The 55,908-nt window shown below is 70.9% G+C and carries 54 protein-coding genes, 2 tRNA genes and 1 pseudogene (1 of these 57 only partly in view); 26 read left to right on the top strand and 31 right to left on the bottom strand.

What is annotated here, in order from left to right:
- From Q8W71_RS17570 to Q8W71_RS17535, 8 genes are all read left to right on the top strand, one after another.
- Positions 1–24 carry the 3' portion of a KilA-N domain-containing protein gene (locus tag Q8W71_RS17570; RefSeq protein WP_305526684.1) on the top strand. The gene continues 819 nt to the left of window position 1, outside the view, so 24 of the gene's 843 nt are visible here — the last part of the coding sequence; the start codon falls outside the window, past its left edge; its stop codon occupies positions 22–24.
- Positions 21–362: a hypothetical protein gene (locus tag Q8W71_RS17565; RefSeq protein WP_305526683.1), complete on the top strand. Its 342-nt coding sequence runs from the start codon at positions 21–23 to the stop codon at positions 360–362. The genes Q8W71_RS17570 and Q8W71_RS17565 overlap by 4 nt, the downstream gene beginning before the upstream one ends.
- Before the next feature lie 81 nt (positions 363–443).
- Positions 444–2,345, top strand: coding sequence for a hypothetical protein (locus tag Q8W71_RS17560; protein ID WP_305526682.1), 1,902 nt, complete (start codon positions 444–446; stop codon positions 2,343–2,345).
- Between the two features lies 1 nt (position 2,346).
- A complete protein-coding gene (locus Q8W71_RS17555; protein WP_305526681.1) occupies positions 2,347–2,805 on the top strand; it encodes a hypothetical protein in 459 nt (152 codons plus the stop codon).
- Entirely contained in the window at positions 2,802–3,122 is a 321-nt protein-coding gene (locus tag Q8W71_RS17550; RefSeq protein WP_305526680.1) for a hypothetical protein, read from the top strand. The genes Q8W71_RS17555 and Q8W71_RS17550 overlap by 4 nt, the downstream gene beginning before the upstream one ends.
- Positions 3,119–4,108, top strand: a complete 990-nt coding sequence (locus tag Q8W71_RS17545; RefSeq protein ID WP_305526679.1) for a hypothetical protein — start codon at positions 3,119–3,121, stop codon at positions 4,106–4,108. The genes Q8W71_RS17550 and Q8W71_RS17545 overlap by 4 nt, the downstream gene beginning before the upstream one ends.
- 92 nt (positions 4,109–4,200) lie before the next feature.
- Positions 4,201–5,124, top strand: coding sequence for a hypothetical protein (locus Q8W71_RS17540; RefSeq protein WP_305526678.1), 924 nt, complete (start codon positions 4,201–4,203; stop codon positions 5,122–5,124).
- A gap of 116 nt (positions 5,125–5,240) precedes the next feature.
- Positions 5,241–5,603: a transcriptional regulator gene (locus Q8W71_RS17535; protein ID WP_305526677.1), complete on the top strand. Its 363-nt coding sequence runs from the start codon at positions 5,241–5,243 to the stop codon at positions 5,601–5,603.
- Positions 5,604–5,790: 187 nt separating this feature from the next.
- Here Q8W71_RS17535 and Q8W71_RS17530 read toward each other — a convergent pair whose 3' ends face one another.
- The 4 genes from Q8W71_RS17530 to Q8W71_RS17515 form a co-directional block, all read right to left on the bottom strand.
- Entirely contained in the window at positions 5,791–6,345 is a 555-nt protein-coding gene (locus Q8W71_RS17530) for a hypothetical protein (RefSeq protein WP_305526676.1), read from the bottom strand.
- Between the two features lie 100 nt (positions 6,346–6,445).
- Positions 6,446–6,826, bottom strand: a complete 381-nt coding sequence (locus tag Q8W71_RS17525) for a hypothetical protein (protein WP_305526675.1) — start codon at positions 6,824–6,826, stop codon at positions 6,446–6,448.
- Positions 6,827–6,882: 56 nt separating this feature from the next.
- Positions 6,883–8,190 (bottom strand): tyrosine-type recombinase/integrase, encoded by a 1,308-nt coding sequence (locus Q8W71_RS17520; RefSeq protein ID WP_305526674.1) that lies wholly within the window; start codon positions 8,188–8,190, stop codon positions 6,883–6,885.
- A gap of 109 nt (positions 8,191–8,299) precedes the next feature.
- A tRNA-Ser gene (locus Q8W71_RS17515) sits at positions 8,300–8,389 on the bottom strand.
- Between the two features lie 221 nt (positions 8,390–8,610).
- On the opposite strand from Q8W71_RS17515, the gene Q8W71_RS17510 reads away from it, so the two are divergent.
- From Q8W71_RS17510 to Q8W71_RS17490, 5 genes are all read left to right on the top strand, one after another.
- Positions 8,611–8,769 (top strand): hypothetical protein, encoded by a 159-nt coding sequence (locus Q8W71_RS17510; protein ID WP_305526673.1) that lies wholly within the window; start codon positions 8,611–8,613, stop codon positions 8,767–8,769.
- A 303-nt stretch (positions 8,770–9,072) separates the two neighbouring features.
- Positions 9,073–10,671: a DEAD/DEAH box helicase gene (locus Q8W71_RS17505; RefSeq protein WP_305526672.1), complete on the top strand. Its 1,599-nt coding sequence runs from the start codon at positions 9,073–9,075 to the stop codon at positions 10,669–10,671.
- A gap of 236 nt (positions 10,672–10,907) precedes the next feature.
- The gene (locus Q8W71_RS17500) at positions 10,908–11,093 is read left to right on the top strand and encodes a YegP family protein (RefSeq protein WP_305526671.1); all 186 of its coding nucleotides are present in this window, start codon (positions 10,908–10,910) and stop codon (positions 11,091–11,093) included.
- 146 nt (positions 11,094–11,239) lie between these two features.
- Positions 11,240–11,506 (top strand): hypothetical protein, encoded by a 267-nt coding sequence (locus Q8W71_RS17495; protein WP_305526670.1) that lies wholly within the window; start codon positions 11,240–11,242, stop codon positions 11,504–11,506.
- Between the two features lie 234 nt (positions 11,507–11,740).
- The gene (locus Q8W71_RS17490; protein WP_305526669.1) at positions 11,741–11,881 is read left to right on the top strand and encodes a hypothetical protein; all 141 of its coding nucleotides are present in this window, start codon (positions 11,741–11,743) and stop codon (positions 11,879–11,881) included.
- A gap of 103 nt (positions 11,882–11,984) precedes the next feature.
- On the opposite strand, the gene Q8W71_RS17485 is transcribed toward Q8W71_RS17490, so the two are convergent.
- Positions 11,985–13,145: a GGDEF domain-containing protein gene (locus Q8W71_RS17485; protein WP_305526668.1), complete on the bottom strand. Its 1,161-nt coding sequence runs from the start codon at positions 13,143–13,145 to the stop codon at positions 11,985–11,987.
- Positions 13,146–13,355: 210 nt separating this feature from the next.
- Between Q8W71_RS17485 and Q8W71_RS17480 the strand changes: the two genes are divergently transcribed.
- From Q8W71_RS17480 to Q8W71_RS17470, 3 genes are all read left to right on the top strand, one after another.
- A complete protein-coding gene (locus tag Q8W71_RS17480) occupies positions 13,356–13,787 on the top strand; it encodes an acyl-CoA thioesterase (RefSeq protein WP_370875443.1) in 432 nt (143 codons plus the stop codon).
- Between the two features lie 499 nt (positions 13,788–14,286).
- On the top strand, positions 14,287–14,577 hold the full coding sequence (locus Q8W71_RS17475; protein WP_305526667.1) for a hypothetical protein: 291 nt from the start codon (positions 14,287–14,289) through the stop codon (positions 14,575–14,577).
- A 165-nt stretch (positions 14,578–14,742) separates the two neighbouring features.
- Positions 14,743–15,927, top strand: a complete 1,185-nt coding sequence (locus Q8W71_RS17470; RefSeq protein WP_305526666.1) for an MFS transporter — start codon at positions 14,743–14,745, stop codon at positions 15,925–15,927.
- On the opposite strand, the gene Q8W71_RS17465 is transcribed toward Q8W71_RS17470, so the two are convergent.
- Positions 15,920–16,486, bottom strand: coding sequence for a superoxide dismutase family protein (locus Q8W71_RS17465; protein ID WP_305526665.1), 567 nt, complete (start codon positions 16,484–16,486; stop codon positions 15,920–15,922). The genes Q8W71_RS17470 and Q8W71_RS17465 overlap by 8 nt on opposite strands.
- 104 nt (positions 16,487–16,590) lie before the next feature.
- On the opposite strand from Q8W71_RS17465, the gene Q8W71_RS17460 reads away from it, so the two are divergent.
- The 4 genes from Q8W71_RS17460 to Q8W71_RS17445 all read left to right on the top strand — a co-directional run bounded on the left by Q8W71_RS17460 (position 16,591) and on the right by Q8W71_RS17445 (position 20,224).
- Positions 16,591–17,385 carry a TlyA family RNA methyltransferase gene (locus Q8W71_RS17460; RefSeq protein WP_305526664.1) on the top strand — a complete coding sequence of 265 codons (795 nt, stop codon included), beginning with the start codon at positions 16,591–16,593 and terminating at the stop codon, positions 17,383–17,385.
- Positions 17,382–18,674, top strand: a complete 1,293-nt coding sequence (locus Q8W71_RS17455; RefSeq protein ID WP_305526663.1) for a class I SAM-dependent RNA methyltransferase — start codon at positions 17,382–17,384, stop codon at positions 18,672–18,674. The genes Q8W71_RS17460 and Q8W71_RS17455 overlap by 4 nt, the downstream gene beginning before the upstream one ends.
- A 61-nt stretch (positions 18,675–18,735) precedes the next feature.
- Positions 18,736–19,011 carry a hypothetical protein gene (locus Q8W71_RS17450; RefSeq protein WP_305526662.1) on the top strand — a complete coding sequence of 92 codons (276 nt, stop codon included), beginning with the start codon at positions 18,736–18,738 and terminating at the stop codon, positions 19,009–19,011.
- A gap of 208 nt (positions 19,012–19,219) precedes the next feature.
- Positions 19,220–20,224: a magnesium transporter CorA family protein gene (locus tag Q8W71_RS17445; protein WP_305526661.1), complete on the top strand. Its 1,005-nt coding sequence runs from the start codon at positions 19,220–19,222 to the stop codon at positions 20,222–20,224.
- 114 nt (positions 20,225–20,338) lie between these two features.
- Here Q8W71_RS17445 and Q8W71_RS17440 read toward each other — a convergent pair whose 3' ends face one another.
- From Q8W71_RS17440 to Q8W71_RS17420, 5 genes are all read right to left on the bottom strand, one after another.
- A complete protein-coding gene (locus Q8W71_RS17440) occupies positions 20,339–21,997 on the bottom strand; it encodes a B12-binding domain-containing radical SAM protein (protein WP_305526660.1) in 1,659 nt (552 codons plus the stop codon).
- Positions 21,998–22,317: 320 nt separating this feature from the next.
- Positions 22,318–23,994, bottom strand: coding sequence for a B12-binding domain-containing radical SAM protein (locus Q8W71_RS17435; RefSeq protein WP_305526659.1), 1,677 nt, complete (start codon positions 23,992–23,994; stop codon positions 22,318–22,320).
- A 256-nt stretch (positions 23,995–24,250) separates the two neighbouring features.
- Complete coding sequence (locus Q8W71_RS17430) at positions 24,251–25,060, bottom strand: SDR family NAD(P)-dependent oxidoreductase (RefSeq protein ID WP_305526733.1); 810 nt, start codon at positions 25,058–25,060, stop codon at positions 24,251–24,253.
- Between the two features lie 32 nt (positions 25,061–25,092).
- Positions 25,093–25,857, bottom strand: coding sequence for an enoyl-CoA hydratase-related protein (locus Q8W71_RS17425; protein WP_305526658.1), 765 nt, complete (start codon positions 25,855–25,857; stop codon positions 25,093–25,095).
- Positions 25,858–25,869: 12 nt separating this feature from the next.
- Positions 25,870–27,609: an acyl-CoA dehydrogenase gene (locus Q8W71_RS17420; RefSeq protein ID WP_305526657.1), complete on the bottom strand. Its 1,740-nt coding sequence runs from the start codon at positions 27,607–27,609 to the stop codon at positions 25,870–25,872.
- Between the two features lie 137 nt (positions 27,610–27,746).
- On the opposite strand from Q8W71_RS17420, the gene Q8W71_RS17415 reads away from it, so the two are divergent.
- Positions 27,747–28,745, top strand: coding sequence for an L-threonylcarbamoyladenylate synthase (locus Q8W71_RS17415; RefSeq protein WP_305526656.1), 999 nt, complete (start codon positions 27,747–27,749; stop codon positions 28,743–28,745).
- A gap of 124 nt (positions 28,746–28,869) precedes the next feature.
- Here Q8W71_RS17415 and wrbA read toward each other — a convergent pair whose 3' ends face one another.
- Entirely contained in the window at positions 28,870–29,466 is a 597-nt protein-coding gene (wrbA, locus tag Q8W71_RS17410; RefSeq protein ID WP_305526655.1) for an NAD(P)H:quinone oxidoreductase, read from the bottom strand.
- Between the two features lie 147 nt (positions 29,467–29,613).
- Here wrbA and Q8W71_RS17405 point away from each other — a divergent pair, with 147 nt between their 5' ends.
- Together Q8W71_RS17405 and Q8W71_RS17400 are read left to right on the top strand one after the other, a co-directional pair.
- Positions 29,614–30,489, top strand: a complete 876-nt coding sequence (locus Q8W71_RS17405; RefSeq protein ID WP_305526654.1) for a LysR family transcriptional regulator — start codon at positions 29,614–29,616, stop codon at positions 30,487–30,489.
- 96 nt (positions 30,490–30,585) lie between these two features.
- Entirely contained in the window at positions 30,586–31,203 is a 618-nt protein-coding gene (locus Q8W71_RS17400) for a DapH/DapD/GlmU-related protein (protein ID WP_305526653.1), read from the top strand.
- Between the two features lie 36 nt (positions 31,204–31,239).
- Here Q8W71_RS17400 and greA read toward each other — a convergent pair whose 3' ends face one another.
- The 11 genes from greA to Q8W71_RS17345 form a co-directional block, all read right to left on the bottom strand.
- Complete coding sequence (gene greA, locus Q8W71_RS17395; RefSeq protein ID WP_305526652.1) at positions 31,240–31,716, bottom strand: transcription elongation factor GreA; 477 nt, start codon at positions 31,714–31,716, stop codon at positions 31,240–31,242.
- Positions 31,717–31,753: 37 nt separating this feature from the next.
- On the bottom strand, positions 31,754–32,740 hold the full coding sequence (acuI, locus tag Q8W71_RS17390) for an acrylyl-CoA reductase (NADPH) (RefSeq protein ID WP_305526651.1): 987 nt from the start codon (positions 32,738–32,740) through the stop codon (positions 31,754–31,756).
- A gap of 114 nt (positions 32,741–32,854) precedes the next feature.
- Positions 32,855–33,445: a hypothetical protein gene (locus tag Q8W71_RS17385; protein ID WP_305526650.1), complete on the bottom strand. Its 591-nt coding sequence runs from the start codon at positions 33,443–33,445 to the stop codon at positions 32,855–32,857.
- A gap of 319 nt (positions 33,446–33,764) precedes the next feature.
- Positions 33,765–34,457: a class I SAM-dependent methyltransferase gene (locus Q8W71_RS17380; RefSeq protein WP_305526649.1), complete on the bottom strand. Its 693-nt coding sequence runs from the start codon at positions 34,455–34,457 to the stop codon at positions 33,765–33,767.
- 165 nt (positions 34,458–34,622) lie between these two features.
- Positions 34,623–35,717 carry a cell wall hydrolase gene (locus Q8W71_RS17375; protein ID WP_305526732.1) on the bottom strand — a complete coding sequence of 365 codons (1,095 nt, stop codon included), beginning with the start codon at positions 35,715–35,717 and terminating at the stop codon, positions 34,623–34,625.
- A gap of 274 nt (positions 35,718–35,991) precedes the next feature.
- The gene (gene rpoC, locus Q8W71_RS17370) at positions 35,992–40,200 is read right to left on the bottom strand and encodes a DNA-directed RNA polymerase subunit beta' (RefSeq protein WP_305526648.1); all 4,209 of its coding nucleotides are present in this window, start codon (positions 40,198–40,200) and stop codon (positions 35,992–35,994) included.
- A 251-nt stretch (positions 40,201–40,451) separates the two neighbouring features.
- A complete protein-coding gene (gene rpoB, locus Q8W71_RS17365) occupies positions 40,452–44,576 on the bottom strand; it encodes a DNA-directed RNA polymerase subunit beta (protein ID WP_305526647.1) in 4,125 nt (1,374 codons plus the stop codon).
- 238 nt (positions 44,577–44,814) lie between these two features.
- Entirely contained in the window at positions 44,815–45,195 is a 381-nt protein-coding gene (gene rplL / locus Q8W71_RS17360; protein WP_305526646.1) for a 50S ribosomal protein L7/L12, read from the bottom strand.
- 49 nt (positions 45,196–45,244) lie between these two features.
- The gene (gene rplJ, locus Q8W71_RS17355; protein ID WP_305526645.1) at positions 45,245–45,763 is read right to left on the bottom strand and encodes a 50S ribosomal protein L10; all 519 of its coding nucleotides are present in this window, start codon (positions 45,761–45,763) and stop codon (positions 45,245–45,247) included.
- Between the two features lie 602 nt (positions 45,764–46,365).
- Positions 46,366–46,641, bottom strand: a complete 276-nt coding sequence (locus Q8W71_RS17350; protein WP_305526644.1) for a type II toxin-antitoxin system ParD family antitoxin — start codon at positions 46,639–46,641, stop codon at positions 46,366–46,368.
- Positions 46,642–46,660: 19 nt separating this feature from the next.
- A complete protein-coding gene (locus Q8W71_RS17345) occupies positions 46,661–48,304 on the bottom strand; it encodes a B12-binding domain-containing radical SAM protein (RefSeq protein ID WP_305526643.1) in 1,644 nt (547 codons plus the stop codon).
- Between the two features lie 201 nt (positions 48,305–48,505).
- Between Q8W71_RS17345 and Q8W71_RS17340 the strand changes: the two genes are divergently transcribed.
- Both Q8W71_RS17340 and Q8W71_RS17335 read left to right on the top strand, forming a co-directional pair.
- Positions 48,506–48,697, top strand: coding sequence for a hypothetical protein (locus Q8W71_RS17340; protein WP_305526642.1), 192 nt, complete (start codon positions 48,506–48,508; stop codon positions 48,695–48,697).
- Between the two features lie 25 nt (positions 48,698–48,722).
- Positions 48,723–49,475 carry a sulfite exporter TauE/SafE family protein gene (locus Q8W71_RS17335; RefSeq protein WP_305526641.1) on the top strand — a complete coding sequence of 251 codons (753 nt, stop codon included), beginning with the start codon at positions 48,723–48,725 and terminating at the stop codon, positions 49,473–49,475.
- A 154-nt stretch (positions 49,476–49,629) separates the two neighbouring features.
- Here the strand turns inward: Q8W71_RS17335 and rplA are convergent, their stop codons facing one another.
- The 6 genes from rplA to tuf form a co-directional block, all read right to left on the bottom strand.
- Positions 49,630–50,328, bottom strand: coding sequence for a 50S ribosomal protein L1 (gene rplA, locus Q8W71_RS17330; protein WP_305526640.1), 699 nt, complete (start codon positions 50,326–50,328; stop codon positions 49,630–49,632).
- A gap of 12 nt (positions 50,329–50,340) precedes the next feature.
- Complete coding sequence (gene rplK, locus Q8W71_RS17325; protein ID WP_305526639.1) at positions 50,341–50,790, bottom strand: 50S ribosomal protein L11; 450 nt, start codon at positions 50,788–50,790, stop codon at positions 50,341–50,343.
- 233 nt (positions 50,791–51,023) lie between these two features.
- On the bottom strand, positions 51,024–51,557 hold the full coding sequence (gene nusG, locus Q8W71_RS17320; RefSeq protein ID WP_238248993.1) for a transcription termination/antitermination protein NusG: 534 nt from the start codon (positions 51,555–51,557) through the stop codon (positions 51,024–51,026).
- A gap of 57 nt (positions 51,558–51,614) precedes the next feature.
- Positions 51,615–51,911, bottom strand: coding sequence for a preprotein translocase subunit SecE (gene secE, locus Q8W71_RS17315; protein ID WP_305526638.1), 297 nt, complete (start codon positions 51,909–51,911; stop codon positions 51,615–51,617).
- 172 nt (positions 51,912–52,083) lie between these two features.
- Positions 52,084–52,160: transfer RNA gene (locus Q8W71_RS17310), tRNA-Trp, on the bottom strand.
- Positions 52,161–52,334: 174 nt separating this feature from the next.
- Positions 52,335–53,525, bottom strand: coding sequence for an elongation factor Tu (tuf, locus tag Q8W71_RS17305; protein ID WP_305526637.1), 1,191 nt, complete (start codon positions 53,523–53,525; stop codon positions 52,335–52,337).
- 303 nt (positions 53,526–53,828) lie between these two features.
- Here tuf and Q8W71_RS17300 point away from each other — a divergent pair, with 303 nt between their 5' ends.
- Positions 53,829–54,695: an outer membrane protein gene (locus Q8W71_RS17300; protein WP_305526636.1), complete on the top strand. Its 867-nt coding sequence runs from the start codon at positions 53,829–53,831 to the stop codon at positions 54,693–54,695.
- Between the two features lie 89 nt (positions 54,696–54,784).
- Here the strand turns inward: Q8W71_RS17300 and Q8W71_RS17295 are convergent, their stop codons facing one another.
- Positions 54,785–55,048 carry a hypothetical protein gene (locus Q8W71_RS17295; protein WP_305526635.1) on the bottom strand — a complete coding sequence of 88 codons (264 nt, stop codon included), beginning with the start codon at positions 55,046–55,048 and terminating at the stop codon, positions 54,785–54,787.
- Positions 55,049–55,229: 181 nt separating this feature from the next.
- Positions 55,230–55,908: pseudogene (locus Q8W71_RS17290) on the bottom strand (IS5 family transposase); the annotation flags it as partial.

Below are 55,908 nucleotides of genomic sequence, written 5' to 3'. Positions count from 1 at the left end.
GACGCGCATGAGAGCGCGCTGTGAGCCTCGCCCTCATGCCACCGCCCAGGGACCAAGTGGGTCAGCCTGAGTGGCGCGCCGCCCTCTTCGCCGAGGCGATCCGGCACACCGCGCACGTGGCCGGGCCGATCAACCCCTTCCCTTTAATGTCGCACTTGCTGACTTGGCTCGGCATCGCCGAAGAGAAGGCGGGCGACGAGATCACTCTGATCATCTTCCTGATGGTTCGGAGCGGGCTCTACACCGCCAACACGCATAGTTCCGCGACCGGGAAACTCTATCTCGGCTGCGATACTCGGCTAACGGCATCGCCCATACTCAGCAGCATGCTCTACGCGGTGTACGAAAACGCCGAAGAATAGCTTTTCACCGGCCCCCGCCGTCCTGTGAACTTGCAGGAACCCCGGGCGACGAGGGCCACCCACCCACCGGAGTGAAAGTCGATGGAACAGGCTCGCCCTGCTAGCACACTCACGCCCGAACGACAGATCCAGGACGAAGCACGGCCCGATCCGGGTCGCACGGCGCGGGTTGCCGAGGTTCTGACGGCCGGGTCAGCGGCCTCTCAGACCACCGACTGGCACAGCCCGCCGCCCGGCTTCATGGCCTCGCCCGCGATCGAGCCGACGAGCTTTGCCTGCGTCGAGCAGGGCATCCGCATTGAGGCGACACGGCTCCTCGGCATCGCTCTGGCCGAGCAGCGGCGCCGGCAGACGATCGGCATCGAGGGCCACAGCAAGCCGTGGGGCGCGGACGACGAGGCCCGCACCCGCAAGGCCCTGCACCTCGACGCGCTCGCCGCCATCGCCTGCCCCGGGTCAATCCAGGTCGCCGGCATCCGCTACGTGCCCGAGAGCGAGCACGTCCACGCCGAGCGCGAGGGCCGTGTGGTGGCGGGCGGCATTGAGCACGGGGACGGGACGATCTCTTACTGCGACGCGGTCGGGACGCTGCGGCGCCGGCCGTTCGAGCAATGGGTCAACTTCATCGTCATGCACCTTCACGTGAAGGTGCAGAGCGAGATCGCCCGCCGCAGCATCCTCGAAACCGGCCAGATGTCGCAGGACGAGCACGCCGAGTGGGAGGCGGACATCCGGCGCAGGCTGCGATCCGACGCGGTGTTCGCGCTGGCCTTCCACCCCGAGCGGGCCTTCGCTGCCGCCGAAGCTCTGCGGACCGGCGCCGTCACGGCCGATCCCGACCTTCGGGCGCAGGACGAGGCCGATCTGCTCGCCCTGGTCCCGCAGTGGGAGGCGGCCTGCAATCACTTCGCCCACTGCATTCAAAGGCAGCACGCGGTCACGGATGCCGCCGAGGGCGGGCCAGGACCAGCGCCGGCCGGAGCGGGCGACGAGTGGCGGGCGTGGCGGTCAGAGAGCGAGGCGTGGGCCGACCGCACGGGGGTCACCGCGGCGGAGGATGCGTCCGGAGACGCCTGCCTCGCACTAGATGAGATCGAGCGGCGCATCGCTGCCTTGCCGGCTGCCACCTTCGCCGGGCTCAAGCTCAAAGCCCGCGTCGGCCAGCGCTGCGATGACATCGACATCGTATGGCCGGACGGCCTGGGCGATGGTCTGGCGCGGGACATCCTGGCTTTCGTCGAAAAGACGCCGATCGGCCGGCCCGACCTGACCGACCCCGACGCTCTGACGACCAGCCTCCTCGACTGCTGGGCGGCTTGGGGCGCTACGCTCCCCCAGATCGTGACGGGGGACGAGCATGTGCCAGCCTACGATCGCGCGATGGATCGGCGCAACGAACTGCTCGACGCCGCCGAGGCGCTGCCGGCCGCACCGCGGGCCATCATCCCGAAGGCCCTCGCAGTGGCGTGGGTGGACTTCGTCGATGAGCATCGGCCGAAGCTCTCGCGTGCCGAGCATTCGTTCACCGGCGCCATCGGCCTCGATATCCACGCCGCGATCATGGGGATGCCGGCGTCGGCCCCACGGCTGACGAAGACGGCCGCCGCCGGCCCGGACCTCGTCGGGCTGTTCGACTTCGGCTCCGCCACACTCACCGAGCTGCTGTTCCTGCGGGAACTCGCCGACCTCATCGGCAGCACGGCCTACGCGTTCGCATGGTCGGGGCGCGGGACGGCCAGCTACCGGAGCGGCAATCTCACCCCGGTCGGCCGCTTCATGGTCGAACTGGGTGACGCGCTGACCGAGGTCGAGAGCGCTGCCGAGCAGGAGGCCCGTTGCCGGCAGCCGGCCAACCCTGACGACCGGGAAACACGGCTGGCCGTCTACGCCGACGCCGTCATTCGCAACGACGACCCGGACGAGATCGCCGCCTTCGCCGCCGAACTCGCCGCGCACGCGGCCGCGCTGCGGGAGGGCCACTGACATGCCCCGCAACGAAATTGCCCCGGGAGCGCCGGCCCTCGACATCATCCTCCGCGCAGACGGCACCACGATCCGTCCCAACCAGATCACGTCGTCGGCGGAAGCCGAGGCGATCCAGACCGAGCTGGTCCAGTCCATCATCGAGATTGAAGAGCAACTTGAGGCCGACGGCACCGGCGAGCGGCCGCGCGATGTCTCGTGGCGCCGGCGGGCGAATGCCGTGCTCAGGCGCAAGAAGTTTCACCGCCAGATCGTGCAGCGGCGGATCGCCGAGTTGCGCAAGGTGGAGCGCCAGATCGAGCAGGGCGAGGCGGAGAATCTGGTCACGGCGCCGAAGAACGCCCGGCGCAGGGCGTTCATCGCGGCCGCGGAGGAACTGCTTGAACCGAAGATGCTCGGGGAGATCTGGAAACGGGCCAAAGCGATGCGGCCCGCCGCCTTCGCGGAGGTCGAGTTATGAGCGCCCTGTCGATCAACGACGCCATCGCCGCCCACCACAAGGCGTGGCACGCGGTGTTCACCGCGGCGCCCGGACGGCCCCTACGGTCTGCCATGGAGGCATCCATCGAAGCGCTCGACGTGTTGCTCGGCACCCCCGCCGGGACGCACCAAGGTGCGAAGGATCTGCTGGCCTACCTGCGCTGGTGGCTCGACGAAGTGGGGCCCTTCTCTTCAGAGCACGGGGACTACCCGCCGCCGTACTTCATCGTTCAGGCCCGCGTCGCCGATCTGGCGATGCTGCTGTTCGAGCCGCCGGCCGGGGACCGGCCGCAATGATGGCCGTCGCCCCGCTCACCGTCGCGGTCACTGCCCACCGCGCCGCCTACGACGCCTTCCAGATCGCGCCGGAGGGCGAGGACAGCGTGCTGGCGGACGACGCCATGTTCGAGGCCCTGGACGGCCTCGTAACGGCCGCCACCGCCTTCCCGATCCTGACACGTCCACTGCCGGCCGGCGCCGGAGCGCTGCTCGCGCATCTCCGGTGGTGGTTGTCCGAGGAGGCCGAGTTCGCCGAGGACTACCAGCCGGCCTACGGCATCCTTCAGGGTCGCGCCGCGGATCTCGGGGCGGTGCTGGACCCGCCCGTGGTCGACGACGCCGACCCCGTCGTCGCTGCGATCGTGGCCGCCGACAAGGCGAGCGTCGCGCACACCGCGGCGCTCGTTCACCGCGACGAGGACGACGACGAATCGGAGGCGGTGATCGACGCTGCCGGCCACGCGGTCGACGAGGCGTTCCGAGCGGTGCAGGCCCTGATGCCGACCACCCTCGCCAGCCTGCACGCGCTGGCCTCGTTCTACGCCCGGGACGCTAAGATCTTCTGCCGCTGGGATACCGGGGGCGACTACCTGGAGCACATCGCGGCGGCGCTGGCGTTGCTTCTCACCAATGAGAGGCAAGCTCCGTTGATTCTCACGGAGGCCCCGATCCGAGAGACAAAGGGCATCCCGGGGCAGGCCGAGGTCGAGGCGGCGTGGCGCAGCCTTCCGCCTCGGACCCGCGACCGGATCGGCGTCATCGCCACAGACCTCGTGTTCCAGGCATTCGTGCACGGGGACGCCTTCGTCGCCACCGGCGCGCCCAAGGATCGCGCCGTACCCGGTCGCAGCAGGGCCGCCCAGGCGATCCGTGACGCGGCCGCCGAGGCCGAGACGGAACGGCTGAACGAGCTGCATCAGGTCGTCGAGCGAAACCTGCCGGACCTCTTCGGTCCAGACGGCGGCAACCCGGCGTGGGCTGTTGCGATGGGGGCCCGGCCGTGACGAGCCTGCTTGAGATCTCGTTCGCTGGTCCCAGCCACGCTTGCTCAATGCCAAGCAACAAGGTCACGACACAGACTTCCTACGAGTGCAGCATGTCCCCGCCGATCAACGTGTCTCGGACAATCAAAATGCGCACTCAATCAAGATTCATCGAGACCCATTCGGACGGGACCGTAACACTGAAGTATCCAGGCTGGCCGGAGAGGCATTACGCATCGATAACCGCGGCCCTCAACCGCCGCCGGTTGATTGATCTCGGCAAGGCGAAGCGCCAACAGGGGAAATCGGGGCAGCACTGGACGCGAGAAGAGATCGACATCGTCGTCGCGAACTGGGGGCGGATCCCTCCTCCCGAATGGCCCATACGGCTCCCGGGTCGCACCTATCGTGCCGTCAAAGCCTTTGCCTTAACCCGAAAAATTAGGGCAGCGGCAGATATGCGGCGCTTAACTCAGGCGTCCAACCTCGACCGGAAAACCCGTCCGCGGGACAGCGATTGGTCACCTGAGGAAATCGCGATCTTGTACGCCAACGAGAGGGCCATCGCCCGTTCGTTGCTCGCGCCGAAGCGGTCGGTGCGCGCTGTGGCTTCCATGGCGTCGCGCTTGCGCTTGAAGCTGCCGCTTAGGGGTGAGCCGTGGAGCGCTACCGAGATGGCGCTCCTGCGCAACATCATCCGATGTGTCGATGCACTGAAGTCGCGGCACGGCCGGTCCGCCCGTGCGATCGAGCACCGTGCTGCCAAGGAGCGTCAGACCCAGGCGTTCGTCGCCAGCGCGACCGAAGCGGTCAAGGCCGCCTGCGCCTCGCTGGAGCCGGCGGTTCGTCTAGAGGTCGAGAGTGAAGTGCTCATCGCCGTCCTCTCGAAGGCGATCGACTTCGCGGGGATCCCGGCTGAGGCTCGGGCCGCTCGAACCCGGATCTATGGTCCCCGCCATTACTCGCTCGACGCGCCGATCGGCGACGGCTCGATGAGCTGGATCGACACCATCGCCGACGACCGGGAGCACTTCTGATGGCAGCCCGCGCCACGTCCGGGCGCGACGCCAGCGTGGCGCGGGCTGCGGGGGAAGGCGTTCGCATGGCGCTCCCCTCAGCGACCAACCGTTTAAACGCATCGCCTGGGAAAGCGGTGGAGACCGATCGGCGGGAGTTCGCGCACGAGCGGGCCTGCCTTGAGTGCGGGACGCCCTTCACGCCCCGCAAGTCCGACGCCGAGTTCTGCGCTGCCGGATGCCGGCAGTCCTGGAACAATCGCCGTCTTCAGCGCGGGGCGGAGGTCTACGACCTGCTGATGGCGCTACGCTGGGACCGGGCCGTCGCTACCGGTCTGCACGTCTTCACCGCGCTCTCGCGCATGGCCGCCGGCTTCCGGCGGCAGGACATAGCCGAGCGGGACGGGCGCCGGTCTTGGACGCCGCCAGCCGCGGTGATCGCCCGAAAGCCGCACCTGCGGGCGCAGGCGCTGGCGCAGGTGCGAAAGCCGGCATCGTGAAGCGCCCCGCACCAGAGCCGGTGACGCCGCAGCGCATCGAGCGCGCGCTGGCCCTATGCGCCTACCTTGTCGCTCGCGATGAGGGCGGACGTGCCCTGGTCCCACTGATGGACCGTCTGGAGGCCGAGCTGCTGAAGGCGCGGGCAGGAGACGATCCGGTCAAGCGGGCCCGACGCCTGCTGAATGCCTACACGGCCGCAGCCGGCCCGATGGGGCCCATATCGGAGTTGCCGAAAAGCCGATCCATCCCGAGCGGCAGTCCGTAGGGGCTGCGAACCGCGTCGCGCACAGAAACCTCGACCTTCCACCCTTCGACATGCATCAGCATGAGCGCGAAAAATCCGCGCGCCAGAATCATCCGGCAGTCGTCGGCCAGTTTGGGATCGATGCGAGCGAGCTGCTCGAACGCCTCCGTGATCGGGTTATCCTCATCGGCAACATGAGTTTCTTCGGAAAAATCGCGCTGCATGAATGCCCTCATGCGAGGGCCGCCGATCTCGGGGCGAGCCAGGGACATGAGCTGGCCACCCAGTACGTGCTTGAGGATGGTCGGAACACGCTCATCGCACATCAGCCGATCGGTTTCGCTGAAGCACTCATCAAGGTCGGATGAAACGACTTCGAGCGCCCGGGCCTTGTGCCGCAGCTCGATCGTTGCGCGCACGAGTTCTCGCGCGATCAGCAGCGAGACCGCCACGATCGCGACAATGGCGAGAAAATTCCCCTGCATGACGGTCACCATGATGCGAGCATGTATGGTGGAAACCCAGGGTTGGCAATTTCGTGCGACGATGTCCAGCCCATCGTGAAGGAACGGTTGACGGCAGGGGAAAGACGACGCGTCATTTTTCCGGCTGCGAATTTCCCGGGGGCACGGCAGGCGCAGGCAATGATTTATGCCGTGGTGATGCTGGTGCCGGGGAAGGAGCGGGTGACGGTATCGCCGGCTTGAGATTGAATTTTTCCGTGAGCTTCAGAGCCTGCGTCTGTGCTTTGATCTGGAGCGCGGCCATTTTCCGTTTCACGTCCAAATGGGCGTCGATGAAATTTCGAACCAGCCAGAGGATACAGAAAAGGCAGCCAGCGAGCACACACCATATCGGATCTGCTTTTGCGGCGATGGCGCCGAATGTCCCGATTATGATGACAGCGAAAACGAGCCCATCGGGGCCAAATTTCGCCAAGCCCTTCATGGCCTGCGTGAGCGGTTTCAACGGCAGCATGATTTCTAGATAAAGGCAGAGGGCGCGACCGCACAACCACAGGTCTGACCCTGCGCTTACACCGTCCCAGGCATTCTAAATGCGATCCGCTGAAGCCATTCGGCCTTCTGTGCGAGGCTTGGCCCGACGCCGTAGCGAGGTCGACGGTACTTGTGGCCCATCAGCGCCGCCGCAATCTTGTCAGGTGCCTCGACCGCGGTAAGGCGGTCCTCAAAGGTGTGCCGTAGCGAGTAGACGGTATGCCCCTCGCTCGGTAGCAGACCATTCTCCCGCAGCGTCTTGTTCACCGCAGCGGACAGTCCAGCGGCCTGATCCCGGTAGCGCGGGAAGCCCTCGGGATGCTCGCGCATCGCCATCAGCGCCACGCCCACGAGGGGAATGTCGCGCTCGCTCTGCTCCGTCTTCATCCGCCGGCCGTCAGGCCGCACTTGGACGTGCGGCGTCGCGTCGTCGAGCCGAATGGTCTCGGCTGTCAGGTTGCAGGCTTCCGACAGGCGCAGGCCGGTCTCAGCGATGAGGTAGAGGATGCGACGAGCCTCGGGGTTGAGCATGGCGAGCGCGCCGTCGGCCAGGAGCGTGTTCTGCACGTAGGCCGGGGCGAATGCCGTGCGCTGACCGGTGCGGCCGCCCTCAATCCGCAGTTGCGAGAACACCGGCCCGAGCCCCAGCCGGTGCGTGTTCTCGACCTTTCCGAGCATCTTGTTGAGGTGCCCGATGTCCTTGTTGGCTGTCTCGATCTCGACACCCTCGACCTCGATCCGGCCGATCCACCAGCGCTGGAAATCGAGTGCGTCGACCCGCGTCAGCTTGGCGAGCGCCTTGTTGCCGATCACCGTGCGGAGGTTGGCGATGGCGCGCTTCTTCGGGCTCTGCCAGCGGCGGACCTGATCGTCGGACATGCCCTTGAGTGAGGGCTTCATCAGCGCTTCGAACTCGTCGAACAGTCCGTCGAGGTCGAGGGCTGGCGGCTCGACCGTGCCGAGCGCTGCGGCCTCGACGGCATGATCATCGGGCTTCGCCGCCGCGACGACATCGAATCGTGCCAGGATCTCGGCGATCGGGAGCTGCGCGACCTCGACAGCCGTGATGTAGGGGAAGCCGAGCCGGCGCGCGTCCCGTCTCGCACGATCGTAGCGCGCCTTTGCCTCAGCGCCCTCAGCGGTGCCGGCCGCTCGCCAGAATGCCTCCAGCTCGCCGTTAATGCGCTCTGCCGCCCGCTGGGCGCGGATGGCGCGCGGGTCGTCGGCGACGCGGATCTTGGTCGACTGCCGGATGACGCCGCGCGGGTCGAGGTCGGCGTAGGCCAGAGGCACTCGGCGAGCGTAGTGCCAGAACCCGGCGCGCTTTGTCAGAAATTCCGGCATCGCAGATGTTGGACGATTTGTTGGACGAAATCGTGCACCGGGGGTGCACGATCTGTCAACGGAAGCGCCCTACCGCGTTGCAGATGCTGACTTTTTTGGACTTGATAACTGGCGGAGAGGGGGGGATTCGAACCCCCGATGCCCTTGCAGGCATGCCGCATTTCGAGTGCGGTGCATTCAACCGCTCTGCCACCTCTCCGCGGCGGGGATGGCCATCGGTTGCGCGGGGCAGAGCCCCCGTCCGATGCAATCCCTGTGAGCGTCCCCGGCCGGCTTCCCGAGCCTGGGGCTGGTCGATGTCGGGGTCATACAGGAGGGAGGGGGCCGCTGTCCAGCGAGCGGAGACTGGCGAGCAGGGCAATCGCTTCCGCGTGACGGGGCATCGGCTCGCGGGCGCTGCGTGATTCCGGCGGCTTGCCGTTGGGTGAGCTGCCCGTGTTCTCCTCCCTGTCGCTCCGCGAGCACGTCTCGGCCCTGACCGACCCGCGCCGGCGCGGGCGGGTGATCGACCCGGACAACTGGGAAACCCTCACCCTCGTCCGGCAGTCCCAGACGCCTCCGCCCTTAACCTGTAAGTGATCCCCCACTGTCGCGAGCCCCGATCCCGCAGCCCTACCATCCCGGCGATTCGGGCGTGTCCGCCGTTGACTTCGCAACCGCACAACCGCATATCGGCATCGCAGCGTCAGCGGCCGACACACGGGGCCGCCTGAGGGGGCTGCGTGACGGACCGGGGCGCCCAAGGCGCGGTCCGGCCCCCCTCTTTATAACGTGCATGCACCCGGCCGCCCCATCACGCGGGCTGCCCCCTGCCAACGGACCGCCCCCTTTCCCGCGCCGCCACACGAGCGCCCGGCCGGTCCTGCTGCCACGGACACCTCCTTGACCCAGTTCACCGATTTCGGCCTCGCCCAGCCCGTGCTGCGGGCGCTCCAAGAGGCCGGCTACACCGCGCCGACGCCGATCCAGGCGCAGGCGATCCCGCCGGCCATGGCCGGCCGCGACCTCTGCGGCATCGCCCAGACCGGCACCGGCAAGACCGCCGCCTTCGCCCTGCCGATCCTGCACCGCCTCAGCCTGGAGGACCGCCGGCCGCCGCGCCGCGGCTGCCGGGTGCTGGTGCTCTCGCCGACCCGCGAGCTCGCCAACCAGATCGCCGAATCATTCTCCGATTACGGCCGCCACCTGCCCTACACCAACACCGTCGTGTTCGGCGGCGTCACCATCGGCCGCCAGGAGCGGGCGCTGGCGCCGGGCGTCGACATCCTCGTCGCCACCCCCGGCCGGCTGATCGACCTCGTCGACCGCCGCGCGCTGACCCTCGACGGCGTCGAGATCCTCGTCCTCGACGAGGCCGACCAGATGCTCGACCTCGGCTTCATCCACGCGCTGAAGCGCATCGTGCGGATGCTGCCGGGCAAGCGCCAGAGCCTGTTCTTCTCGGCCACCATGCCGAAGAACATCGCCGGGCTCGCCAGCCAGTACCTCACCGATCCGGTCCAGGTCGCGGTGACCCCGGTGGCGACCACCGCCGAGCGGGTCGACCAGTCGGTGATCTTCGTCCACACCGGCGCCAAGCAGGCGCTGCTCGCCCACGTCCTGCGCGATCCCGCGATCGACCGGGTGCTGGTCTTCACCCGCACCAAGCACGGGGCCGACCGGGTGGTGCGCGGCCTCGACAAGGTCGGCATCGTCGGCGCGGCGATCCACGGCAACAAGTCGCAGCCCCAGCGCGAGCGGGCGCTCCAGGCGTTCCGCGACGGGGCCTGCCGGGTGCTGGTGGCCACCGACATCGCCGCCCGCGGCATCGACGTCGAGGGCGTGAGCCACGTGGTCAACTTCGACCTGCCGAACGTGCCGGAGAGCTACGTCCACCGCATCGGCCGCACGGCGCGGGCCGGGGCGGCGGGCCTCGCGATCTCGTTCTGCAACGACGAGGAGCGGGCCTACCTGCGCGACATCGAGCGGCTCACCCGGCAGAGCGTGCCGGTGGCGGGCTTCCCCGAGGGCTTCGCCCCGCCCTCGCGCCAGGAGGCGGCCGACATCGCCCGCGAGGAGGCGCGCCGGCCGGAGCGGCCGCAGCAGCCGCGCCGCGGCGCCCAGCCCGGGCGCGGCGCCAGGCCGGGCCAGGGCCGTCCGCAAGGGAGCCGTCCGCAAGGGAGCCGTCCGGGTGAGGCGCGCCCCGCCGGCGGCCAGCCGCAACGGTCGTCACAGGGTCATGGGCAAGGACAAGGTCACGGGCAAGGACAAGGGCCGGGACACGGCACGCCGCGCCCCGTGCGCGGCGGCGACGGCCGGGGGCCGAGCCCGCACCACGGGCGCGATGCCCGTCCTCAGGGTGAGCGCCACGGCGAGCGCCCCTCCGGCGGGCGCGGGGCGCAGCAGCCCGCGCGCGACGGCCGCGGCCGTCGTCCGGACGAGCGCGGACGCGGCAGCGAGGGGCGCAACATCGCGTGGCTGGAGCGGGCGCCCCGCACCTGATGGCCCGGAACGGCCCGGCGACGTCCTGGCAGGGTCCGGACGTCGCATCCGACGGACGCCCGCAGGCGCCCGCCGCGGCGTCCCATGTTCGGGAACCGCCAGCACGGCGTGCCCGGCATCGCCGGCCGACCTCCCGATCCCGCGGCGTCTTCCGGCGCCCCCGGTGGCACCCTATCTCCCGCCCGGGTGTCCGGGGGCCCGCAGGCCGCGGGATCTGTCGAGACGGGAGATGGACGATGCGCTTCGAACTCTACCGGGACGCGGGCGGGCAGTGGCGCTGGCGCCTGCGCGCCCGCAACGGCGAGGTGGTGGCCGAGTCCGGCGAGGGCTACGCCCGCCGCGAGGATTGCGAGCACGGCATCGCGCTGGTGCGGCAGAGCACGGAGGCCCGGGTCATCGACATGACCGCGCAGATCGCCTGAGCCGCCTCCGCGCACTACGCAGTCTTCCGCAATCGCCGCGGGCCTGCAACGCTCCACCCTCTCCACGCGTTCATCGCGACCGGGTCCAGCCGCGGGGTGCCGCCGCAACCCGGCCTACGAGGACACGTCGAGAGGGAGTCGAGAGCGTGTTGAGGAAATTCCTGCTGGCCGCCCTGCTGGCGCTGGGCTTCGCGGCCGCCGCGCCGCAGGGGGCGACGGCCGCCCCCGTCGGTCCGGGCATCGCCCTGCCGGCCGAGGCCGCCCCGGCGACCGCCGAGAAGGCGCAGTACTACTACCGGCGGCGCTTCTACGGCCCGCGCCCCTACTGGCGCCGGCCCTACTACCGGCGTCCCTTCTACGGCCCGCGTCCCTACTGGCGCCGGCCCTATTACGGCCGCCGCTTCTACTACTGAGCGCCCCATGGGCGTCCCGGCTCGGCCGGGACGCCCGCCAAATCCCGGCGGTCCCCACGGGCCGCCGGTTTTTTTGTGTGCCGGCCGCCCCGAGGTGGAGGCGGCGCGTTCCCGCGACGCGCGGTTCGAGGCGCGGTTCGCGGGATGCGCGGACGGAGGATCTGCGGTATCGTGCAACCCTGGGACGGCCGGCGACAGATCCGGCTGCCCGGGAGGATGCCCAGGACCGCCGCCATGAACGAGAGTGCGTCCAGCCGCGCGCGCGACGAGGCCGCCGCGCCCGATCTCTGGCGGTCGATCCCATTCGAGTGCATCCTGTCCGGGCTCGCGATCCTGCTGGCGGCGGGGCTGAAGTTCGCCGGCCTGATGCCCTGATCCGGTCACCGCCCGATCGCGGTGCGCATCTCGGCCGAGACCGCGCGGCGCCCGAGCGAGGCCCGGATCCGCCACCCCGAATTGATCGAGCGGATTCGGCGGCTCAGGCCGCCCGGCGGGCGGGCTCCGGCGCGTCGGCCAGCCACCAGCGGCCCTTGCCGGCCGCCTTGGCGCGGTAGAGGGCCGCGTCCGCGCGGGCGATCAGGATCTCCGGCGCCGTGCGCGGCGCGGCGAGCGCGATGCCGATGCTCGTGCCCACCCGCACCTCGACGCCGAGATCGTAGGGTCTGCCCACGGCGGCGATCACCGCCTCGGCCAGCAGGACGGCCTCCGCCGCGTCCCGGCCGGGCGCCAGGATCACGAACTCGTCGCCGCCGAGCCGGGCCGCGACGCCGTCGTCGGCGATCAGGGCGCTGGCGCGCGCCGCCGCCTCCCGCAACAGTCGGTCGCCGGCGGCGTGGCCGAGCCGGTCGTTGACCGCCTTGAAGCCGTCGAGGTCGAGATACAGAAGGGCGAGCCGGTCCTCCGGCCGCCGCAGGGCGCGGGACAGGGCGGCCATCAGGCCCGACCGGTTCCGCAGGCCGGTGAGCGCGTCGGTGGCCGCCCGCTGCTCGCTCTCGCGCTGCGCGACCGCGACGGCGAGGTATCCGCGGTTGAGCCGGTACACGGTGCTCACCACCGAGACCATCAGGAGCGGGGCCTGGGCGACCACCACCAGGAGCCACGGGTCGCCGGTGAGCAGCATCGCGAGCGCCAGCGGCCCGATGCAGAGGGCGACCTGCAGGATGGTGAGCCGCGGGGCTGCGTTGTTGCGCGTCACGATCCCGGTCAGGATGCCCATCATCGTGAGGGGCGCGATCACCTGCAGGAGGTGGTCGCCGCTCGCGAAGCAGGCGAAGGTCCACGCGCCCACCAGCCCGGTCCAGACGAGGTTGCTGGCGAAGAACAGGTCGGTCGGCGTCCGCAGGCCGGCCGCCGCGGCGCGGCGGCTCCGGGCCATCAGCGTCGTCCGGATGCCGAACAGGAGCGCATCGAGGACCAGCAGGGCCATGAACAGCGGCTCGGGGTGGCGGAACGCCGCCGCCGCGTTCACCGACAGGCTGGCCAATCCCCCGCTGATCAGGGGCACCACGGATTCGAAGAAGCCGGTCAGGAGCCGGGCACGGATGTCGGCGGGGACCGCGCTGGCGGGCGCGGTCAGCCAGCGGATGACCGGCCAGCGCGGGGGCGTGTAGGGCCCGCCGGGAACAGGCGAGACGGGCATGATACGGGGACCGTCCAGGCTTCGACGCTCCCAGTCTCGACGCCTCTTGTAAACGTCAGATTGCGATCGATCGCCCAGTTTTACGGACTTGCGCGCCGCGCGCCGTCCGGAACCGAATTTCTGTGTGCGATCGCCGGCGCGGAAACTGCGCACCGTCCCGCTGACGGGCTCCGACGAATCGGGCATCATCCGCGCGGGGGAGAGGACGCCATGGACGCGACACAGGACGTGGCGACACAGGACGTGGCGACACAGGACTTGGCGGCCCAGCCGCGGGGCGACCTGACGGTCCGCACCATCGCCATGCCCGCCGACACCAACGCGAACGGCGACATCTTCGGCGGCTGGGTGCTGTCGCAGATGGATCAGGCCGGCGGCATCGCCGGGGTCGAGCAGTCGCAGGGCCGGGTGGTGACGGTCGCCCTCGACGCCATGACCTTCATCCGTCCGGTGCGCGTCGGCGACGTGCTCTGCGTCTACACCCGCGTCTCCCATGTCGGCCGCACCTCGATGAAGATCGAGGTCGAGGCCTGGGCCCGCCGCTTCCAGACGCAGATCCGCGAGCGGGTGACGCAGGCGACCTTCACCTTCGTCGCCATCGACGATGCCGGGCGCCCGCGGCCGATTCCGCGGCCGGCCTGAGGATCGGCTCCCGACGCCGCCCGTCGCGGACTGCCCGGCACCGGTCCACGACAGTTCGGCGTTTGCGTCGGCCGATCCCACCACCCCCCCTCATCCTGAGGTGCCGCAGCGCAGCGGAGGCCTCGAAGGAGCCCTCCAGCCAGCCGCGCGATCCCTGGAGGTCTCCTTCGAGGCCCGCTCTCGCGGGCACCTCAGGATGAGGTGGAGGGTCGGAAACGCCTCTCGGCTCGCCGCGTCGTCCCCGCGAACCCGTCCGTCCCCGCGAGCCTCCCGTCCGGGACCTGCCGCTCGCCGACGGGCCGATCCGGGACCGAGACGACCGTCCCGATAGACGCGTCACGATCCCGACCAAAAAATAATCCTTCAATAAATCTTCGATATTTCGGGATTAAAACCGAACCGATTGATGTGATTTTTCGCACATAGGTAATAGAACAAGGCCATTAATACGGCATTTGCTATCAGAAAGCGCACGTTGTGCCTGAACGGAGAGCATGCCATGCGAAGCCTTGTCTTGGCCGCAGCCGCCGCTGCGGCGCTCATCGGCGTCTCGATCGATCGCGCGGACGCCCGGTCGGAGACGCTCGTCGATCTCCTGGCCGGCCGCCACACCCCGGCCTGCCCGCGCTACCAGGCGACGCCGCGCGATCCCTGCAACGTCGTCGTCCACCGGCCCGGGGGGAACCCGACCCAGGACATGACCGGCTCGATCGGCCACGCGAAGACGTGGCAGGGCAACGGCGGCCCGCGCTGCAAGACGATCTGCCGCTTCACCGGCACCCAGTCCTGACGCGCCCGCTCCCGCCCGGGGCGTGCTGAGCAGGCCTCGCCGACGTGGTTGCCGGTTCGGCATCGAGACCCTGCGATCCACCACGGATCCAGGCGGGTGAAGCGTTGGCATGCCGACGCGAACCTGCTTAGGGGGCCCGGACGGCAGCCAGGACGCGACCCCCGCATGACCTCCACCGCCCGCGCACGCATCCCCGCGGGGATCTGGGCCCTCGGGTTCGTGAGCATGCTGATGGACATCTCCTCGGAGATGATCCACGCGCTCCTGCCGATCTACATGGTCGCGGTGCTCGGCACCTCGGCGCTGGCCGTCGGCGTCATCGAGGGGATCGCCGAGGCGACGGCCTCGATCGTGAAGGTCTTCTCGGGGGCGCTGAGCGACTGGCTCGGCCGGCGCAAGCTGCTGGCGGTGGTCGGCTACGGCCTCGCCGCCTGCACCAAGCCGGTCTTCCCCCTGGCGGGCGGCCTGGAATGGCTGGTCGCCGCGCGCTTCGTCGACCGGGTCGGCAAGGGCATCCGGGGGGCGCCCCGCGACGCCCTCGTGGCCGACCTCGCCCCGGCGGAACTCCGAGGGGCGAGCTTCGGCCTCCGGCAGACCCTCGACACGGTCGGCGCCTTCACCGGGCCGCTGCTCGCCGTCGGGCTGATGTGGCTGTTCGCCAACGACTTCCAGGCCGTGTTCTGGGTGGCGGTCCTGCCCGCCGTCCTGTCCGTCGTCGTGCTGGTCGTGGCCGTCCGGGAGCCCGCCGCCGCGGCGGCGCCCCGCCCGGCCCGGTTTCCCCTGCGCCGGAGCGACCTCGCCCGGCTCGGGCCCCGCTACTGGTGGGTGGTCGGGATCGCGGTGGCGCTCACCCTGGCCCGGTTCAGCGAGGCCTTCCTGCTGCTGCGCGTCGCGGAGTTCGGGGTGCGCCCCGTCCTCCTGCCCCTCGTCCTCGTGGCCATGAGCGCGGCCTACGCCCTGTCGTCCTATCCGGCCGGGGCCCTGTCGGACCGGCTGGACCGGGTGTCGCTGCTGGCGGTCGGCCTGATCCTGCTGGTGGCGGCCGACCTCGCCCTCGCCTGGGCCCCGAACCTCGCCGTCGCCGGGCTCGGCGTCGTGCTCTGGGGCCTCCACATGGGCTTCAGCCAGGGCCTGCTGGCGGCGCTGGTCGCCGATACCGCCGCGTCCGACCTGCGCGGGACCGCGTTCGGCGTGTTCAACCTCGCGACCGGACTGGCCCTCCTCGTCGCGAGCGTCGTGGCCGGCGCCCTGTGGGACACGGTGGGCGCGCCGGCCACCTTCCTGGCGGGGGCGGCGTTCAGCGCCCTCGCCCTGGGTGGCCTGCTGGCGACGCGGCGATCCCCTACTTGATCACCGCGCAGGCGATCCGGTCGCCCGCGCCGCCGATCGGCTGGCTGCTGTGGTCGTCCTCGTTGGCGTGGATGATCAGGGCCGACCCGTCCGCGTCCTTGAGGCCGCCCTCGCCGGTGAGCGGGGTCTCGCTCGACACCTCGGCGTTCACCGAACCGTCCGCCGCGGCGTAGACGTTGGGCAGGTCGCCCTCGTCCGGCCCCTCCGGATTGAGCAGGCCGTGCTTGCTCTGGTCGTGGTTCACGTGGGCCTTGGAGTTCATCAGCTTCGGGTCGGAGCAGTCGCCGACCGCGTGGAAGTGGATGCCGTGCCAGCCGGGGGGCAGGCCGCCGGGCTGGATCGCGAGGCGCAGCACCAGGGTGTTGGCCCCGTCGCGGATCGTCATGGTGCCGATCGGCTCGCCCTTCGCGTTCTTGATCGGGCTCTGGTAGGTCTCGGGGGCGGCGGGCTTGGCCGGGTCCTTGGCCGCGTCCTTGCCCGCATCCTTGGCGTCCTGGGCCTGTGCGCCGGCGGCGGCCAGGGTGCCCAGCAGCGCGAGCAGCGGCAGCGTGCGTGTCATGCGGTGGCTCTCCTCTCCGGTCCGGGCTAGGTAGGGGGGCGCCGGCCCGCCGACAGGGCCGCAAGATCCGACACCCGAGCCCCGACGCCCGAGCCCCGAGATCCATGTCCCGAGACCTGCCCGCAGCGGGCAGCGACCCGGGCCGGCCGCAGCGCGCCGGCACCCGGGCCGACCTCTTCCTGGTGGCGCACGGCCATTTCGAGAGCCGCGCCCGGGCGCAGGCCGCGATCCGCGCCGGGCTGGTGCGCGCCGACGGGCGCCCGGTCCGTCGCGCCTCCGACCCGATCGCGCCCGGCGCGCGGATCGAGGCCCACCCCGAGCACCCCTACGCCTCCCGCGGCGGGCTGAAGCTCGCCGCCGCCCTCGACGCCTTCGGCCTCGACCCGCGCGGCCTGCCCTGCCTCGACGTCGGCGCCTCCACCGGCGGCTTCACCGACCTGCTGCTCGCCCGCGGCGCCGCCCACGTCCACGCCGTCGATGTCGGCCGCGGCCAGCTCCACCCGCGGCTCGCCGCCGACCCGCGGGTGACGAGCCTGGAGGGCACCGACATCCGCGGCCTCGACCCGGCGCGCCTCGTCCCCGCCCCGCTCCTGGCGAGCGTCGACGTGAGCTTCATCGGCCTCGCCCTCGTGCTGCCGGCCCTGCCGCCGCTGCTGGCGCCGGGTGGGGCGATCGTCGCGCTGATCAAGCCGCAATTCGAGGCCGGGCGCGGGCGGGTCGGCCGCGGCGGTCTCGTGCGCGACCCGGCCGTGCACGCCGAGGTCTGCGCCGCGGTGCGGGCGGTGCTGGAGGGACTCGGCGCGCGCGTCCTCGGGCCGGTCCCCTCCCCCGTGCCCGGCGGCGACGGCAACGCCGAGTTCCTGATCGGCGCGCGGCTGCCCGGGGGCGGCCCGGCATGAGCGCGCATCCCGGCCCGGGCACGGAGACGGCGACGGAGGCGGTGACGATCGCGCGGCTCGGCGCCCGCGGCGACGGCCTGGCCGCGGACGGCACGCCGGTCTCCTTCGCCCTGCCCGGCGAGCGCGTCGCGATCCGGCGGGCGGGGGCGCAGGGGGACCTCGTCGCGGTCGAGACCCCGTCGCCGGAGCGGGTCGCGCCGTTCTGCCCGCACTTCACCCGCTGCGGCGGCTGCCGCACGCAGCACCTCGCCCGGGACGCGGAGCTGGCCTGGAAGCGGGGCATCGTCGCCCAGGCGCTCGCCCAGGCGGGGCTCGACGCCGCGGTCGACCCGACGCGCGACGCGCACGGGGCCGGCCGGCGGCGGATCACCCTGCACGTGCGCGCGGTCGAGGGCCGGGCCGAGGCGGGGCTGATGGCCGCGCGCAGCCACGCCCTCGTGCCGATCGACCACTGCCCGATCACCGTGCCGGCGCTGCACCGCGCCCCCGCGGTGGCCCGGGCGCTCGCCGCCCCGCTCGGGCACGGGCGCAAGCCCCTCGACGTCGCCGTGACCGCCGTCGACCAGGGTCTCGACGTCGACCTGCGGGGGCACGGCCCGGCGGGGCCCGGCGTTCGCGCGGCGCTCGTGCGGCTCGGGGGCGAACTCGGCCTCGCGCGGCTGGCGCTCCACGGCGAGCGCTTGATGGAGGCCGAACCGGTCACCGTGCGCTCATCGGACGCTCGGCTCCACCCGGCGCCCGGCGGCTTCCTCCAGGCCACCGAGGCGGGGCAGGCGGTGCTGGCCGAGCTGGTCGGCGCGGCGCTCGGGCCGCGCGTCCGCCGGGTCGCCGACCTGTTCGCCGGCTGCGGCCCCCTCACCCTGGCGATGGCGCGGCGGGCGGCCGTCCACGCGGTGGAGGGCGACGCCGCGGCGCTCGCCGGGCTCGACCGGTCGGTGCGGGCGGCCGCCGGCCTCAAGCGGATCACCCACGAGCGGCGGGACCTGTTCCGCCGGCCCCTGCTGCCGACCGAGCTCGACGCCTTCGACGCGGTGGTGCTCGATCCGCCCCGGGCCGGCGCGGAGGCGCAGGTCCGCCAGCTCGCCGCCGCGCGCGTGCCCCTGGTGGTCGGCGTCTCCTGCGACGCCGGGACCTTCGGGCGCGACGCCGCCCTGCTGGCGGCGGGCGGCTACCGGCTGGAGCGGGTCACGCCGGTCGACCAGTTCCGGCACTCGGGCCACGTCGAGATGGTCGGCGTCTTCCACCGTCCCGCGGGGGACGGGCGTGCGCGGCGCGCGCCGCGGCCGTAGGCTGGCGCCCGCGCGCAACCTGCGCCACAAGGCCCCGTTCGACGGCGAGAGGAGTGACCCCATGGCGGCAGGAACGGGACGCGCGCGGCTCTGGCTCCTCGCGGCGGGCCTCCTCGTCCCGGGGGCGGCCGCCGCGCAGACATTCGCCCCGGACGAGACCGGCACCGGCGGCGGCCCCGCCTCGACGATCACCGCCCCCTACACCAACGACCTCGGGGTGACCAAGCCGCCGGGTACGTCGCTCGGCGCGGGCGAGATGCCGACGCCGCGGGAGCAGCGGCGCGAGCGGGTGCTGACCGACCGGATCGAGCGCAGCATCTGCGACGGCTGCAACTGAGGCCGGAGGGCGCCCCCGTCCGCACCCGGGGCAGGCTTCGCCCGGGCAAGTTCGCCCCGCACGGGCGCCACCCGTCACGGAACCTTCAAGAAACGGCGCCACACCCGCCCCGCCCCTCGTCCCGCCCCCTTGCGCCGCGCCCGGCGTTGCGGGATGCGGGCCCGGCGCGCGCCCCGCGCCGGCGTCATCCCCTGCCAGAGACCCGCTCGTGATCTTCATCCACCAGCCGGTCACCGACGCCGGGCAGAGGCTTCTCGAACGCCGCGCCGTCGACCTGCAGGACACGATCCCCGAGGACACCGTCTGGCTCGACCTGATCCGTCCGAGCCGGGAGGAGGAGCTGAAGGTCGAATCCTTCGCCGGCATCGAGGTGCCGACCCGGGAGGAGATGAAGGACATCGAGCCCTCCGAACTCCTCTACATCGAGGACGGGGCCCGCTACATGACCGGCCGGGTGCTGTCGAAGGTCAGCGACTCCGACGAGCCGGGGCTCGCGGGCATCACCTTCATCCTGCGCGGCACCCGCCTCGTCACGGTCCGCTACGAGGATCCGCAGGCGTTCCGGATGTACACGCAGCGCGCGGGCCGGGCCACCGGCAACGGCTACGCCTCGGCCGCCACCGGCGACGCGATCCTCGCCGGGCTGATCGAGGCGGTGATCGACCGGGCCGCCGACGTGCTCCAGCTCCAGGGCGAGCGCATCGACCGCCTATCCGGCAAGATCTTCGAGGTGCAGGAGGACCCGAGCGCCCGCAACACCGCCCTCCAGGACACGCTGCGCGCGCTCGGGCGCCACGGCGACCTGATCTCGAAGCAGCGCGAGAGCCTCGTCTCGATGGAGCGGATCCTGCTCTCGCTGTCGGCGACCTACCGCAGCAACAAGGCCCCGCGCGACCTGCGCGAGGACGTGCGCTCCACCCTGCGCGACCTCCAGTCGCTGGAGGAGCACGCGACCTTCCTGTCGACCAAGATCCAGTTCCTGCTCGACGCGACGCTCGGCCTCGTCAACCTCGAGCAGAACAACATCATCAAGCTGTTCTCGGTCATGGCGGTGGTGTTCATGCCGCCGACCCTGATCGCGTCGATCTACGGCATGAACTTCAAGACGATGCCGGAGCTGGAATGGCCCTACGGCTACCCGATGGCGCTGGTCATGATGGTGGTGGCGGCGGTGCTGCCCTACGCCTTCTTCCGCTGGAAACGGTGGCTGTGAGACCGCCCGCCCGGCCGGCGCCGCGCTACCGCGGCTCGTCCAGGCACAAGACCCGTCCGGCGGACGGCGCCAAGGGGACGCTGTGCACCGCCGCCCGACCCCTCCGCGCAGCCCTCAGGCCACCGCCGGCAGCGCCGCCGGACGCGCGCAGGCGGCATCCGTGTTGGCCGGCAGCGGCACCTGCTCGACGTAGCTGCCGTCGTCGATCGCCGCGATCTGGCGCTCCAGGGTCGCGATGACGAAGCGCGAGAACGGGTAGAGGTGGGTGAACATCACGACGTTCACCATCGCGAACTCGAACGCCCGCGGGTTGCGCAGGGCGAGCGTCAGGACCATCCGCCAGAACGGGCCGGCGAGCTCCCGGTGCCCGACGCTCATGCGCCAGCTCAGGCGGACGAAGGTGCGCAGGTCGTGCGCGATCCGCCGCCAGTTCACCGTCTCCTCGCGCAGCCGCGGGCGGTCGAGGGCGAGGCCGACCCGGGTCGCCCGGTCGAAGAAGGCGCGGGGCTCGTAGACCACCCCCAGGATGCGCCGGTAATCGGCCAGGATCTGCCGCCGCGGGCGCTTCGTCGCGAAGTTGAGGCCCGCCGTGCACTGGTCCCCCGGCATCTCGCGGTCCCAGTCCTCGTTCGAGTGCAGGCGGCCCTCGCGGGCGAGCCGGCGGTGGAGCTGCGTGCTCGGCAGCGCCGTCAGCAGGCCGATCATCGCCGCCGGGATCGCCGTGTCGGTCACGCAGCCGATCATCGCGTCGCCGATCGCGTCGGTCTCGGTGTCGAAGCCGACGATGAAGCCGGCGGTGACGAACATGCCGGCCGCGTAGATGCGGTGGACGCTCTCGCTGATCGACCGGCGGGTGTTCTGCTTCTTGGAGGTGTGGATCAGCGTCGTCTCGTCCGGCGTCTCGATGCCGATGAACACGACGAAGAAGTTCGCCTGGCGCATCAGGCCGAGCAGCTCGGCATCGTCGGCGAGGTTGAGCGAGGCCTCGGTCGAGAAGCGGAACGGGTAGCCGCGCGCCTTCTGCCACTCGATCAGGTGCGGCAGGAACAGCTTCACCGCCTTCTTGTTGCCGATCAGGTTGTCGTCGACGAAGTCGACGTGGCCGCGGTAGCCCAGCGCGTGCAGCCGGTCGAGTTCGCCGAGCATCTGCGACACCGTCTTGGTGCGCGGGCTGCGGCCGTACAGCTCGATGATGTCGCAGAACTCGCAGGTGAACGGGCAGCCGCGGGAGAACTGCACGCCGATGTAGATATAGTCGCGGAAGTTGAGCAGGTCGAAGCGCGGGATCGGGCTCCTGGTCACGTCCGCCTTGAACTTCTCGGCGCGGAACTCGCCGGCGCGGTCGCCGCGCTCCCAGGCGGCGACGAACTCGTGGATGATGCCCTCGGCCTCGCCGAGCACCCGGAAATCGGCGGCCGCGTAGGCCTCGGGCGTCGAGGTCGGGGCGGGGCCGCCGACGCAGACCGGCACGCCGAGCCGGTTGCACAGGGCGATCACCGCCGTGGTGCTCGGCCACTGGGGCAGCATGCCGCCGGTCATCACGAGGTCGGCGCCGCGCACGTCGTCCTCGGTCAGCTCGCCGGTGTTGCAGTCGACGAGCCGGAGCTGCCACGCGGTGGGCAGCAGGGCGGCGAGGGTGATCAGGCCGAGCGGCGGCGCGGAGTACTTCGCCCCGTGCAGCTCGGCCGGCTCCTTGAAGCACCAGAACGAGTTGGCGTCGAAGCGCGGGAACACGAGAAGAACGCGCGGGGCGGTCCGGGCCCGATCCGTCATGACTGTCATCTCCGCGCCGACGCCGGTCCACGCCCGTCGATCAGCCTATCCGATCGGCCGCGACCGCCAACGCGACCGACGCGTACAACCGCGGCGGATGGACTGATCTCCCGTGATTGTGCCGTTTTGGAGACAGTCCTGCGTCGGCCCGCGGGCCGGCGGCGACAGGTTCGGCCCCTGGACGCGGCTGAACCCGACGCGGCGACGCCGGCCGCGCGGCCCGGACGCCCGGCGGCGCACCGGGCGTCCGGCCATGAAAAAGGCCGCCGCGGGAGCGTCCCCGCGGCGGCCTTCGTCCTTCGGATCCTGCCTGTCCGGCGTCAGGCGACGGCGGCGAGGTGCTTGACCGCGACCTTGCCGACCTTCTGCGTGCCGCAGGCGGCGTCGTTGTCGGCGGCCATGATCGGCGGCTTGACCCAGCGGCCGGCGTCGAGGTCGGCGATGCGCCGGTCGATCTCCTTGATGACGTACCGCGAGAACGGGTAGACGTGCAGGTACAGCACCATGTTCGTCACCACGGCCTCCATCGCGGCCGGGTTCTTGCGGGCGGTCTCCAGGAACACGCTCCAGAAGTGCTTGGCGAGTTCCGGCCGGCGCACGGTCATCCGCCAGATGATCCGGGCGAGCGACCACAGGTCCTTGGCCACCGCGCCCCAGCGCACCTTGTGCGTGGCGAAGCTCGGGCGGTTCAGCCGGCGGCTCACCTCGCGCACCCGGTCGAAGAAGTTCGGCGGGTCGTAGACCTCCTTCAGCACCTCGCGGTAGTCGGCGAGGATGTCGCGCTGCGGCCGCAGCGGCACGAAGTTGATCCCTTGCGTGCACTGGTCGCCCTGATCGGCGGTGGTGAGCGCGTAGTTCTCGTAGAGGCGCCCCTCCTTGCGCAGGCGGCGGGAGAGCTGGGTGTTCGGCAGGGCGTAGAGCAGGCCGACCATCGCGATCGGGATGCCGGTCTGGCCGATGCAGGTCGACATCGCCTTGGCGACGCTGTCCTTCTCGCTGTCGAAGCCGACGATGAAGCCGGCGGTGACGAACATCCCCGCCTCGTAGAGCTTGTGCACGCTGTCGGCGATCGAGCGCTTGGTGTTCTGCTTCTTCTGCGTCTGGATCAGCGTCGCCTCGTCCGGCGTCTCGATGCCGGTGAACAGCGCGTAGAAGTTCGACTGCCGCATCAGGCCGAGCAGCTCGTCATCGTCGGCGAGGTTGAGCGAGGCTTCCGTGGAGAACTTGAACGGGTAGCCCTTCTCCTCCTGCCACTTGATCAGGTGCGGCAGGAACAGCTTGATCGCCTTCTTGTTGCCGATCAGGTTGTCGTCGACGAAGTCGACGTGGCCGCGGTAGCCGAGCGCGTACAGGCGGTCGAGCTCGGCCAGCATCTGCGGCGTGGTCTTGGTGCGCGGGGCGCGGCCGTACAGCTCGATGATGTCGCAGAACTCGCAGGTGAACGGGCAGCCGCGCGAGAACTGCACGCCGATGTAGAGGTAGTGGCTGAAGGTCAGCAGGTCGAAGCGCGGGATCGGGCTCTTGGTCACGTCGGCCTTGAACTTCGGCGCGGTGAAGCGGCCGGTGCGCTCGCCGCGCTCCCAGGCGGCGACGAATTCGGGGAGGATGCCCTCCGCCTCGCCCGCCACGATGAAGTCGGCGCGGTCGTACATCTCCGGCGTCGAGGTCGGGGCGGGGCCGCCGACGCAGACCGGTGTGCCGAGTTCGCGGCACTTCTCGATGACGATCAGGCAGTCCGGCTCCTGCGGGAGCATGCCGCCGGTCATCACGAGGTCGGCGGCCTGGATCTCCTCGTCCGTCAGCGTCTCGCAGTTGCGGTTGATCAGCCGGATGTCCCACGCCTTCGGCAGCATCGCCGCGAGCGTGATCAGGCCGAGGGGCGGCGCCGGGGCGCGGGCGCCCTGCAGCTCCATCGCCTCTTTGAAGTTCCACATCGAGTTCTCGTAGAACTTCGGGAACACCATCAGCACGCGGGGGGCCGTGTTCGCGTCCGACATGCTTGTTTCCCTCGCTCCACATGCGCCGCACCACGCCCGGGTCAAAGTCGGACGGCGGCCAGGATCGGCCCTCTGCCTGCGGGAGAATTGAGGCCGTTTTTCGCTCCCGCAACGATCGCGGTGCACCCGCCGATCGAGGCCAGCGGCAGGACGCCGTCAATGGCCCGCGGAATCAAGTGTTTTTGTCGAGGACGACGAGGCCCGGGCCGACGATTGCCCCGCGGTTGCGCCATTTGCGCGACAGGCCGCGCCGGCCTCAGGGCCCGACCCGGAACCGCTCCGGCCGGGTGCCGTCCGCGTCGGTGAAGCCGTAGACCCGCGCGAGGTCGCCCGCGTGCAGGATCTGCCCCGCGCGGGCCGCGACCGCCGGGTCGGCGGCCAGCGCGGCGAGGGCCCGGCCGGCGTAGAGCGGGCTCTCGGTGGCCAGATCCTCCCGCCCGAGGTCGCGGGCCCGCTCGGTGGCGACGGAGCCGGGGGAGAGGCCGAGCGCCGTCACCCCGTGGGGCGCGAGTTCCCGGGCGAAGCCCAGGGCCAGCCGGTTGGTGGCGGCCTTGGCCGCGTCGTAGAACACGTCGCCGAGGTAGCCGTCCTGCGTGCCGAACGAGACCAGCGCGATCAGGCCGGAGCGGGCGGCGACCATCGCCGGGGCCACCGCCCGGGCCAGCAGCAGCGCCGGCAGCGGGCCCGCCTGCATCAGGCCGAGGAACGGCTCGGCCGAGCGGCGCCAGAACGGCGTGCCCCAGCCGGCCCCGTCGGGGTAGCGCGTCCCGTCGTAGCCCTCGTTGCCGCCCCAGACCGCGCAGGCCGCCACGTCGATCCGCCCGAACCGGCGCAGGGCCCAGTGCACCAGCGCGTCGGTCGCCCGCTCGGAGCGGTGGTCGCAGAGGTAGTGGTGGCCGGAGCCCCCCGCCGCGTCGACCATGCGGGCGGTGTCCTCGATCGCCTCCGGGCGCATCTCGGTGCGCGGGCCGGTCTCGCTGGAGCGGGCGGTGACGATCACCGTCGCCCCGGCCTCGCCGAGCGCCCGGGCGAGCCCCCGCCCGACGCCCCGCGACGCCCCCGCCACGAGGCAGATCTTCTGGGACAGGTCGGGGGCGCTCACGCGGAAGCAGGCTTGGCCCGCGAGAGGAAGGCTCTGAGCCGCTCCTGCGATTCGGGCGAGCGGAGCTGCGCGTCGAAGGCCGCCGCCTCCGCCTCCAGCGCCGCCTCGACCGCGGCCTGATCGCCGCGGATCAGCTTGCGCGAGGCGGCGAGCGCGCCGCGGGGCAGGGCCGCCAGCCGCCCGGCCTGGGCCACGGCGTGCTCGACCAGCATGTCGGCGGGGATCACCGCGTTGACGAGCCCGAGCGCCTGCGCCCCGTCGGCGTCGAGCGCCTCCGAGAGCAGCAGCAACTCTGTCGCCCGCAGCCGCCCGATCCGCAGCGGCAGCAGGTAGCTCGACGCCGCCTCCGGCACGAGGCCGAGCTCCACGAACGGCAGGCGCAGCCGCGCCGCCGGGCTCGCGTAGACGAGGTCGCAGTGCAGGGTCAGCGTCGCGCCGATGCCGACCGCGATGCCGTCCACCGCCGCCACCATCGGCGTGCGCGTGCGCGCGAGCTGGCGGATGAACTGGAGCGCCGGCGCCTCGCTGAAGCCCCGCTCCGCCTGACCGACGAAATCGGCGAGGTCGTTGCCGGCGCTGAACACGCCGGGCTGGCCCGCGAACACCACCGCCCCGATGTTCTCCGAGGCGTCCGCCGCGACGAGGGCGTCGCGCAGGGCGTCGTACATCGCGCCGGTCAGGGCGTTCTTCTTCTCCGGGCGGTCGAGGGTGATCAGGCGGACGCCGCCGTCGAGATCCGCGACCGAGACATTGTGCGCCATGTCCGTACCCTCTCAGCCCGCGAGCGCCACCGCCGCATCGTCCGTGAAGCCGCCGCCCGCGAGCACCGCCTGCTCCAGCCCGGAGGCCGCGGGCAGCAGGTTCTCCGCGTAGAACCGCGCCAGCGCGATCCGGGCGGCGTGCGCGGGATCCGTCTCGCCGGCCTTGAGCGCGGCGGACGCGGCGAGGGCCGCCTTGGCGAGGCAGGCCCCGCCGAGGGCGAGGCCGAACAGGCGCAGGTACGGCGCGGCGCCGGCGAGCGCCGCCTCCGGCCGGTTCGAGCCGAGCGCCGCGAGCTGGTGGCTGGTCGCCCGGTCGAGGGCTTCGATGCCCGCGCGCAGCCGCGCCGCGCCGTGGCCGAAGGCCGGCTCGGCGCTCTTCAGCAGGCCCTCGGCGACGCGGCGCATCCACGCGATCTGGGCACGGATCGTGGCGCCGCCGTTGAGCGGCAGCTTGCGGCCGGTGAGGTCGATCGCCTGGATGCCGTTGGTGCCCTCGTAGATGCCGAGGATGCGCGCGTCGCGCATGAGCTGGGCGGCGCCGGTCTCCTCGACGAAGCCCATGCCGCCGTGGACCTGGACGCCGAGCGAGGTGATCTCGTTGGCGAGATCGGTGGAGAACGCCTTGGCCACCGGCGTCAGCAGCGAGGCGCGGTCGAGGGCTGCGCGGCCCTCGGGGCCCTGCGCGGCGTCCAGCGCCGCGGCGGTGAGGTAGCAGATGCCGCGCGCCGCCGCGGTGTAGGCCTTCATGGTCAGCAGCATGCGCTGCACGTCCGGGTGGGCGACGATCGGGCTCGTCGCCTCGACCGCCCCGAGCGCCTTGCCCTGCCGGCGCTCGCGGGCATAGGCCAGCGCCTTCTGGGTCGCGGCCTCGGCGATGCCCACGCCCTGGAGCCCGACATTGAGGCGGGCCGCGTTCATCATCGTGAACATGCAGGCGAGGCCCTTGTTCTCCTCGCCGATCAGCCAGCCGGTGGCGCCGCCGCCGTCGCCGAAGGCCATCGAGCAGGTCGGCGAGGCGTTGATGCCGAGCTTGTGCTCGATGCCCGAGCAGCGGAGGTCGTTGGCGGACCCGTCCGGCAGGACCTTGGGGACCAGGAACAGGGAGATGCCGCGGGTGCCGGCCGGCGCATCCTTCAGCCGGGCCAGCACGAGGTGGACGATGTTGTCGGAAAGATCGTGCTCGCCGTAGGTGATGTAGATCTTGGCGCCGGTGATCCGATAGCTGCCGTCGCCGACGGGCTCGGCACGGGTGCGCAGGAGCGCGAGGTCCGAGCCCGCCTGCGGCTCGGTCAGGTTCATGGTGGCCGGCCATTCGCCGGAGACCAGCTTCTCGAGGTAGCGCGCCTTGAGGTCGTCCGAGCCGTGGGCGGAGAGCGCCTCGATGCCGCCCTGCGTCAGCAGCGGGCAGAGGCCGAAGGCGAGGTTCGCGCCGTTCCACATCTCGGTGCAGGCGGCCTCGACGAGCTTCGGCAGGCCCTGGCCGCCGTGGTCGGGATCGGCCGAGAGCCCGTTCCAGCCCCCGGCGGTGAAGGTGCCGTAGGCGTCCCGCCAGCCCGGCGGCGTGGTGACGCGGCCCTCGGAGAACGGCGTGCCGTGCCGGTCGCCGACCCGGTTCAGCGGCGCGATCACCCCGTCGGCGATCCGGGCCGCCTCGGTCAGGATCGCCGCGGCGTCCTCGGGGTCGACCGCCTCCAACCCGGCGACGTGGCGCAGGGTGAACAGCATCTCGGGGACGGGGGCGCGGTAGCTCATCGTGGTCGGATCCTCCCGGCGCCCTGCGCCCCAGGCCTCCCGAGCCGGCGCGTTTGACCTGCGCGCGGGCACGGGGCTAGGCCGCTGTCGCTCCACCGCGCGAGGCGGTGCGACGTTCGCCGGAGATGGCATCCCGCATGAGCGATCCCGGGTCAACGGCCCCGGTCGAGACACGGCTCCTCGGGCCCGACGCGGACGGGCTCGCCGCGGCGGCGGCGCTCCTGCGCGCGGGCCGCCTCGTCGCCTTCCCGACCGAGACGGTCTACGGCCTCGGCGCCGACGCGGGCGACCCGGCGGCGGTGGCGCGGATCTTCGCCGCCAAGGCGCGCCCGCGCTTCAACCCGCTGATCGCGCACCTGCCCGATACCGAGGCGGCCCGGGCCGAGGGGATGTTCGACGCGGCGGCGCAGACGCTCGCGGCGGCGTTCTGGCCCGGCCCGCTGACGCTGGTGGTGCCGGCGCACCCGGGCACGCGGGTCTGCGACCTCGCCCGCGCCGGCCTGCCGAGCGTCGCCCTGCGGGTGCCGGCCCATCCCCTCGCCCGCGACCTGCTCGCCGCCGTCGGGCGGCCGGTGGCCGCGCCGTCCGCGAACCGCTCGGGTCGGGTCAGCCCGACCCGGGCGGACCACGTCCTCGACGATCTCGCCGGGCGGATCGCCGCCGTGCTCGACGGGGGCGACACGCAGGTCGGGGTCGAATCGACCGTGGTCGCCTGCCTCGGCGGGCCGCCGCGGCTGCTGCGTCCGGGCGGGATCACCCGCGCTGCGCTACGCGCGGTCCTCGGCACCGATCCCGTGGACGCGAACGCGTCGGACGCCGAGCGGCCGGCGGGGCCGGGCCTGCTCGCATCGCACTACGCGCCGCGGGCCCGCGTGCGCCTCGACGCCGAGCGGATCGCGCCGGGGGAGGCCGTGCTGCTGTTCGGCGCGGCCCGGCCGCCGGGCCTGGAGGGCGCCCGCGCCGTCCGCGACCTCAGCCCGGCGGGGGACCCGGCCGAGGCGGCGGCCCGCCTGTTCGGCGCACTGCGCGATCTCGATGCCACGGGGGCCGAGACGATCGCGGTGGTGCCGATCCCGGACGACGGCCTCGGCGAGGCGATCCGCGACCGGCTGGCCCGGGCCGCAGCGCCGCGCTGAGTTTTTCGGATCACGGTGGAACCGTGCCGCCCAGTACCCGTTATCCGGTTACGAAGGCCATCTCAGCCCCCATTGGCCTTTCCCCTTCCAAGGCTCGGAGCGATCCGAGCCTTTTTTCTTGCCCTCAGGCGAGCTTGGCGGCGATGCCGGCCACGTGGCGGCCCTGGTAGCGGGCGCCGTCCAGCTCGACCGCGCTCGGCTGGCGGGAGCCGTCGTTGTCGGCGATCGTGCTGGCGCCGTAGGGGGTGTTGCCCTTCACCGCCTCGACGCCGGTCTGACCCGGGAAGGCGTAGGGCAGCCCGACCACGACCATGCCGTGGTGGAACAGCACGGTGTGGAAGCTCGTGAGCGTCGTCTCCTGGCCGCCGTGCTGCGAGGCGGTGGAGGTGAACACCGAGCCGACCTTGCCGACCAGCGCGCCCTTCATCCACAGGCCGCCGGTCTGGTCGATGAACTGCTTCATCTGCGAGGCCATGTTGCCGTAGCGGGTCGGCGTGCCGAAGATGATCGCGTCGTACTCGGCCAGCTCGTCCACGGTGGCGATCGGCGCGGGCTGGTCGAGCTTGAAGTGGCTCTTCCGGGCGACCTCCTCGGGCACCAGCTCCGGCACGCGCTTCACCGCGACCTCGGCCCCGGTCTCGCGGGCACCCTCGGCGACGGCGTAGGCCATCTGCTCCACGTGGCCGTAGGTCGAGTAGTACAGCACCAGGATCTTCGCCACGGCGGGCTCTCCTCTCGAGCGTGTCTCTTGCGGGTCCACGTGCGAACGCCCCCGGGGCGGCGCACCGGCCCGTCAATCGCGCGTCCGCGGCTTTGCAGGAAGGCCGAGGGCTGCAAGAGTGCCCTTGCGGAAATGCAAGGATAGCGCGTGCCGGCCGGCTGGGACGATTTTCGGTTCGTAAAGGCCGTGGCCGAGGGCGGCGGCCTCGCGGCGGCCGCGTCGGCGCTCGGCATCGACCACTCCACCGCCTTCCGGCGCCTCGCGGCGATCGAGGCGGGCCTCGACGCGCCGCTGTTCGAGCGGCGGCGCACCGGCTACGTGCCGACCCAGGCCGGGGCCGCGATGGTCGAGGCCGCGGAGCGGATCGAGGCGGACGTGACGCGCTTCTCCCGGGCGCTCGCGGGCCAGGCGGACACGCTCTCGGGCGAGTTGCGGGTGACGGCGCCTGCCGGGTTCGCGAGCGGCCTGATGATGCCGATCCTCGCGGGCTTCTCGGCCCGCCACCCGGCGATCCGCCTCGACCTGATCCTGGCCGAGGAAGCGCTGAACCTCTCGCGCCGCGACGCGGACGTGGCGCTGCGCGCGAGCCGCGGCCCGGACGAGACCCTGGTCGGGCGCCGGCTCACCGGGATCGCCTGGGCCGTCTACGGGCTGGCCGGGGGCACCTACGGCGATCTCGCGCGGGAGCCCTGGATCGGCGTCGCCGAGTCGGTCGCCGGCGGGCTGTTCGCGCGCTTCGTGCGGGCGCGCGCCGAGCCCGACCGGGTGCGGGTGCGGCTCAACGCGGTGACGGGGCTGCGCGCCGCGGTCGCCGCCGGGCTGGGGATCGCCCCCCTCCCCTGCTTCGAGGCCGATTCCGACGCGGGCCTGCGGCGGCTCACCGACCCGGAGCCGGACCTGTCCGCCGATCTCTGGATCCTGACCCATCCGGATCTGCGCCGCGCCGCCCGGGTGCGCGCCTTCATGGACCACGTCGCCGCGGCGATCCGGCCGCTGCGCCCGGCCTTCGAGGGACGCCGCTGAACCCGGCCTGCCCGACCATCACGCCCCCGACAAACGCGCGCGCTACGGGACGGGGCCCGAACCCGGGCGACCGGACCTCAGCACGGCGGCCGCGCGATGCCCAAGCTCAGCGAGCATACCCCCCTCGTCCATCCCACCGCGGAAGTCGTCGCCTCGACGCTCGGCCGCTACACCGAGGTCGAGGCGCGCTCCCGCCTCTCCGAGACGGAGCTGGGCGACTACTCCTACGTGATGCAGGATTGCTCGCTCTGGGCGAGCCGCGTCGGCAAGTTCGTCAACATCGCCGCGATGGTGCGCCTCAACGCCACCAACCACCCGACGGAGCGGGCCACCCTGCACCACTTCACCTACCGGGCCGCCGACTATTTCGAGGGCGCCGCGGACGAGGCGGCGTTCTTCGCGCGGCGGCGCGCGCAGCCCGTCACCGTCGGTCATGACGTCTGGATCGGCCACGGCGCCACGGTGCTGCCGGGCGTCACGGTGGGCAACGGCGCGGTGGTCGGCGCGGGCGCCGTGGTGTCGCGGGATGTGGCGCCCTACACGATCGTCGGCGGCGTGCCGGCGCGCCTGATCCGCGCGCGCTTCGCCCCGGATCTCGGCGCGCGGATGGACCGGCTCGCGTGGTGGGACTGGCCGCACGACCGGCTGTTCCGGGCGCTCGCGGATTTCCGGAGCCTCGAGGCCGGGGCGTTCCTCGACCGCTACGAGGCGTGAGTGAGGTCGTCGGCCGCGGCGGCCGCACCGCCCGCGTCAGGCCTCGATCGCGACGATCTCCACCTCGCGGCCGTTCACCTCGACCACGTCGCCGATGCTCTTGCCGGTGAGGGCCCGGGCCAGCGGCGCCACGTAGGAGATCGAGCCCTTGTGCGGGTCGGCCTCGTCCTCGCCGACGATGCGGAAGGTCTGCCGGCTCTCGCCGCCGTCCTCGTCCTCGCGCAGCACCGTGACCGTGGCGCCGAAATGCACCGTGTCGCCGTCGAGCGGCTCGACGAGCTGCGCCGTGTTCTTGCGGGCGAGCCAGTAGCGCAGGTCGCGCCCGATCCGGGCGTCCTCGGCCTTGTCGCTGCGGTCGAGTTCCCCGACCTCGCGCTGGAGGCGCGCGACCTCAGCCTCGATCTGGGCGAGCCCCTGCGGCGTGACGAAGTTGGTGTGCGGCGAGATCGGCCGGTCGGGAAGATCCTCGAAGGCTTCCCCGCCCTCCGGCTCACGGATGAATGCGACGCTCATGAAGCAGGCAATCCGCGAGGAACGGCCGCGGTTCCCCTCAGGCGACCTCGACCACCGTCCGCCCGCGGACCTTGCCGTCCAGGATCGCCTCGCCCAGGCGGCCGACTTCCTCCAGGCGGATGCGGCTCGTCATCGCCGCGAGCTTCTCCAGATCCAGCTCGCGCGCCAGCCGCGCCCACGCCTCGCGGCGCTTGGACTGGGGCGTGGTGACGCTGTTGATGCCGAGCAGGGAGACGCCGCGCAGGATGAAGGGCGCCACCGAGGTCGGCAGGTCCATGCCCTGCGCCAGACCGCAGGCGGCCACCGCCCCGTCCGCCTTCGTCATCGCCAGCACGTTGGCGAGCGTGACGGAGCCGACCGCGTCGACCGCCGCCGCCCAGCGCTCCTTGCCCAGCGGCCGGCCGGGCTTGGCGAGCTCCGCCCGGTCGAGGATCTCGGCGGCGCCGAGGCCCTTGAGGTAGTCCGCCTCGCCCGCGCGGCCGGTGGAGGCGATCACGTGCCAGCCGGCGCGGGCGAGCAGCGCCACCGCCACCGAGCCGACGCCCCCCGAGGCGCCGGTGACGAGGGCCGGGCCGTGGGCGGGGGTCACGCCGTGGGCGTCGAGCGCCATGAGGCTCAGCATCGCGGTGTAGCCCGCCGTGCCGACCGCCATCGCCTGCTCCGGCGAGAGCCCGGCGGGCAGCGGCACCAGCCAGTCGCCCTTGACCCGGGCGCGCTCGGCGTAGGCGCCGAGATGGGTCTCGCCGACGCCCCAGCCGGTATGGACCACCGCGTCGCCGGGCCTGTAGTCGGGGTGGTCCGAGGTCTCGACCACGCCGGAGAAGTCGATGCCGGGGATCATCGGGAAGCGGCGCACGACGGGCGAGCGGCCGGTCATGGCGAGCCCGTCCTTGTAGTTCACGGTCGAGTGCGTGACCCGCACGGTCACGTCGCCGTCCATCAGGTCGGCGTCGTCGAAATCCCGGAACGCGAGCGTCTGGCCGCCCTCGGTCTTCTCGACCACCCAGGCCTTGAACGTGCCCATCGAACGACTTCCCTCTGCCTTCGGCCCGAAGGGTACGGCGGCGTCCTCCGGAATCAAGACGGCCCGGGCGAGAGGCCCGGGCCGCCGTCAGGATCGGATGGGGCCGGAGCCGCCTCAGTAGCCGTCGTAGATGCTGCCGGTGGAGAAGCCGAGGGCAACGCCGATATCGGCCGAGCTCGCGCCGGCGATGCCGAGGGCGTCCGGGATCGAGCCGGTATAGGCCGCCGCGCGGTAGCCGCCGTAGCAGCCCGGACCGCAGCCCCCGCCCGCCGGCGCCCAGCCGGCCCGGGCCGGGGCCACGAGCACCCGCTTGCTGACGGTGGCGTATTCCGGCGGGATCGTCTCCGGGATCGACTGGGCGGGGCGGACCAGCACGGTCCGGCTGCGCAGGGCGAAGCGCGGGGGCGTCGTCACCCAGCAGCCCACCAGCTCGCCGCCGGGGCCGCGGCTGGTCTGCCAGACCCGGCCCCCGGGGGAGACCATCACCTGCTCAGACACGGTGTCGTAGACCGGCGGGACCGTGCGGTAGACGGTGCGCGGCGGCCGGACCAGCACGTTCTCCTGCACCGTGCCGTAGACCGGCGGCGTCGCGACGTAGCGGTAGCACGACGGACCGTAGCAGCCGCCGGCCTGAGCGGGCGCCGCGAGGAGGAGGCCGCCCAGCGCGGCGGCGAGCAGGGGAAGACGGGCGACCGGCGTGGTCATCGATGGATCCTTCGGGAGACGCGGGAACTGCGGGACGCGGCCGCATTCCGCGGACCTCGCACTCTGAAGGAAGCAGGACGACGCCGACTCGTTCAAGCAATATCGGGAACCAGAGTAAACTTAACCTATGGGTCCGACTGCGTATTCCATCGCGGCGCACGGATTAACTGTCTTTGTCCACAGATCGGAACAAATCGAACGATCGGCGCGGTCCGATCCTAACCCTGCAAGGCGGAGAGCTCGCGGGCGCGACCCCGCGCGGTCGGGCGGTTTCAGGCCTTGTCCGGAGGTGCGCTCCACCGAGCCGGCGGCGTGTGCCCTAACGGGTCAGGACCAGCAGCGAGTAGCCGCCGAGCAGGGCGGCGGCCGCGTCGGGGCGCAGGGCGTAGAGGCCGCGGCGCGCGACGTTGAGGAGAGCGGCCTTGGCATTGCGCACCGCGCCGGGCGTCTCGAGGGCGGTGGCCGTGTACGCCCAGTCCACGATCTCGTGGTCGGCCTGCGCCAGGGTCGCCAGCGCCGTCTCCTTCGAGAAGTAGTGCAGATGCCCGACCTTCTCCCGCGCGTGGGCGATCGGCCAGCCCCGGGCGACCGCCAGCGCGTTCATGTCGAGGGGCACGTGGAAGATCTTGTGCTCGGCCAGCGGCCGCATCCGGCGGGCGAAGGCGATGTAGTCCTCGACGTGCTCCATGACGTCGAGGGCCAGGGCGACGTCGAAGTGCAGGCCGGACGCGAAGGCGTCCGCGCCGGTGAAGGTCAGGCCGTCGCGCGTCCGCGTGCGCGCCAGGGCGAGCGCCTGCTGCGACACCTCGAAGCCCTGGAGGCGCGCGGCGGGGAAGGTCTCGCCCAGCCGGACGAGGACCTCGCCCGCGCCGCAGCCGACCTCGCAGAGGGTCCGCGGCACGATCCCGTGCCGGCCGAGCATGGTTCGGACCTGCTCCGCCTTCCAGGGCGAATCCTCGACGTGCCACGTCGCGTTGCGCGCCATGTAGGCGCCGGAAGTGTAGATGTTCACCCGTGGTCCCCGCGGCGGCCGCGCGGATCCACGCTCCGCCATCCGCCGTGGCCGCGTAAAGCCTCAACCCGCCCCGGGCCGCGCCGGGCACTACGCAGGCGCGCTCTGAAACGGCGACGAGGGTTAACGCGCGGACCCCGACCCTTCCGGGCGGAAGCGCCGGCCTCAGGTCTGGCCGCGCCTGAGGCCGTAGAAGATGTGGCGGCCGATCACGTCGAGGCGGCGCAGGCGGCGCGACCAGCCGGGCCGCACGTAGTCGGCGTGGTAGTGCGTGGCGCCCCCGACCTCGGCGAGGTAGGTGCGGCCCTCCAGCACCGACTGAGCGATCCGGGTGGCGGAGGCCCAGGCGCCCGCGTCGGTGATGCGCAGCGACTTGCCCTCGCAGGCGAAGGAGAACTGGCAGCCCATGTAGCGGTGCCGGTTCTGGTAGACGACGCCGCAGACGCTCGCCGGGTACAGCCCGCTCTTGACCCGGTTCAGCACCACCTGCGCCACCGCCGCCTGCCCGGCCTCCGGCTCGCTGCGGGCCTCGAAATACACCGCCTCGGACAGGCAGCGCTGCTCCTTGTCGAGGGATTCGGGATCGATCAGCTCGCTGTAGCGGCGCCGGGCATCCTCCGGCACCGACTGCGTCGGCGCCTCGCGGTCCGGGCGCAGGGTGAAGTCGGGCAGCGCGAGGCTCGCGGCGGCGATCTCGACGGGAATCGCGTCGGCGGGCGCAGGCGTGGTCGAGGACAGGGCCACCGCCTTCGGGACCGGGGGCGTCGAGCCGTCGAAGCGCTCGGCCTCGCCGTCGCCGGTCAGGTCGGCGCTGCCCGCGCCGGTGGAGGCGGCGCTGCCGGCACCGGTGGTCAGGCCGAGATCGGGCACCGGCACGAAGCCGGGATCGGGCTCAGCCTCCGCGTCCCAGATCGCGGAGCCCGGCGTCAGCGCGCCGCTGACGCTGCCGGTGACGTCACCGAACAGCAGCGCCGCGCCGGTCTCCTGGAGGGTGGCGGCGCGCCGGGCGAAACTCGCGCCGGGCGGGCGCAACGGATCGCCCTTGGCGGCCCGCTCGATCATGGGAAAGACGTGGGCGCCGATCTTGAGGTCGCCCCGCAGCGGGTCGTCGCCGGTCCGGCGCGCGGCGCCGATCAGCACCGAGCCGGGCGGCAGGGCCGGGACGACCCGCCCGTCGAGCAGGCCGACCAAGCTCGCCCCGACGGCGTTCTCCGTGCCCGCATCCGCGGTGAACGAGACCAGCAGGCCGAGGCCCGCGATCCACGGCGTCAGGGCGGCCGACAGCCAGCGCAGGCCCGTCTCCCGCCGTCCGCGTCCAGCTCCCCGTCTCGCGCCCACGATCCACCGACCCGCACATGCCCGCGACACCCGCCACGCTGCGGCCCGAACATGGCCGCTCTGGTGCCGGTGCAGGAACTATCGGTGGGTATGGTTGAGCGGGGGTTAAGCCGCGAAGGGGCTCGTGTCCCGGCACGAAAAAGGGCGGCCCGCGGGCCGCCCTCTTCGTCCTCAACCTCTCGGCAGAGCGAAAAAATCACTCCGCCGCGGGGGGCAGTTCCTCGACCGGGTCGGCGGCGCTCTCGGTCCGCTTCTGCTGCAGGATAAGGTTGTCGCGCCGCCGCGCCACGGCGCGGATGTCGGCCACCATCGAGCCCGTGCCCGCCGGGATGAGCGAGCCGACGATGACGTTCTCCTTCAGGCCCTCCAGGGTGTCGACCTTGCCGTTGACGGCGGCCTCGGTCAGCACGCGGGTGGTCTCCTGGAACGAGGCCGCCGAGATGAACGACTTCGTCTGGAGCGATGCCTTGGTGATGCCGAGCAGCACCGGCACGCCCTGGACCGGCTTCTTGCCCTCGGCCAGCAGCTTCTCGTTGATGTCGGTCAGCTCCGTCCGGTCGATCTGGTCGCCCGACAGGATGTCGGAGTCGCCGCCGTCGGTGATCTCCACCTTCTGCAGCATCTGCCGGACGATCACCTCGATGTGCTTGTCGTTGATCGACACGCCCTGAAGCCGGTAGACCTCCTGGATCTCGTTGACGAGGTAGGCGGCGAGCTCCTCCACGCCCTTGATCGCCAGGATGTCGTGCGGCGCCGGGTTGCCGTCGACGATGTAGTCGCCGAGCTCGACCACGTCCCCGTCCTGCAAGTGGATGTGCTTGCCCTTGGGGATCAGGTACTCGACCGGCTCCGACCCGTCGTGCGGGGTCAGCGTCAGGCGGCGCTTGTTCTTGTAGTCGCGCCCGAAGGCGATGGTGCCCGACTTCTCGGCGATGATCGCCGCGTCCTTCGGGCGCCGGGCCTCGAACAGCTCCGCCACACGCGGCAGACCGCCGGTGATGTCGCGGGTCTTGGCCGACTCGGTGGAGACGCGGGCGAGGATGTCGCCGGCCTTCACCTGGGCGCCCGGGTCGAAGCCGATGATGGCGTCCACGGGGAGGAAGTAGCGGGCGTCCGAGCCGCGCGGCAGCTTGACGGCCTTACCCTCGCGATCGACGACGACCATCGCCGGCTTGAGGTCCGAGGTCCGCGCCGAGCCGCGCCAGTCGATGACGACGCGCTTGGCGATGCCGGTCGACTCGTCGGTGGTCTCGGTCATCGACTGGCTGTCGTACAGGTCCTCGTAGGCCACCACGCCGTCGACCTCGGTTAGGATCGGACGGGTGTAGGGGTCCCACTCGGCGATACGCTGGCCGCGCTTGATCTTGTCGCCCTCGTCGACGCGCAGCTTGGCGCCGTATTGCAGGCGGTGGACCGCCCGCTCCACGCCGTCCGAGCCGACGATCACCACCGCCACGTTGCGGCCGGTGGCAATCAGGTCGCCGTCGGTGTTCTTCGCGATCGCCCGGTTGCGGATCCGGATCGTGCCCTCGAAGCTCGACTCGATGAACGACGAGTCGGCGATCTGGGCCGCGCCGCCGATGTGGAAGGTGCGCATCGTGAGCTGGGTGCCCGGCTCGCCAATCGACTGCGCCGCGATGACACCGACCGCCTCGCCCATGTTGACGGGCGTGCCGCGGGCGAGGTCGCGCCCGTAGCAGGTGGCGCAGACGCCGCTCTTGGTGGCGCAGACGAGCACCGAGCGGATCTTCACCTCCTGGATGCCGGCGGCGTTGATCGCCGGCAGGTGGCGCTCCTCGATCGTCTCGCCGGTGGCGACGATGACGGTCCCGTCCTGCGCCACCAGATCCTCCGCCGAGGCGCGGCCGAGGATCCGGGTGGCGAGCGTCGCCACCACTTGGCCGGCATCGACGATGGCGCGCATCTTGATGCCGTTGGTGGTGCCGCAATCCACCTCGCGGATCACCGCGTCCTGGGCCACGTCGACGAGGCGGCGGGTCAGGTAGCCGGAATTGGCGGTCTTGAGCGCGGTGTCGGCCAGACCCTTGCGGGCGCCGTGGGTCGAGTTGAAGTACTCGAGAACGTCGAGGCCTTCCTTGAAGTTCGAGATGATCGGCGTCTCGATGATCTCGCCCGACGGCTTGGCCATGAGGCCGCGCATCGCCGCGAGCTGCTTCATCTGCGCCGGCGAGCCGCGGGCACCCGAGTGGCTCATCATGTAGATCGAGTTGACCTGCTTGTCGGCGCCGGTGTCGTCCTTCTGCACCGACGAGATCCGGCCCATCATCTCCTGGGCCAGCTTGTCCGAGCACTTCGCCCAGGCGTCGACGACCTTGTTGTACTTCTCGCCCTGGGTGATCAGGCCGTCATTGTACTGCTGCTCGTAGTCCTTCACGAGCGTGCGGGTGGCGTCGACGATCGACCACTTGTTCTCCGGCACCACCATGTCGTCCTTGCCGAACGAGATGCCGGCGCGGAAGGCGTGGGTGAAGCCGAGACCCATGATGCGGTCGCAGAAGATCACCGACTCCTTCTGACCGCAGTGGCGGTAGACGGTGTCGATCATCGCCGAGATCTCCTTCTTGGTCATCAGCTTGTTGACGACGTCGAAGGGCACCTTCGGGTGCAGCGGCAGGGCGCCGGACAGGATCACCCGGCCCGGGGTGGTGTCGTAGGTCTTGACCATCGGCTCGCCGTCGGGGCCGATGCCCTTCCAGCGCCACTTGATCTTCGAGTGCAGCTTGACGGCGTCGGCGGCGAGCGCGTGTTCCAGCTCGCCGAGGTTGCCGTAGACGCCCTGCATCGGGTTGGTCTTGCTGGTCGCGTCGAACGCGCCGGGCAGGCCCTCGCCGACGATCGACAGGTAGTAGAGGCCGAGCACGATGTCCTGGCTCGGCACGATGATCGGCTGGCCGTTGGCCGGGTGCAGGATGTTGTTGGTCGACATCATCAGCACGCGCGCCTCCAACTGGGCCTCGAGGCTCAGCGGGACGTGCACGGCCATCTGGTCGCCGTCGAAGTCGGCGTTGAACGCGGCGCAGACCAGCGGGTGGAGCTGGATCGCCTTGCCCTCGATCAGCTTCGGCTCGAACGCCTGGATGCCCAGCCGGTGCAGCGTCGGCGCGCGGTTCAGCATCACCGGGTGCTCGCGGATGACCTCGTCCAGGATGTCCCAGACCTCCGGCTTCTCCTTCTCGACGAGCTTCTTGGCCTGCTTCACCGTGGCGGAGAAACCCTTGGCGTCGAGGCGCGCGTAGATGAACGGCTTGAACAGCTCCAGCGCCATCTTCTTGGGCAGGCCGCACTGGTGCAGCTTCAGCTCGGGACCGACCACGATGACCGAGCGGCCCGAGTAGTCGACGCGCTTGCCGAGCAGGTTCTGGCGGAACCGGCCCTGTTTGCCCTTCAGCATGTCGGCGAGCGACTTCAGCGGGCGCTTGTTGGCGCCGGTGATGACGCGGCCGCGGCGGCCGTTATCGAACAGCGCATCGACCGCTTCCTGAAGCATGCGCTTCTCGTTGCGGATGATGATGTCCGGCGCGCGCAGCTCGATCAGCCGCTTGAGGCGGTTGTTGCGGTTGATGACGCGGCGGTACAGGTCGTTGAGATCGGACGTGGCGAAGCGGCCGCCGTCCAGCGGGACCAGCGGGCGCAGGTCCGGCGGGATGACGGGGACGACGGTCAGGATCATCCACTCCGGCTTGTTGCCGGACATCTGGAACGCCTCGATGATCTTGAGGCGCTTGAGGAGCTTCTTCGGCTTCAGCTCGGAGGTGGTGACGGCGATCTCCTCGCGCAGATCGTTGGCGATCTTGTCGAGGTCGAGTTCCTGGAGGATGCGCCGGATGGCCTCGGCGCCGATCATCGCGGTGAACGAATCCTCGCCGTACTCCTCCTGCGCGCGCAGATACTCCTCCTCCGAGAGGAGCTGACGCTCCTTCAGGGGGGTGAGGCCCGGCTCGATGACGCAGTAGGACTCGAAGTACAGGATCCGCTCAAGGTCCTTGAGCGCCATGTCGAGCAGCAGGCCGATGCGGCTCGGCAGCGACTTCAGGAACCAGATGTGCGCGACGGGGGCGGCCAGCTCGATATGGCCCATGCGGTCGCGCCGGACGCGCGCGAGGGTGACCTCGACGCCGCACTTCTCGCAGATGACGCCCTTGTACTTCATCCGCTTGTACTTGCCGCACAAGCACTCGTAGTCCTTGATCGGCCCGAAGATCCGCGCGCAGAACAGGCCGTCGCGCTCGGGCTTGAAGGTCCGGTAGTTGATCGTCTCGGGCTTCTTGATCTCGCCGTATGACCAGGAGAGAATCTTCTCCGGGGACGAGATCGAGATCTTGATCTGATCGAAGCTGACCGGCTGGGCCTGCTGGTTGAAAAGGTTCATGACCTCTTGGTTCATGATCCGCTCCCTGTTGACGCCGCTCGCCCCGCGCCGGGCGACCGCGTCCGAAAGAAACCGGCGCCGCGCTCGGCCGGAGCGCCGCTGGCCGTCGTCGTGATCGGGAGGCCCCGCCCCTCCCCGCTCGACCGCGGCGGCTTGGAGCCGCCGCGGGAGGTGGTCGTTCCGCTTCGAGCACCTCACGAAACTCCCGGTCACCGGGAGCCCTCCCACCAGACGCGACGGCCCGGCGGGAGTTTCGTGATTGGCTCTTACTCGGCGGCGTCCGCCGGCGGTTCGAGCTGGTCGTTCGCGGCCTTCTTGGAGGAGGTCAGCTCGACGTTGAGGCCGAGCGAGCGCATCTCCTTGACCAGCACGTTGAACGACTCGGGGATGCCCGCCTCGAAGGTGTCGTCGCCGCGCACGATGGCCTCGTAGACCTTGGTGCGGCCGGCCACGTCGTCCGACTTGACGGTGAGCATCTCCTGGAGCGTGTACGCCGCGCCGTAGGCCTCCAGCGCCCAGACCTCCATCTCGCCGAAGCGCTGGCCGCCGAACTGCGCCTTGCCGCCCAGCGGCTGCTGGGTGACGAGCGAGTATGGGCCGATCGAGCGCGCGTGGATCTTGTCGTCCACGAGGTGGTGCAGCTTGAGCATGTAGATGTAGCCCATCGTCACCTTGCGGTCGAAGGGTTCGCCGGTCCGCCCGTCGTAGAGCGTCGACTGCGCCGAGCGATCGAGCCCGGCCATCTCCAGCATCTGCTCGATGTCGGCCTCCTTGGCGCCGTTGAACACCGGGGTGGCCATCGGCACGCCGCGGCGGACGTTGTTGCCGGCCTCAGCCAAATCCTCGTCCGACAGCCCGGCGAGTTCGGAGGGCGAATAGATCGCCTCCATCTCGCTGCGCAGCGGCGCGATGTCCTGCGTCTTCAGATAGGCATCGACCGCCCTGGACACCTTGCGCCCTAAGCCCGCAGCCGCCCAGCCGAGGTGCGTCTCGAGGATCTGGCCGACGTTCATGCGCGAGGGCACGCCGAGCGGGTTGAGCACGATGTCGGCGTGGGTGCCGTCCTCCAGGAACGGCATGTCCTCGATCGGCACGATGCGCGACACGACGCCCTTGTTGCCGTGGCGGCCGGCCATCTTGTCGCCGGGCTGGATCTTGCGCTTCACCGCCACGAAGACCTTGACCATCTTCATGACGCCGGGCGGAAGCTCGTCGCCGCGCTGCAGCTTCTCGACCTTGTCGAGGAAGCGCTGCTCCAGGCGCTTCTTCGACTCGTCGTACTGCTTCTGCATCGCCTCCATCTCGGTCATGAGACGGTCTTCGACGACGGCGAACTGCCACCACTGCGAGCGCGGGTAGTCGTTGATCAGCTCGCGGGTGAGCGTCGTGTCCTTGCGGAAGCCCTTCGGGCCGGCCACGGGCGCCTGACCGATCAGCACGTCCGCCAGCCGGGCGTAGGTGTTGCGGTCGAGGATCGCCTGCTCGTCGTCGCGGTCCTTGGCGAGCCGCTCGATCTCCTCGCGCTCGATCGCCTGCGCGCGCTCGTCCTTGTCGACGCCGTGGCGGTTGAACACGCGGACTTCCACGATCGTGCCGGTCACGCCCGGGGGGACCCGGAGCGAGGTGTCGCGCACGTCGGACGCCTTCTCGCCGAAGATGGCGCGCAGGAGCTTCTCCTCCGGCGTCATCGGGCTCTCGCCCTTCGGCGTGATCTTGCCGACGAGGATGTCGCCGGCGTGGACCTCGGCGCCGATGTAGACGATGCCTGCCTCGTCGAGGTTCTTCAGCGCCTCTTCCGACACGTTCGGGATGTCGCGGGTGATCTCCTCCGGCCCGAGCTTGGTGTCGCGGGCCATCACCTCGAACTCCTCGATGTGGATCGAGGTGAACACGTCATCCTTCACGATCCGCTCGGAGAGCAGGATCGAATCCTCGAAGTTGTAGCCGTTCCACGGCATGAACGCGACGAGGACGTTGCGGCCGAGCGCCAGCTCGCCGAACTCGGTGGACGGACCGTCGGCGATGATCTCGCCCTTCCGCACCGGCTCGCCGACCCGCACCAGCGGCTTCTGCGTGATGCAGGTCGACTGGTTCGAGCGCTGGAATTTTTGCAGGCGGTAGATGTCGACGCCGGGCTTGTTGGCGTCGGCCTCTTCCGTGGCGCGGATGACGATACGGGTGGCGTCCACCTGATCGACGATGCCGGTGCGGCGCGCGGCGATTGCCGCGCCGGAGTCGCGGGCGACCACGGCCTCCATGCCGGTGCCGACGAACGGCGCGTCGGCCCGCACCAGCGGCACCGCCTGCCGCTGCATGTTCGAGCCCATCAAGGCGCGGTTGGCGTCGTCGTTCTCGAGGAACGGGATCAGCGCCGCGGCGACCGACACGAGCTGCTTCGGCGACACGTCCATGAGGTCGACGCGCTCGGGCCCGACGACGATGACCTCGCCCGCCCGACGGCAGACCACGAGGTCCTCCGTGAGCTTGCGCCCCTCGTCCATCTGCGCGTTCGCCTGCGCGACGTAGTACTTCGCCTCCTCCATGGCCGAGAGGTAGGCGACCTCGTCGGTGACCACGCCGTCGCGCACGCGGCGGAACGGGGTCTCGATGAAGCCGTACTTGTTCACCCGCGCGAAGGTCGCGAGCGAGTTGATCAGGCCGATGTTCGGGCCTTCCGGGGTCTCGATCGGGCAGATGCGGCCGTAATGGGTCGGGTGCACGTCGCGCACCTCGAAGCCGGCGCGCTCGCGGGTCAGACCGCCCGGGCCGAGCGCCGACAGGCGGCGCTTGTGCGTCACCTCGGAGAGCGGGTTGGTCTGATCCATGAACTGCGAGAGCTGCGACGAGCCGAAGAACTCGCGCACCGCCGCCGCCGCGGGCTTGGCGTTGATCAGGTCCTGCGGCATCACCGTGTCGATGTCGACCTGGCTCATGCGCTCGCGGATGGCGCGCTCCATGCGGAGCAGGCCGAGCCGGTACTGGTTCTCCATCAGCTCGCCGACCGAGCGCACCCGGCGATTGCCGAGGTGGTCGATGTCGTCGATCTCGCCGCGGCCGTCGCGCAGGTCCACGAGCGCCTTGACGACGGCGAGCATGTCCTCCTTGCGGAGCGTGCGCACCGTATCGGCGGCGTCGAGGTCGAGGCGCATGTTCATCTTCACGCGCCCGACCGCCGAGAGATCGTAGCGCTCGGCGTCGAAGAACAGCGAGTGGAACATCGCCTCGGCGGTGTCGAGGGTCGGCGGCTCGCCCGGGCGCATCACCCGGTAGATGTCGAACAGCGCGCCTTCGCGGGCCGAGTTCTTGTCGACCGCCAGCGTGTTGCGGATGTAGGGACCGACGTTGACGTGGTCGATGTCGAGCACCGGCAGCTCGGACACGCCGGCATCCTCCAGCGCCTTCAGGAGCTTCTCGGTGATCTCCTCGCCGGCCTCCGCCCAGATCTCGCCGGTGTGGGTGTTGACCAGATCCTCGGCGATGTACTGGCTGACGAGATCCTCGTCGGTCGCCTTGAGGAACTTGGTGCCCTTCTCGGTGATCTGGCGGGCGTTGCGGGCGTTGAGCTTCTTGCCGGCCTCCAGCACGACCTCGCCGGAATCGGCGTCGATCAGGTCGGCGGCGGCCTTCATGCCCTTCATCCGCTCGGCGTCGAACGGCACGCGCCAGTCGGCGCCGTCGCGGTCGTAGACCACGCGGTTGTAGAAGGTCGACAGGATCTCCTCGCCGTCGAGGCCGAGCGCGTAGAGCAGCGAGGTCGCCGGCAGCTTGCGCTTCCGGTCGATGCGCACGTGCACGATGTCCTTGGCATCGAACTCCACGTCGAGCCACGAGCCGCGGTACGGGATGATGCGCGCGGCGAACAGGAGCTTGCCGGACGAGTGGGTCTTGCCCTTGTCGTGGTCGAAGAACACGCCCGGCGAGCGGTGCATCTGCGAGACGATGACGCGCTCGGTGCCGTTGACGATGAAGGTGCCGTTCTCCGTCATCAGGGGCATGTCGCCCATGTAGACGTCCTGCTCCTTGATGTCCTTGACGGACTTCGCCTGCGTGTCCGGATCGACGTCGAACACGATCAGCCGCAGGGTCACCTTGAGCGGCGCCGCGAAGGTGATGCCGCGCTGGCGGCACTCGTCGACATCGTATTTCGGCGGCTCGAACGTGTAGCGCACGAACTCCAACAGCGCCGTCGAGGCGAAGTCGGAGATCGGGAACACCGACTTGAACACGCTCTGGAGGCCTTCCTCGGCCCGGCCGCCCTCCGGCTCGTCGACCATCAGGAACTGGTCGTAGGACGCCTTCTGAACCTCGATGAGGTTCGGCATCTCGGCGACTTCCTTGATCTTGCCGAAGAACTTCCGAATGCGCTTGCGACCGACCAGCGTGTTGGCCATGTGACCTCGCTCCATCCCGCGTGCCCTGAGGCCCGGGGAAGCCTCGCGGCTCCCGCACCGGGCCGCGGCACGCCCCCGCCGGGCCGCACCGCCTGAAATCTCTCTGACGCTGGCCCCATCCAGCGCCGGCCGCCAGAGCGGCCTAAAGCCCGCGGGTGCAGCACCCGCGGGCTCCGGTCACGACAGGCCCTGCGCGGACCTCCGTGGGGTGATGGGCCGGGTCCGGCCCACCGTGGTCTTACTTGAGCTCGACCTTGGCGCCGGCCTTCTCGAGCTGGGCCTTGAGCTTCTCGGCCTCGTCCTTGGCGACGCCCTCCTTGACGGGCTTCGGCGCGCCCTCGACGAGGTCCTTGGCCTCCTTGAGGCCGAGGCCGGTGATCGCGCGGACCTCCTTGATGACCTCGATCTTCTTGTCGCCGGCGGCGGCGAGCACGACCGTGAACTCGGTCTGCTCCTCGACGGCGGCGGCGGCGCCACCACCGGCGGCCGGGCCGGCGGCCACGGCGACGGCGGCGGCGGCCGAGACGCCCCACTTCTCCTCGAGCATCTTGGCGAGGTCGGCGGCCTCGAGAACGGTCAGCGACGACAGGTCGTCGACGAGCTTGGCAAGATCAGCCATTTTCGGATCCTCTCAGGATATCGGTTCGAACGGGTGGTTTTGAAAGGCCTCAGGCGGCCTCGTCCTTCTTGGCATAGGCCCCGAACACGCGGGCGAGCTTGGCCGCCGGCGCGTTGGTGAGCTGGGCGAGCTTGGTCGCGGGCGCCTGGATGAGGCCCACGAGCTTGCCGCGCAGTTCGTCCAGCGACGGAAGCGCGGCGAGCGCCTTCACACCGTCGGGGTTCAGGGCGGTCTTCCCCATCGCGCCGCCGAGGATCACGAGCTTGTCGTTGGCCTTGGCGAAATCGACCGCGACCTTGGCGGCGGCGACCGGATCGCCCGAGTAGGCGAGCAGGGTCGGGCCCTTCAGGAGCGGCTTGATGGAGGCGACGTCCGTGCCATCGAGAGCGATGCCGGCGAGGCTGTTCTTGGCGACCTTCACGGTGGCGCCGGCCTGCTTCATCTGCGCGCGCAGCTTCTGCATGTCGGCGACCGTGAGGCCCTTGTAGTGGGCCACGACGACGACGGCGCTCGTGGTGAACACGCCGTTGAGCGTCGAGACGAGGTCAGCTTTAGCTGTCCGGTCCACTGGGCTCTCTCCGGTTGGCGGAACCCGGTCTCGGGCCCGCCGGTTGCACATGCCGCCCGGACGCAGTCTCGGCCTTGAAAGACCGGGAACGTCCGAACGACGCTTCGCGGCCCTGTCCCCGAACGTGGCCTCCGGGGAGGCTCGCCGCGGGTGAGTTGGTTCAAACCGACACCCCTCCGCGGCCCGAGGCCGTGGCGAGGCTTTTCAAGAGTTCGGTCATCCCCGTCTGTGCAGGCTGGTCTTGGATTAAGCCGGCGAACCGGCACCTGCAGTCTCGGACAGGACATGGCCGGACGCGGACCCGAAGGGCTTTTCACCCTCCCGATCCCGCCGGCCAGAGCCGCCCGGTTGCCCAGGCGACATTTCGAACGGAAACCGGCCGATCGGCCGTCTCCTTCCATGAGGTGAATGGCGTGAGGCGCGGTATATAGAGCCTAGCAAGCGCCCTGCCAAGGGCCGAAGCGCGACTTTTCCGCCGCAGGCAAGGGGATGCGGCAGGGGATGCATGCGGGGCATGCGCGGGTGAGCGTGCTCACGGATCGGGCTCGGTCTCGCCGAGGAGCGCCTCGACATCGCGGCCGCGGTACAGGACCCGGACGATCTCAAGCGCCACGATCGTTCCGGCGGACCCGCTCCGCGTGCCTCTCCTCCAATCGGTCGAAGACCGCGTCGAGGGGGAGGGTTGGCCCGACGGCGTCGAACGCCTCGCCGATCTCGCGCAGCAGGGCGTCCCGATGCGTACCGCGGTCGGCTTCCCGCTGTTCCAGCAGCTTGAGGCCGGCGCGCACGACCTCCGTCGCGTCGCGGAAACGGCCGCTGTCGACCTGATCGCGGACGAAGCCGTCGAAATGGGGCCCCAGATCGATCTCGGTCGTCACGGGCCCGTCCTCCCCGGCCTCACGCCGCCTCGCGCTCGGGCACCAGCCGGCGCCGGGCGTTCGCCCACCACGAGCGGCGCCGGGCGGCCTCCGTCTCCGCCGCCTTGGCGGCGTAGAACGAGGCGTTGTGCTCGCCGCGCAGGGCCTCGCGGGTGAAGCGGATGAGGTGATGGGCGACGAAGCCCATGTTGAACACCGCCTCGATCTGGCCGCGCCGCAGCGCGTAGCCCGCCGCCTGCCAGAACGGCCGCCGGTAGTCGGAGAACAGGCCGACCCGGGTGATGATGTTGAAGCCGAGGATCAGGCCGCGGCGCAGGTTGGTGAAGGTCAGCTTGCCCTTGGTCGGCGTCACGATCCGGTGCGTATAGGTGGTGTCGCACTGGTGCTTGAACCGCTCGAAGATCTTCTCCGGCGCGTAGGCGTGGCCGATCGCCCGGCGCCAGCTCGCCACCACGCTGTCGTGCGGGCGCTTGAACAGCACGTTCGATTCGAGCGCCGCGTCGTGCACCAGCCGCCCTTCCCGCTCCAGCCGGTCCCACAGGGGCGTCTTGGGCAGGGCCTGGAGCAGGTTGATGGTCAGCACCGGGATCGCCGAGCGGTCGATGAAGTCGATCAGGTTCTGCTCGGAGCGGTCGGTGTCGGAGTCGAGGCCGAGGATGATGCCGGAGGTGACCTCCAGCCCGTAGGAATTGAGCGTCTCGATCGCCTCGTACATCGGCACGGCGGCGTTGTGGGTCTTGTCGATGCCCTTGAGGGCCTCCGCCTCCGGCGTCTCGATGCCGACGAACACGGTCATGAAGTTCGCCTGCCGCATCAGCTCGAGGATCTCGGGCTGTTTGGCCATGTTGAGCGTCGCCTCGCAGGCGAACTGGAGCGGGTAGTCGTTCCGCTTCTGCCACGCCACGAGGTGCGGCAGCATCTCGCGGGTCGCCTTGCGGTTGCCGATGAAGTTGTCGTCGACGAAGTAGACCACCGCCGGGTGGCCGGGCTGGCTGACGATCGCGTCGAGCTCGGCGCACATCTGCTCCGGCGACTTGAGCCGCGGCTGGCGCCCGTAGAGCTGCGGGATGTCGCAGAACTCGCAGCGGTAGGGGCAGCCCGAGGAGAATTGCAGCGAGCCGATCAGGTAGCGCTTCAGCGGCACCGCCTCGTAGGCCGGGGCCGGGAAGTCGGACAGCGCGAGGCGCTCGGCCGTCTCGTAGACCTCCTGGGCGGCGGGCCGGGCGGTGTCGCGGTCGAGGCGCGCGATCAGCCGGTCGGTGGCGTCGCCGATCTCGCCCATGTGGAGGCAGTCGAAGTCCGGGTACTTCTCGGGCGCGCCCGAGACCGAGGGACCGCCGAGCACGGCGATCCGGCCTGCCGCGTGGGCGCGGGCGCGGATATCGTGGATCTGCCCCTCCTGGATGTGCATCCCTGAGACGAACACGGCGTCGGCCCAGGCGAAGTCGGCGGGCGCGGCGCGGCGGATGTTCTCGTCGATGAACCGGCACTCCCAGGTCTCCGGCATGTAGGCCGCGATCACCAGGAGACCCTGCGGGGGCATGAACGCCTTCACGCCGCCCATGAGCGGGTAGGCGTGGGAGAACGTGCCGAAGGACGGCGTGTAGGCGGGGAAGACGCAGAGGATGCGGCGTCGGGACGTGACGGGAACGGTGCTACGCATGGGGCCTATCTAGCACAGGCCGGACGCTTGGGAGCCCTGTCCGGCGCGCTTATCGGATCCCTCGCTGGATCGTCACGTCCCTTCGGCATCCGCGAAGACAGGGTGCGGCAATCCCGCATTGTCGGCTCGCCGGTCCCCGCCGATCCTCGGACCATGCCGACCCACCTGCCCCGCCCCCGTCCCGAGCCCCCGAAGCCGGCGATGCAAGCAGCCCCGGTCCTCGCCTCCGCGTGGCTCGCGAGCGTGATCCTGCTCGTGGCGGCGCTCGGCGGGGAAGCGCCCAGGCGCTGCGCCATACCCGCTTCGGCCGCCTCGGCCGCGGTCCCGGCGGCGCAGATGGCCGGAATCGACGAGCCCGCGGCGCTGCTGCGGGACATGCTCGGCCGCGATTGAGCCCCTCACCCCGGACGCGAGCCCCGTGCACATCCTTTCCGACCCCGTCATCGTCGCCGCGGTGCTCGCGGCCTTCCTGCTCGCGGGCTTCGTCAAGGGCGTGATCGGCCTCGGCCTGCCGACCGTGGCGATGGGGCTGCTCGGCACGGCCATGCCGCCGGTCCAGGCCGCCGCCCTGCTGATCGTGCCCTCCCTCGTCACCAACCTGTGGCAGTTGCTCGCCGGCCCGAGCATCCGCGCGGTCGCCCGCCGGCTCTGGCCGATGCTGGCCGGCGTCATCGCGGGGACGCTCGCCGGGTCGGGGCTGATGACCGGCCGGGCCGGGCACTGGGCGGCTCTGGGGCTCGGGATCGCCCTGATCGCCTACGCGGTCATCGGGCTCGCCGCGGTGCGGTTCCGGGTGCCGCCGCGGCGCGAGCCCTGGCTCGCGCCGGTGATCGGCGCGGCGACCGGCCTCGTGACGGCGGCGACCGGCGTGTTCGTGCTGCCCGCGGTGCCCTACCTCGCCGCGCTCGGCCTGAAGAAAGACGACCTGATCCAGGCGCTCGGCCTGTCGTTCACGGTCTCGACGCTGGCGCTCGCTGGCGCGCTCGCCACCGCGAGCAGCCTCCAGCCCGGGGAGGTCGGCGCCTCACTGCTGGCGCTCGTGCCCGCGCTCGTCGGCATGGCGGCCGGCGGCTGGCTGCGCGGGCGGGTGAGCGAGGCCGTGTTCCGCCGCTGCTTCTTCGCCGGCCTGCTGGTGCTCGGCGCCCACATCGCGATCCGCGCCGTGCTGTGAACGCAGAGAAGCGGGCGGGGGGGGGCGGGGGGGGGGGGGCGCGCCGCCCCGCCTGGCTAATCCCGGGGGTAACGGCGCGCGCGGCGCGGTGGTGTTCACGCTGAGAGGCGCCCGGCGGGGGCCGGGCGCTTCTCAGTCCGTCGATCCGAAGGAATCAGGCGGTGAGAACGGTCGAGGGCTCGACCTTCACGCCCGGGCCCATCGTCGAGGTGACGGCGATGCGCTGGACGTAGGTGCCCTTGGCGCCCGTGGGCTTCGCCTTGGCGACCGCGTCGGCGAAGGCCTTGATGTTCTCCACGAGCTTCTGCTCGTCGAAGGACACCTTGCCGACGCCGGCGTGGACGATGCCGGCCTTCTCGACGCGGAACTCGACGGCGCCGCCCTTGGCCGCGCCGACCGCGCCCTTCACGTCCATCGTCACGGTGCCGACCTTCGGGTTCGGCATCAGGCCGCGCGGGCCCAGCACCTTACCCAGCCGCCCGACGAGCGGCATCATGTCGGGGGTGGCGATGCAGCGGTCGAACTCGATCTTGCCGCCCTGGACGATCTCCAGGAGATCCTCCGCCCCGACGATGTCGGCGCCCGCCGCCTTGGCGTCGTCCGCCTTGGCGCCGCGGGCGAAGACCGCGACGCGGACCGTGCGGCCGGAGCCGTTCGGCAGGTTGCAGACGCCGCGGACCATCTGGTCGGCGTGGCGCGGATCGACGCCGAGGTTCATCGAGATCTCGACGGTCTCGTCGAACTTGGCGCTCGCCCGCTCCTTCACGAGCTTGATCGCCTCGGCGAGGGGGTAGAGCTTGGTGACCTCAAGCCCCTCGCGGGCGGCGCGGATGCGCTTGCCTTCCTTAGCCATGCTGCCCTCCCCTCACGCCGTGACTTCGAGGCCCATGGCCCGGGCGGAACCCCGGATCATGGCGACCGCCGCGTCGACGGAATCGCAGTTCAGGTCGGGCATCTTCCGCTCGGCGATCTCGCGCAGTTGCGCCTCGGAGATCTTGCCCACCGTCGGGCCCTTGCCCGGGGTCTTGGAGCCCGACGCCGGCTTCTTGCCGAGCTTCAGACCGGCGGCCTTCTTCAGGAAGAAGGTGACCGGCGGCTGCTTCATCTCGAAGGTGAACGAGCGGTCCTGATACGCGGTGATGATCACCGGGATCGGGGTGCCCTTCTCCATCTGCGCGGTCTTCGCGTTGAAGGCCTTGCAGAATTCCATGATGTTGAGGCCGCGCTGACCGAGCGCCGGACCGATCGGCGGCGACGGGTTCGCCGCGCCGGCCGGGACCTGAAGCTTCACGTAGCCCGTGATCTTCTTCGCCATGGGACTGCTCCCAATGTCTGCCCGCCCCCGCGCTGCCGAGGCGCGGCGGGTCGGACGGTTGCAGGTCGCGGTGCGAGCCGTGGATCCCGGAGGCGAGGCCGGGCGGGTCTCCCGCGGGGTTTTGGCGAATAGGGAGTAGCGAATAGCGAATAGACGGCGTCGCGCATGGCGCCGACCGTCGAGAGGGCGGCCGCCCCCTACTCGCTATTCGCTACTCCCTATTCGCTCTACGATCAGGCCTTCTCGACCTGGGCGTATTCCAGCTCCACCGGGGTGGCGCGGCCGAAGATCGACACGGCGACCTTCAGGCGGGAGCGGGCGTCGTCGATCTCCTCGACGGTGCCGTTGAAGCTCGCGAACGGACCGTCGGCGACCCGCACCGTCTCGCCGATCTCGAACGAGATCGAGGGCTTCGGGCGGTCGACGCCCTCGGCGACCTGACCCTTAATGCGCTCGGCCTCGGCGTCCGGGATCGGCACCGGCTTCGACTTGTCGGCGCCGAGGAAGCCCGTGACCTTGGGGGTGTTCTTGATGAGGTGGTAGACCTCGTCGGTGAGGTCGCACTTCACCAGCACGTAGCCGGGGAAGAACTTGCGCTCGGCATCGACCTTCCGGCCGCGGCGGACCTCGACGACCTTCTCGGTGGGGACCATCACCTCGTCGAACAGGTCGGTCAGCCCGCGCTGGGCCGCCTGGTCCTTGATGGACTGGGCGACCTTGTTCTCGAAATTCGAGTAGGCGTGGACGATGTACCAGCGCTTCGACACGGTTCCGTTCAACTCCGATGAGTCCGCCGCCTCCGGTGGGGCCGCGGGGTCAGGCCCCTAGAGCCCGAGGATCAGGCCGACGACGAAGCGCATGGCCTGATCGACCACGGTGAAGAACAGGCTCGCGGCCACCACCATCACGAACACCATGATCGTGGTGATGGTCGTCTCCTTGCGGGAGGGCCACGTGACCTTGCGGGCCTCGTCGCGCACCTGCGCCAGGAACTCGCCGGGGCCGACGCGCTTCTGCGGCGTCCGGGCCGGCGGGGTCTGGCGGGCAGGCGGCGCGGCGTCGCGGCCGCGGGGGGCGCCGCGCGCGAGATCCACCTTCTTGGTCGCTTCGTTCGATGCCATGACGCCGTTGTGTTCGCGTGTGCGGGCCTAGAACCTGCCGGCCGCGTCCGGGAACGCGAACGTGAGGCGCCGAGGGCTCCACGGCCCGCACCGACGGTCGCTTCAGATCTCGGATTGGGCCCGCTCTAGCGCAAGTCCGCCGGCTTGTCGACCGGCGCCGCGCCGAATGGTCTGGCAGGAGTGGAGGGACTCGAACCCGCAACCTCCGGTTTTGGAGACCGGCGCTCTGACCAGTTGAGCTACACTCCTGCGGGCACCGCTCGCGCGGTGCGCCCGCTCCTTGCCGCAATGGGGCGGCGGATGCAAGCGCGATGGCGGCGCCGGAACCCGGATTCGACGCGCGACGAAAAAAGGCCGGCGCGGGGCCGGCCTTTCAGGGGCGGCGCCCCGCTGCACGCGGCGCGCCGTCATGTCTCGAAACGATCAGTCGTTGATGGCGGCGACGACGCCGGCGCCGACGGTGCGGCCGCCCTCGCGGATGGCGAAGCGCAGCTTCTCCTCCATGGCCACCGGCACGATGAGCTGCACGTCCATCGTCACGTTGTCGCCCGGCATCACCATCTCGGTGCCCTCCGGCAGCGTGCACACCCCCGTCACGTCGGTCGTGCGGAAGTAGAACTGCGGCCGGTAGTTCGTGAAGAACGGCGTGTGCCGCCCGCCCTCCTCCTTCGTCAGGATGTAGGCCTCGGCCTTGAACTTGGCGTGCGGCTTCACCGAGCCCGGCTTGCACACCACCTGGCCCCGCTCCACGTCCTCGCGCTTCGTGCCGCGCAGCAGGACGCCGACGTTGTCGCCCGCCTGACCCTGGTCGAGCAGCTTGCGGAACATCTCGACGCCCGTCACCGTCGTCTTCGTGGTCGCCCGGATGCCGACGATCTCGACCTCCTCGCCCACCTTCACGATCCCGCGCTCCACGCGCCCCGTCACCACCGTGCCGCGCCCCGAGATCGAGAACACGTCCTCGATCGGCATCAGGAACGGCATGTCGATCGGACGCTCCGGCTGCGGGATGTAGGCGTCCACCGTCGCCATCAGCGCCAGAACCGCCTCCTTGCCGATCTTGGGCTCCTTGTCCTCCAGCGCCATCAGCGCCGAGCCCTTGGTGATCGGGATGTCGTCGCCCGGGAAGTCGTACTTCGACAGAAGCTCGCGCACCTCCAGCTCGACCAGCTCCAGGAGCTCCTCGTCGTCGACCATGTCGACCTTGTTGAGGAACACCACCAGCGCCGGAACGCCCACCTGGCGCGCCAGCAGGATGTGCTCGCGCGTCTGCGGCATCGGGCCGTCGGCCGCCGACACCACCAGGATCGCCCCGTCCATCTGCGCGGCGCCGGTGATCATGTTCTTCACGTAGTCGGCGTGCCCGGGGCAGTCGACGTGCGCGTAGTGCCGGTTCGTGGTCTCGTACTCCACGTGCGCCGTCGAGATCGTGATCCCGCGCGCCTTCTCCTCCGGCGCCTTGTCGATCTGGTCGTAGGCCGTGAACGTCGCCCCGCCCGACTCCGCCAGGACCTTCGTGATCGCCGCCGTCAACGACGTCTTGCCGTGATCGACGTGGCCGATCGTGCCGATGTTGCAGTGCGGCTTCGTGCGCGAAAACTTTTCCTTGCCCATGATTCCCGTTCCTGCGGCGGGGCCACCAGCGGGTGCCCGGATCGTGCCCGGCCGCCCCGCATCGCGGCGGGGGCGAAAGGCGCGGTCCGCTTAGAGGGAAGGTCCGCCGGGATCAAGGCCCGCGGCCCCCGGGTCACCCGGCCTGTCAAGCTGCACCGATGGCGCCGTGCAGGTGAATATTCGCCCCCGACCCGGTGGTCGGCGGCTTTCGGGCGAGAGTGTGGCATCCAGGGCATAGCGGGCCCCGCACGGCCGAGCTTAGACTGTTCCCAGATCACGGTTACACTGTCGGGTCCCGCCACGATGATGAAGAAGCTCCTCCTCGCCAGCACCGCGGCGACCCTGGTCGCCACGGCCGCCACCGCCGCCGACCTCCCGCGCCGCGCGCCGCCGCCGCCGGTCTTCACCCCCGTGCCGGTGTTCACCTGGACCGGCTTCTACGCCGGCTTCGAGAGCACCTACGTCTTCACCGATCGCCAGCGCATCACCACCGCGGGCATCTCGCCGGTGAACATCGCCAACGTGGCCGCCGCCCGCCGCCCGGCGGTGACCTCGATCACCGACGACGGGTTCGCCAACATCGGCGGCACCGCCGGCTTCAACTACCAGTTCACCCCGGGCTCCGGCTTCGTGGTCGGCATCGCCAACAGCATCGACTGGACCGACCTCGTCAAGAACCGCTACGTCCTCGGCGCCCCGAATGCCGGCGGCGTGGCCGCCAACCCGAACGCCTTCCGCCAGAGCCTCGACTGGCTCGGCACCCTCACCGGCCGCGTCGGCTACGCCTTCGACCGCGTCATGGTCTACGGCCTGGGCGGTCTCGCCTACGGCAACGTCTTCTACGACGCGAACTTCTTCACCCCCGGCGGCGCTCTCGCCTTCGCCGGACGCTACGACGACTTCCAGACCGGCTACGCCTACGGCGGCGGCATCGAGATCGCCATCCCGACCGACAACTTCCTCAACACGTTCGCGGTCGCCAAGTATCTCGGCCTGAAGTACGACGCCCTGACGATCAAGGCCGAGTACGTGCACTACGACCTCGGCAGCCGCAACGTGCTCGTCGCGGCGATCCCGGGCGTGGGCACCGGCGCCGGCTACGTGTCGCGGTTCCGCACCGAGGGCGATCTCGTCCGCGCCGGCTTCAACTACAAGTTCGGCGGTTTCTAGGAGCGGCGGACGACACCGGCCGCCGCGGCGGCCGGCCTGAATGCGGGGGGTGGGGGCTCAGGCCTCCGCCCCTTTCTCGTCGTTCGGACCTATCCGGCCGCGCCGGATTCCAGCGCCTCGGCGCGCGCGGCCGCCTCGACCGCGACGAGGCAACGCCGGCGCGTCCCGGGATCGGCGATGCGGGCGAAGGCATCCTGGAGCGCGGCGGCCTCCATCGCCGCGGCGAGGCGCTCGGGCGCCCGCTGACCCGATCGCGAGACCTGGACGAACGCGTCCGCGGACAGGCCGAACACGGCGGCGATGCGGGCCAGCGCCTGCGCGCGTGAGCGAGCCGCGGCGTCCGTACCGTTCACCGCACCACCGCCCACGCAAACCCCCATCCGCGTTCCGACGGCCGCGCCGCCCTTCGTGAACCCATCGGCCGGACCGGACGGTCGACGCGGGCGCTCCATCGCGCACAACTTTCACGTGCGCAATGTGGCACTTTGCGGACTTGAGCGCCGCGGCATCGCAACCCTCAGAGTCTGCCTGGGATCATATTGTGGTTTGGCAGAGCTTTCGCGTCATGAGGCGGATGGAGGCGAGCAGCAGGAAGGCGCGGGCGGTGCGCGAGCGGCATTCCCAGTCCTTGGCCAGCCTCCGACAGCGGTTGAGCCAAGCAAAAGTCCGCTCGACGATCCAGCGCTTGGGCAGCACGACGAAGCCCTGGGCCTTCTCGGAGCGCTTGACGATCGTCAGCTTGAGCCGACGGCAGACCCGGCGCAGGCCCGCCTTGAAGGCCGGTCCCTGGTAGCCGCCGTCGGCATACAGCCGCAGCAGGAAGGGATAGAGGCCGAACAGGGTCGCCATCACCCAGACGCCGCCGGTGCGGTCCTGCACGCTGGCCGGGTGCACCAGGGCGTGCATCACGAGACCGTGCGCGTCGACGAGGACGTGACGCGTCTTGCCGCGGATCTTCTTGCCCGCGTCGTAGCCCGACGGGTCGATCGACGCCCCCCTTTTTCCGCGCCCTTGACGCTCTGGCTGTCGAGGATGGCGGCCGTCGGACTGGCTTCCCGCCCGGCCTGCTCCCGGCAGGCCATGAACAGCGTGTGGTGGATCCGCGCCAGCGTGCCGTCGTAGTCCCATCGGTCGAGGTAGCCGTGCACGGTCGCGCGCGGCGGCAGATCCGTGGGCAGCGCCCGCCACTGGCAGCCGGTGCTGAGCACGTACA

Origin of the sequence: Methylobacterium amylolyticum, from assembly GCF_030700245.1 — a bacterium.
Classification (GTDB): Bacteria; Pseudomonadota; Alphaproteobacteria; order Rhizobiales; family Beijerinckiaceae; genus Methylobacterium.
This window is presented reverse-complemented; position numbering and strand designations above follow the sequence as displayed.

Excerpts from the sequence above, each read along its gene's own strand:
- Q8W71_RS17545 (WP_305526679.1), top strand. The coding sequence starts at position 3,119 with ATGATGGCCGTCGCCCCGCTCACCGTCGCGGTCACTGCCCACCGCGCC.
- Q8W71_RS17475 (WP_305526667.1), top strand. The coding sequence starts at position 14,287 with ATGCGAAGCCTTGTCTTGGCCGCAGCCGCCGCTGCGGCGCTCATCGGC.
- rpoB (WP_305526647.1), bottom strand. The coding sequence starts at position 44,576 with ATGGCCAACACGCTGGTCGGTCGCAAGCGCATTCGGAAGTTCTTCGGC.
- acuI (WP_305526651.1), bottom strand. The coding sequence starts at position 32,740 with ATGGGCACGTTCAAGGCCTGGGTGGTCGAGAAGACCGAGGGCGGCCAG.
- Q8W71_RS17560 (WP_305526682.1), top strand. The coding sequence starts at position 444 with ATGGAACAGGCTCGCCCTGCTAGCACACTCACGCCCGAACGACAGATC.
- Q8W71_RS17385 (WP_305526650.1), bottom strand. The coding sequence starts at position 33,445 with ATGACCACGCCGGTCGCCCGTCTTCCCCTGCTCGCCGCCGCGCTGGGC.
- Q8W71_RS17500 (WP_305526671.1), top strand. The coding sequence starts at position 10,908 with ATGCGCTTCGAACTCTACCGGGACGCGGGCGGGCAGTGGCGCTGGCGC.
- Q8W71_RS17470 (WP_305526666.1), top strand. The coding sequence starts at position 14,743 with ATGACCTCCACCGCCCGCGCACGCATCCCCGCGGGGATCTGGGCCCTC.
- Q8W71_RS17480 (WP_370875443.1), top strand. The coding sequence starts at position 13,356 with ATGGACGCGACACAGGACGTGGCGACACAGGACGTGGCGACACAGGAC.
- Q8W71_RS17490 (WP_305526669.1), top strand. The coding sequence starts at position 11,741 with ATGAACGAGAGTGCGTCCAGCCGCGCGCGCGACGAGGCCGCCGCGCCC.
- Q8W71_RS17465 (WP_305526665.1), bottom strand. The coding sequence starts at position 16,486 with ATGACACGCACGCTGCCGCTGCTCGCGCTGCTGGGCACCCTGGCCGCC.
- Q8W71_RS17455 (WP_305526663.1), top strand. The coding sequence starts at position 17,382 with ATGAGCGCGCATCCCGGCCCGGGCACGGAGACGGCGACGGAGGCGGTG.
- greA (WP_305526652.1), bottom strand. The coding sequence starts at position 31,716 with ATGAGCGTCGCATTCATCCGTGAGCCGGAGGGCGGGGAAGCCTTCGAG.
- Q8W71_RS17400 (WP_305526653.1), top strand. The coding sequence starts at position 30,586 with ATGCCCAAGCTCAGCGAGCATACCCCCCTCGTCCATCCCACCGCGGAA.
- rplK (WP_305526639.1), bottom strand. The coding sequence starts at position 50,790 with ATGGCGAAGAAGATCACGGGCTACGTGAAGCTTCAGGTCCCGGCCGGC.
- Q8W71_RS17450 (WP_305526662.1), top strand. The coding sequence starts at position 18,736 with ATGGCGGCAGGAACGGGACGCGCGCGGCTCTGGCTCCTCGCGGCGGGC.
- Q8W71_RS17435 (WP_305526659.1), bottom strand. The coding sequence starts at position 23,994 with ATGTCGGACGCGAACACGGCCCCCCGCGTGCTGATGGTGTTCCCGAAG.
- Q8W71_RS17550 (WP_305526680.1), top strand. The coding sequence starts at position 2,802 with ATGAGCGCCCTGTCGATCAACGACGCCATCGCCGCCCACCACAAGGCG.
- Q8W71_RS17540 (WP_305526678.1), top strand. The coding sequence starts at position 4,201 with ATGTCCCCGCCGATCAACGTGTCTCGGACAATCAAAATGCGCACTCAA.
- tuf (WP_305526637.1), bottom strand. The coding sequence starts at position 53,525 with ATGGGCAAGGAAAAGTTTTCGCGCACGAAGCCGCACTGCAACATCGGC.
- rplA (WP_305526640.1), bottom strand. The coding sequence starts at position 50,328 with ATGGCTAAGGAAGGCAAGCGCATCCGCGCCGCCCGCGAGGGGCTTGAG.
- rpoC (WP_305526648.1), bottom strand. The coding sequence starts at position 40,200 with ATGAACCAAGAGGTCATGAACCTTTTCAACCAGCAGGCCCAGCCGGTC.
- Q8W71_RS17525 (WP_305526675.1), bottom strand. The coding sequence starts at position 6,826 with ATGCTGCCGTTGAAACCGCTCACGCAGGCCATGAAGGGCTTGGCGAAA.
- Q8W71_RS17460 (WP_305526664.1), top strand. The coding sequence starts at position 16,591 with ATGTCCCGAGACCTGCCCGCAGCGGGCAGCGACCCGGGCCGGCCGCAG.
- Q8W71_RS17440 (WP_305526660.1), bottom strand. The coding sequence starts at position 21,997 with ATGACGGATCGGGCCCGGACCGCCCCGCGCGTTCTTCTCGTGTTCCCG.
- Q8W71_RS17345 (WP_305526643.1), bottom strand. The coding sequence starts at position 48,304 with ATGCGTAGCACCGTTCCCGTCACGTCCCGACGCCGCATCCTCTGCGTC.
- rplL (WP_305526646.1), bottom strand. The coding sequence starts at position 45,195 with ATGGCTGATCTTGCCAAGCTCGTCGACGACCTGTCGTCGCTGACCGTT.
- Q8W71_RS17425 (WP_305526658.1), bottom strand. The coding sequence starts at position 25,857 with ATGGCGCACAATGTCTCGGTCGCGGATCTCGACGGCGGCGTCCGCCTG.
- Q8W71_RS17420 (WP_305526657.1), bottom strand. The coding sequence starts at position 27,609 with ATGAGCTACCGCGCCCCCGTCCCCGAGATGCTGTTCACCCTGCGCCAC.
- Q8W71_RS17340 (WP_305526642.1), top strand. The coding sequence starts at position 48,506 with ATGCAAGCAGCCCCGGTCCTCGCCTCCGCGTGGCTCGCGAGCGTGATC.
- Q8W71_RS17300 (WP_305526636.1), top strand. The coding sequence starts at position 53,829 with ATGATGAAGAAGCTCCTCCTCGCCAGCACCGCGGCGACCCTGGTCGCC.
- Q8W71_RS17485 (WP_305526668.1), bottom strand. The coding sequence starts at position 13,145 with ATGCCCGTCTCGCCTGTTCCCGGCGGGCCCTACACGCCCCCGCGCTGG.
- secE (WP_305526638.1), bottom strand. The coding sequence starts at position 51,911 with ATGGCATCGAACGAAGCGACCAAGAAGGTGGATCTCGCGCGCGGCGCC.
- Q8W71_RS17555 (WP_305526681.1), top strand. The coding sequence starts at position 2,347 with ATGCCCCGCAACGAAATTGCCCCGGGAGCGCCGGCCCTCGACATCATC.
- Q8W71_RS17530 (WP_305526676.1), bottom strand. The coding sequence starts at position 6,345 with ATGGTGACCGTCATGCAGGGGAATTTTCTCGCCATTGTCGCGATCGTG.
- Q8W71_RS17415 (WP_305526656.1), top strand. The coding sequence starts at position 27,747 with ATGAGCGATCCCGGGTCAACGGCCCCGGTCGAGACACGGCTCCTCGGG.
- Q8W71_RS17520 (WP_305526674.1), bottom strand. The coding sequence starts at position 8,190 with ATGCCGGAATTTCTGACAAAGCGCGCCGGGTTCTGGCACTACGCTCGC.